The sequence below is a fragment of the Ligilactobacillus salitolerans genome (assembly GCF_003864415.1).
Classification (GTDB): Bacteria; Bacillota; Bacilli; order Lactobacillales; family Lactobacillaceae; genus Ligilactobacillus; species Ligilactobacillus salitolerans.
On the sequence record NZ_BFFP01000020.1, the window covers coordinates 1 to 43,954 of the forward strand.

At 42.3% G+C, this 43,954-nt stretch carries 41 protein-coding genes and 1 pseudogene; 35 read left to right on the forward strand and 7 right to left on the reverse strand.

Annotated features, from left to right (window positions below; translation table 11 throughout):
• Positions 1–312: 312 nt before the first annotated feature.
• The 16 genes and pseudogenes from LFYK43_RS06560 (at position 313) to LFYK43_RS06635 (ending at position 14,310) form a co-directional block, all read left to right on the forward strand.
• Positions 313–771: a DUF441 domain-containing protein gene (locus LFYK43_RS06560; protein WP_124976641.1), complete on the forward strand. Its 459-nt coding sequence runs from the start codon at positions 313–315 to the stop codon at positions 769–771.
• Between the two features lie 12 nt (positions 772–783).
• Positions 784–1,644 carry a CvfB family protein gene (locus LFYK43_RS06565; protein WP_124976643.1) on the forward strand — a complete coding sequence of 287 codons (861 nt, stop codon included), beginning with the start codon at positions 784–786 and terminating at the stop codon, positions 1,642–1,644.
• A 42-nt stretch (positions 1,645–1,686) separates the two neighbouring features.
• Entirely contained in the window at positions 1,687–2,142 is a 456-nt protein-coding gene (locus LFYK43_RS06570; protein WP_124976717.1) for a Fur family transcriptional regulator, read from the forward strand.
• Positions 2,126–3,022: a site-specific tyrosine recombinase XerD gene (gene xerD, locus LFYK43_RS06575; RefSeq protein WP_124976645.1), complete on the forward strand. Its 897-nt coding sequence runs from the start codon at positions 2,126–2,128 to the stop codon at positions 3,020–3,022. The genes LFYK43_RS06570 and xerD overlap by 17 nt, the downstream gene beginning before the upstream one ends.
• Positions 3,023–3,152: 130 nt before the next feature.
• Positions 3,153–3,524 (forward strand): GNAT family N-acetyltransferase, encoded by a 372-nt coding sequence (locus tag LFYK43_RS06580; RefSeq protein ID WP_124976647.1) that lies wholly within the window; start codon positions 3,153–3,155, stop codon positions 3,522–3,524.
• Positions 3,502–4,296, forward strand: a complete 795-nt coding sequence (locus tag LFYK43_RS06585; protein WP_124976649.1) for a segregation and condensation protein A — start codon at positions 3,502–3,504, stop codon at positions 4,294–4,296. Before LFYK43_RS06580 ends, LFYK43_RS06585 begins: the two co-directional genes overlap by 23 nt.
• Positions 4,286–4,897 carry an SMC-Scp complex subunit ScpB gene (gene scpB / locus LFYK43_RS06590; protein WP_124976719.1) on the forward strand — a complete coding sequence of 204 codons (612 nt, stop codon included), beginning with the start codon at positions 4,286–4,288 and terminating at the stop codon, positions 4,895–4,897. The genes LFYK43_RS06585 and scpB overlap by 11 nt, the downstream gene beginning before the upstream one ends.
• Entirely contained in the window at positions 4,890–5,621 is a 732-nt protein-coding gene (locus LFYK43_RS06595; protein WP_124976651.1) for a pseudouridine synthase, read from the forward strand. Before scpB ends, LFYK43_RS06595 begins: the two co-directional genes overlap by 8 nt.
• A 29-nt stretch (positions 5,622–5,650) precedes the next feature.
• The gene (locus LFYK43_RS06600) at positions 5,651–6,688 is read left to right on the forward strand and encodes a helix-turn-helix domain-containing protein (protein ID WP_124976653.1); all 1,038 of its coding nucleotides are present in this window, start codon (positions 5,651–5,653) and stop codon (positions 6,686–6,688) included.
• Positions 6,678–8,138: a RecQ family ATP-dependent DNA helicase gene (locus LFYK43_RS06605; RefSeq protein WP_124976655.1), complete on the forward strand. Its 1,461-nt coding sequence runs from the start codon at positions 6,678–6,680 to the stop codon at positions 8,136–8,138. The genes LFYK43_RS06600 and LFYK43_RS06605 overlap by 11 nt, the downstream gene beginning before the upstream one ends.
• Positions 8,139–8,279: 141 nt before the next feature.
• Positions 8,280–8,876 (forward strand): annotated as a pseudogene (locus LFYK43_RS06610) (SAG1386/EF1546 family surface-associated protein); the annotation flags it as partial.
• Positions 8,877–8,981: 105 nt separating this feature from the next.
• The gene (gene cmk, locus LFYK43_RS06615; RefSeq protein WP_124976657.1) at positions 8,982–9,659 is read left to right on the forward strand and encodes a (d)CMP kinase; all 678 of its coding nucleotides are present in this window, start codon (positions 8,982–8,984) and stop codon (positions 9,657–9,659) included.
• Positions 9,660–9,731: 72 nt separating this feature from the next.
• Positions 9,732–10,925, forward strand: a complete 1,194-nt coding sequence (gene rpsA, locus LFYK43_RS06620) for a 30S ribosomal protein S1 (RefSeq protein ID WP_124976659.1) — start codon at positions 9,732–9,734, stop codon at positions 10,923–10,925.
• 114 nt (positions 10,926–11,039) lie between these two features.
• Positions 11,040–12,350 carry a ribosome biogenesis GTPase Der gene (gene der, locus LFYK43_RS06625; RefSeq protein ID WP_124976661.1) on the forward strand — a complete coding sequence of 437 codons (1,311 nt, stop codon included), beginning with the start codon at positions 11,040–11,042 and terminating at the stop codon, positions 12,348–12,350.
• Positions 12,351–12,574: 224 nt separating this feature from the next.
• Complete coding sequence (gene hbs, locus LFYK43_RS06630; protein WP_124976663.1) at positions 12,575–12,850, forward strand: non-specific DNA-binding protein Hbs; 276 nt, start codon at positions 12,575–12,577, stop codon at positions 12,848–12,850.
• 200 nt (positions 12,851–13,050) lie between these two features.
• Entirely contained in the window at positions 13,051–14,310 is a 1,260-nt protein-coding gene (locus tag LFYK43_RS06635; protein WP_124976665.1) for a tetratricopeptide repeat protein, read from the forward strand.
• 93 nt (positions 14,311–14,403) lie between these two features.
• Here the strand turns inward: LFYK43_RS06635 and LFYK43_RS06640 are convergent, their stop codons facing one another.
• Positions 14,404–15,234 carry a site-specific integrase gene (locus LFYK43_RS06640; RefSeq protein WP_124976667.1) on the reverse strand — a complete coding sequence of 277 codons (831 nt, stop codon included), beginning with the start codon at positions 15,232–15,234 and terminating at the stop codon, positions 14,404–14,406.
• A 150-nt stretch (positions 15,235–15,384) separates the two neighbouring features.
• Between LFYK43_RS06640 and dapB the strand changes: the two genes are divergently transcribed.
• The 16 genes from dapB (at position 15,385) to LFYK43_RS06720 (ending at position 32,719) form a co-directional block, all read left to right on the forward strand.
• Complete coding sequence (gene dapB, locus LFYK43_RS06645) at positions 15,385–16,152, forward strand: 4-hydroxy-tetrahydrodipicolinate reductase (RefSeq protein ID WP_124976669.1); 768 nt, start codon at positions 15,385–15,387, stop codon at positions 16,150–16,152.
• Positions 16,149–17,348: a CCA tRNA nucleotidyltransferase gene (locus LFYK43_RS06650; protein WP_124976671.1), complete on the forward strand. Its 1,200-nt coding sequence runs from the start codon at positions 16,149–16,151 to the stop codon at positions 17,346–17,348. The genes dapB and LFYK43_RS06650 overlap by 4 nt, the downstream gene beginning before the upstream one ends.
• A gap of 37 nt (positions 17,349–17,385) precedes the next feature.
• A complete protein-coding gene (locus tag LFYK43_RS06655; protein WP_124976672.1) occupies positions 17,386–19,281 on the forward strand; it encodes an ABC-F family ATP-binding cassette domain-containing protein in 1,896 nt (631 codons plus the stop codon).
• Between the two features lie 30 nt (positions 19,282–19,311).
• Complete coding sequence (locus tag LFYK43_RS06660; protein ID WP_124976674.1) at positions 19,312–20,268, forward strand: thymidylate synthase; 957 nt, start codon at positions 19,312–19,314, stop codon at positions 20,266–20,268.
• Between the two features lie 198 nt (positions 20,269–20,466).
• On the forward strand, positions 20,467–21,420 hold the full coding sequence (locus LFYK43_RS06665) for an SGNH/GDSL hydrolase family protein (protein ID WP_124976675.1): 954 nt from the start codon (positions 20,467–20,469) through the stop codon (positions 21,418–21,420).
• A 4-nt stretch (positions 21,421–21,424) separates the two neighbouring features.
• A complete protein-coding gene (locus LFYK43_RS06670) occupies positions 21,425–22,063 on the forward strand; it encodes a YpmS family protein (RefSeq protein WP_124976677.1) in 639 nt (212 codons plus the stop codon).
• Positions 22,060–22,284 (forward strand): YozE family protein, encoded by a 225-nt coding sequence (locus LFYK43_RS06675; protein WP_124976679.1) that lies wholly within the window; start codon positions 22,060–22,062, stop codon positions 22,282–22,284. The genes LFYK43_RS06670 and LFYK43_RS06675 overlap by 4 nt, the downstream gene beginning before the upstream one ends.
• Before the next feature lie 22 nt (positions 22,285–22,306).
• Complete coding sequence (locus LFYK43_RS06680) at positions 22,307–23,734, forward strand: S41 family peptidase (RefSeq protein WP_229717987.1); 1,428 nt, start codon at positions 22,307–22,309, stop codon at positions 23,732–23,734.
• Positions 23,735–23,900: 166 nt separating this feature from the next.
• Positions 23,901–24,761, forward strand: coding sequence for a ribosome biogenesis GTPase YlqF (gene ylqF, locus LFYK43_RS06685; protein WP_124976683.1), 861 nt, complete (start codon positions 23,901–23,903; stop codon positions 24,759–24,761).
• A gap of 10 nt (positions 24,762–24,771) precedes the next feature.
• Positions 24,772–25,575, forward strand: coding sequence for a ribonuclease HII (gene rnhB, locus LFYK43_RS06690; RefSeq protein WP_124976685.1), 804 nt, complete (start codon positions 24,772–24,774; stop codon positions 25,573–25,575).
• 51 nt (positions 25,576–25,626) lie between these two features.
• Entirely contained in the window at positions 25,627–26,505 is an 879-nt protein-coding gene (gene dprA, locus LFYK43_RS06695) for a DNA-processing protein DprA (protein ID WP_124976687.1), read from the forward strand.
• Between the two features lie 87 nt (positions 26,506–26,592).
• Positions 26,593–28,725 (forward strand): type I DNA topoisomerase, encoded by a 2,133-nt coding sequence (gene topA / locus LFYK43_RS06700; protein WP_124976689.1) that lies wholly within the window; start codon positions 26,593–26,595, stop codon positions 28,723–28,725.
• A 164-nt stretch (positions 28,726–28,889) separates the two neighbouring features.
• Positions 28,890–29,789, forward strand: coding sequence for a tyrosine recombinase XerC (gene xerC / locus LFYK43_RS06705; RefSeq protein WP_124976691.1), 900 nt, complete (start codon positions 28,890–28,892; stop codon positions 29,787–29,789).
• Between the two features lie 20 nt (positions 29,790–29,809).
• Positions 29,810–30,334 (forward strand): HslVU peptidase proteolytic subunit, encoded by a 525-nt coding sequence (gene hslV, locus LFYK43_RS06710; protein ID WP_124976693.1) that lies wholly within the window; start codon positions 29,810–29,812, stop codon positions 30,332–30,334.
• Between the two features lie 54 nt (positions 30,335–30,388).
• The gene (gene hslU / locus LFYK43_RS06715; protein ID WP_124976695.1) at positions 30,389–31,807 is read left to right on the forward strand and encodes an ATP-dependent protease ATPase subunit HslU; all 1,419 of its coding nucleotides are present in this window, start codon (positions 30,389–30,391) and stop codon (positions 31,805–31,807) included.
• A gap of 36 nt (positions 31,808–31,843) precedes the next feature.
• Complete coding sequence (locus LFYK43_RS06720; protein ID WP_124976697.1) at positions 31,844–32,719, forward strand: aldose 1-epimerase family protein; 876 nt, start codon at positions 31,844–31,846, stop codon at positions 32,717–32,719.
• Positions 32,720–32,800: 81 nt separating this feature from the next.
• Here the strand turns inward: LFYK43_RS06720 and plsY are convergent, their stop codons facing one another.
• Complete coding sequence (gene plsY, locus LFYK43_RS06725; RefSeq protein WP_124976699.1) at positions 32,801–33,427, reverse strand: glycerol-3-phosphate 1-O-acyltransferase PlsY; 627 nt, start codon at positions 33,425–33,427, stop codon at positions 32,801–32,803.
• 342 nt (positions 33,428–33,769) lie between these two features.
• Here plsY and parE point away from each other — a divergent pair, with 342 nt between their 5' ends.
• The 3 genes from parE to LFYK43_RS06740 all read left to right on the forward strand — a co-directional run bounded on the left by parE (position 33,770) and on the right by LFYK43_RS06740 (position 38,904).
• A complete protein-coding gene (parE, locus tag LFYK43_RS06730) occupies positions 33,770–35,800 on the forward strand; it encodes a DNA topoisomerase IV subunit B (RefSeq protein ID WP_124976701.1) in 2,031 nt (676 codons plus the stop codon).
• An 11-nt stretch (positions 35,801–35,811) separates the two neighbouring features.
• Positions 35,812–38,271, forward strand: coding sequence for a DNA topoisomerase IV subunit A (gene parC, locus LFYK43_RS06735; RefSeq protein WP_124976703.1), 2,460 nt, complete (start codon positions 35,812–35,814; stop codon positions 38,269–38,271).
• A gap of 150 nt (positions 38,272–38,421) precedes the next feature.
• Positions 38,422–38,904 (forward strand): LURP-one-related/scramblase family protein, encoded by a 483-nt coding sequence (locus LFYK43_RS06740; protein ID WP_124976705.1) that lies wholly within the window; start codon positions 38,422–38,424, stop codon positions 38,902–38,904.
• Positions 38,905–39,425: 521 nt separating this feature from the next.
• On the opposite strand, the gene lepB is transcribed toward LFYK43_RS06740, so the two are convergent.
• From lepB to LFYK43_RS06765, 5 genes are all read right to left on the reverse strand, one after another.
• Positions 39,426–40,022 carry a signal peptidase I gene (lepB, locus tag LFYK43_RS06745; RefSeq protein WP_124976707.1) on the reverse strand — a complete coding sequence of 199 codons (597 nt, stop codon included), beginning with the start codon at positions 40,020–40,022 and terminating at the stop codon, positions 39,426–39,428.
• A gap of 15 nt (positions 40,023–40,037) precedes the next feature.
• Positions 40,038–40,367 (reverse strand): hypothetical protein, encoded by a 330-nt coding sequence (locus LFYK43_RS06750; RefSeq protein WP_229717988.1) that lies wholly within the window; start codon positions 40,365–40,367, stop codon positions 40,038–40,040.
• Between the two features lie 209 nt (positions 40,368–40,576).
• Positions 40,577–41,386 (reverse strand): TIM barrel protein, encoded by an 810-nt coding sequence (locus tag LFYK43_RS06755; RefSeq protein WP_124976711.1) that lies wholly within the window; start codon positions 41,384–41,386, stop codon positions 40,577–40,579.
• A gap of 20 nt (positions 41,387–41,406) precedes the next feature.
• On the reverse strand, positions 41,407–42,270 hold the full coding sequence (locus tag LFYK43_RS06760; protein WP_124976713.1) for a DegV family protein: 864 nt from the start codon (positions 42,268–42,270) through the stop codon (positions 41,407–41,409).
• 312 nt (positions 42,271–42,582) lie between these two features.
• Entirely contained in the window at positions 42,583–43,938 is a 1,356-nt protein-coding gene (locus LFYK43_RS06765; protein WP_268226942.1) for an ISLre2 family transposase, read from the reverse strand.
• Positions 43,939–43,954 lie beyond the last annotated feature (16 nt).

Sequence of the window (43,954 nt, forward strand, 5' to 3'; positions counted from 1 at the left end):
ACTTCTTTCTATTTTCGTCCTTTAGACGAATTGGATTTGGGGAGACAAGGTGTAGTGGCCTTGTCTCTTTTTTTATAATAATACAAAAAACAAAAAAACTGGTACAGATAGTAAAATTTCTCTATCAGTACCAGATATTATAGAACCAAAAGCTGGAAATGCTTTTTTGCGTTTAATTTTTTGGGTACGCTTTTAAATTGCTTTGGCTAGTTTGAAAGCCGGCTCTAAGCTCTTTGAACTTATGAAATTAGCTTTTTAAGCTGTTTTCCGTTACAATATTTAAGAGAATATAAAAGTTAGGTGAAAAAGGGAATGGAAAGTTGGTTGTTTTTGTTGCTGGTGTTGGCCGTAGCTGTCTTCGGTAAAAACACCTCGCTGATCATTGCTAGTCTTGTGGTCATGACTTTTAAAGCTTTGCCAATGACTGAAAAGTGGCTGCCGGTTATTCAGAACAAAGGGATCGATTGGGGAGTCACAATAATTTCTGTTGCCATTTTGATACCAATCGCAACTGGACAAATCAGCTTTAAAGACTTGGTCAGTGTCTTTAGGTCGCCTGCAGGGTGGATCGCAATCGCATGCGGAGTTGCTGTCGCCTTACTTTCCCGCTATGGTGTGGCACAGCTGGCTGCTTCTCCTCAAGTGACAATTGCTTTGGTATTAGGGACTATCTGCGGAGTTGTTTTCTTGCATGGAGTGGCGGCAGGACCAGTTATTGCCAGCGGCCTCACATATTGTATCGTGACATTACTAGGACTTAGTTTTAAATAGGAGAAATCAAATATGAAAAAAGATCTTCTTGGCAGGATCATAACTGCTGAAGTTATCGATGAAAATGATAGATATATCTACTCTCAATTAGAGGGACAGACTTTCCAAACGGCAAAAAAAGAGCTCAAAAAGCTGCCCAAAATGGGAAGTCAGCTGAGTGGTTTTGCCTATGAAAATGATCATCACCATTTACAGTTGACCAAAAATACCCCCAAAGTCGGCCTGGGTCGTTACTCGTGGGGAACCGTGGTTTCTGTGCAAAGGGACCTGGGAGTTTTCGTTGACATCGGGCTGCCAAACAAGGACATTGTTGTTTCTTTAGATGATCTGCCAGAACTGCGCCAGCTTTGGCCGCAAAAAAACGACCGCTTAATGATAGGTTTAAAACTCGACAACAAAGGGCGCTTATGGGGCGATCTAGCCAGTGAAAGTATGTTTCAAGGTATTAGTCAGAAAGCCAAAAACAACTTACAGAATCAAGATGTCACTTGTGTCGTGTATCGGCTCAAAAAGGTCGGGACTCGTGTGTTGACTAAAGATTATTGTCTTGGCTTTATTCATCCGTCTCAACGCATGGAAGAGCCGCGTTTGGGTCAGGTTTTGCAGGCGCGTGTCATTGGTGTCAGCGCTGAAGGAACGCTTAACCTTTCGCTAAAACCGCGTGCCTTTGAAGCGATCGGTGATGATGCGCAGATGATCTTGGCTGCTTTGCAGCATTCTTCCGGCAGCTTGAACTTTTCAGATAAGAGCACACCCCAAGAAATCAATGATTATTTTGGGATAAGTAAAGGGCAGTTTAAACGGGCTCTTGGCCACCTTCTTAAGGCTGGCGCAGTAAATCAAAAAGATGGTAAAATTTATCTGAATGAATAATACGGAGTGAAAGGTGGCAGAAAAGTGGATACAAATGACGAAATGATAAAAATTCAAAATTGTATGCATGACGCAGGCTTTAAACTGACCTTTCAACGTCAAGCTATCGTCAAAGTACTCTTGGATCATCATCAAGAGCATCTATCTGCTGAAGAAATCTATATTGAGCTTCTCAAGCAATCCTTTTCTTTCGGCTTAGCCACAGTCTACCGGACTCTGGATATTTTAACTGAAATGAATCTTTTAACGCGTGTTTCCTTTGAAGATGGGATTGCACGTTATGACCTGAGGACTGAGGACCGGAGACATTTTCACCACCATTTAATTTGTACGCAGTGTGGAAAAACCGTTGAGATCCACCAAGATCTTTTAATTGACGTCGAAAAACTAGTTGCACACCAGTATCATTTTGAAGTTTCTGATCATCGGCTGACCTTTCTAGGTCTTTGTGCCGATTGTCAGCGTAAAAAAGCGTTGGGGGATGTTTCCCATCGATAATTTAATACAAGATTACCTCCATTACTTGACTGTTGAGCGGGGGTTATCCGCCAATACCGTAGTCAGCTATCAAAATGATCTGACCCAGTTTGTCAAATTTTTACAAAAAAATGATGTAAATTCTTTTACTGTTGTCGAGCGGTCAGATATTACTAATTATTTGGCTGAGGAAACGGCTCAAAAAAAGGCAAACTCCTCTATCATTCGCAGCGTTACGAGTTTGCGCCGCTTTTTTTTGTATTTGTCACAAGAAAAGGTGATCACTAATAATCCAATGACATTGATCGATACACCAAAACAGCAGGAACATTTGCCTGAAGTTTTGTCCCGTCAAGAAGTTGAGCAGCTTTTAAAAACACCTAATGTTAGCCAGCCCTTGGGCTTACGCGACCGTGCAATTTTGGAGTTAATGTATGCGACAGGCTTGCGTGTCAGTGAAGTGATCAACTTGCACCTCGCGGATCTGCATCTCACTATGGGGTTGATACAAACGATCGGTAAGGGGCAAAAAGAGCGCTTAGTACCAATTGGTGATACTGCTGCACAGTGGATCAACTCCTATCTTGAACGTAGTCGGCCGAAATTGTTGAAGGAAAAACGATCATCTTTTCTATTTTTAAACTTTCACGGCAACCAGCTGACACGGCAAGGGGTCTGGAAAAACCTTAAACAGCAAGTCCGAAAAGCGGGAATCACCAAAAATATCACTCCGCATACATTACGGCACTCATTTGCCACACATATCTTAGAAAATGGTGCAGATCTGCGGATCGTGCAAGAATTACTGGGACACGCTGATATTTCTACTACTCAAATTTATACTCACTTATCTAAGCGCAGGTTAAGTTCCATTTATGAAAAAACACACCCGCGAGCTTAAGAAAAAGCGTGAATTCTAAGCTGTTCGGTTAAATTTTGGACCTAAAACAGATTTTCTAAAATTTGTTTTAATTTATGAAATGTGCTAATCTGGCGTATAATCTTGATAAGGAAGCTTAAAGGAGATACAGATGCTTTATAAATATAAAAATGATTACAAAAAAATAACGATGGGTTTGCTCTCGTTTATTCCTAACTTAAAAGAAGTCTCACGCTTGTCCAATGAGTTGGAATGGTATCAAGCCCAAGACGATCGGAACCTTTTTTTGTGGAAAAATGAACAGGATGATTTTTGCGGCATTATTGGCGCAGAAATCAACGATTCAATCGTCATGGTCCGTCATCTTGCAATTTCTCCTCAATACCGCGGCGAAGGAGTTAGCTATCAGATGCTGACTGCTTTGGCTGCGCGTTTTCCGGAACATAAAATGATGGGGAGCGTTGAAGTGGCACCATTAATTGCAAAGTGGGAAAAAAATCGTGGACAAGAAAGCAACAAATAAATCAGAACAGCTGCCTGAACAACTGACTTTTAAGATCTTAGATTTTGAAGGTCCCTTAGATTTATTACTGCATCTGATCAAGCAAAATGAAATGGACATTTATGATATTCAAATGACCGAAATAACTTCTCAGTATATCGATTATCTTCATCACATGGAGAAGATGGAGCTTGACATCGCTGGGGAGTATTTTGTTACAGCTGCAATGCTGCTCAACATTAAAAGCGCAATGCTGTTACCGAATCAACCTGCCTATGATGATGAAGAGCAAGCAGACTCAGACTATTTCGAGGAAGATCCTCGTGAACGGCTCGTCCAGCAGTTATTAATGCATCAATTATTTCAGGAGGCCGCAACGGGCTTGCAAGAAAAGTATGCGCAACGAGCGAAACATTTCGAGCGGGAGCCGGCTGAGATCCCCGCAGATGCGCAGCTGGGGCAGTTAAGTGATGAACATCAAAGCATTATGCGGTTAGAAAAGGCATTTAATAAGCTGCTTAGCAAGCATAGAAAAGCAATGCCGTTAAAACGTCAAGTTAGCAGTGAAAAATATTCACTTAAAACAGAAATACAAAATTTAGATCGAAAATTAAAAAATGCTAGCGGTCCAATAATCTTTGACGACCTGTTTTCACAGAAATTTGACCTTGAACTATATGTCACAATTTTTCTCGCACTTTTAGAACTGGTCAAACGTGGAGCTGCTCAAATGATGCAAAAAGAAAATTTGGGTCAAATTCAAATGATAAGTGGTGATAAAAATCCTAGCTAATCAAGCAAAAATTGAAAGCCTGCTGTTTGTCAGCGGTAACCAAGGGATCACAGTCAGCGAATTGGCTCAACTTTGTGGTCTAATGAAACCTGCTGTACTAGCGCAGTTAAAAAAACTGCAGCAAAAATATTTGGCTGATCATACTTGTAGTTTTGAATTATATCAGACAGGTGAGCACTATAAATTAACTACAAAAAAAGCCTTTGCACCCATAATCAAGAACTATTTTGAACTGCCGACTACGAGCACATTGTCAGCTCAAGCAATGGAAACATTGGCGATCGTTGCTTATAAACAGCCGATCACAAGGACTGAGATCGATGAGATCCGCGGGGTCCAGTCAAGTGCTATGTTGCAGAAATTGATCAGATATGATCTTCTCAAGGAAGCAGGGCGTTCCGATCTGCCTGGTCGTCCGATCCTTTATGTAACAACAGAAGAATTTTTAAATTATTTTGGTTTAACTAATTTGTCTGAACTGCCGCAGCTGGAGGAACAGCAAAAAACTGAACCAGAAGAAGACACTGACCATTTGTTAGGCTTATTTGAAAAAACGATCTCAATGAATGAAAAACAAAAAAAGGATGAAAACAATGGCTGAAAGATTACAAAAGGTGATGGCTAATGCTGGCGTCGCATCGAGAAGAGCAAGTGAAAAGTTGATTTCTGCCGGAAGAGTCCGGGTCAACGGCAAGGTTGTGACTGAATTGGGAGTCAAAGTAACTGGTAACGATGCTGTCGAAGTCGATGGCCGGTTATTGGAACAAAAAGATACTAAAGTTTACTTTATCTTATACAAGCCGCGTGGAGTTATTTCTGCTGCTAAAGATGATAAGGGACGTAAAGTTGTGACTGATTTTTTCACTGACCTCCCACAGCGGATCTACCCTGTCGGTCGGCTGGATTATGACACTTCTGGTTTGGTCTTAATGACAAATGATGGCGATTTGGCCAACAAGCTCATGCACCCAAGTTACCATGTTAATAAAACTTATGTTGCTAAGGTCAAGGGGATCCCTGACAGTAAGGCTTTGGAGCAACTGCGGCATGGGGTTAAAATCGATTCTGGCCATAAAAGTTCACCTACCAAGGCGAAGGTTATTTCAATCGATAAGAAAAAAGATACAGCAGTCGTTTCGTTAACCATTCACGAAGGACGATATCATCAAGTTAAAAATATGTTGCAAGCAGTCGGACACCCCGTTAAAAAGCTGAAGCGAGAAACATATGGTTTCTTAAATCTGACTGGTTTGACCTCAGGCGATTTCCGTGAATTGACTAACGTTGAGGTTGCTGAACTAAAAAAAATGGTTACTAAAAAATAATTCATGCTGGCCAAGGAGGCATTCGAAAGATGAATGACAACGACTGGTGGCTATTATTCTTTACAGCTAAACAAAAAAGACGACCAGCGGTTATTAGACAGTTGTTAACCAAACGTCTTTCCAGCTCGACGCTTTTTTGGGGCTTGCGTTACCAATTACTAGAGATCATTGGGTTTTTTCCTAAACTCGAAGCATCAACTTTCGATCAGGGCATACAAAAACTGGTCGAACAGGGGTTTTTGTCGCAGGATCCTGATGACACCGTCAAATTGACAGAGCGGGGGAGATCCAAGAAACAAGAGTTGCTAACCGGTCCAACTTTGGGTGCGCCGCGTTTTTTTTGTGAACATCGAGTGACGGAGATCAACCAGATGTTGAAGCTGATCGTGCAAGTTGCTTCAGAAGCAAGCTATGGCAATTCAAGGTACTACGTGGCTGTAGATAATTTTGAATGTCAGCAAATGATCAAACAGTGGTTACATCAGTACGATCTGCAAACGCTGCACAAAAATATTCTGCTTGAATTAAAAAGTTTTTTAGAAAACGAGAGTCCGCAAAAGGCGTGGATTTTTTGTGCGCAGTTTTCTGGACATCAAGTCTTACCCAAAACAGTGGCGCAGATGGCGCAACAAACTGGCTTAACTACCCTTGAAATCAAGATCATTTTACTTGATTTGACTAGTCGTTTTGCCTCTCATTTGCTCCAGAAAAATTCGCTGCTGGCACCTATGATCAAACATTTTGAAAATCAGAATGTTCTTTTTAAAAAGAGTCGACAAGCATTGCAACTCTTTCTCAATGGGAAAAGTATCCAGCAAATCGCCCAGTATAATGCTGTCAAAGAAAGTACTGTCCGGGAATATCTGCTAAACGCGGCTATTTTAGAACGCGATTTTCCTTTTGCCTCTTTTTTTACAGACCAAGAGGAAGAACTTTTAACTGCTCGCTTGCCAGCTGATATCGACCAGTGGAGTTACCGAGAATTGATGTCTGAGCAGGTACAAGTTTCGTTTTTTAATTATCGTTTAGTTGCAATTAAAAGGAGCCATGAGGAATTTGGTCAGTGAAAAAGAACTCTATGCCCATTTGAAACAAGAATTTGGCTTTACGCGCTTTAAAGCTGGGCAAAAACAAGTTATTCAGCGTTTACTGGCGGGCGGATCAACAGTAGCAATTTTACCCACAGGCACAGGTAAATCTCTATGTTATCAATTTGTAGGTACCTACACCAATCAAACTGTCTTGATAATTTCGCCTCTGCTTTCTTTGATGCAAGACCAAGTCGAACAATTACGGTTAAAGGGTGAAAAACGGGTCGTTGCTTTAAATTCTAACCTTTCTTATGCCGCAAAAAAGCAGATCTTAGCTAATCTACATCAGTATTTATTTATCTATCTCGCACCCGAGATGTTAAATAACCCAGTAGTTTTGGCTGCTTTAACAGACATCGATCTTGGGCTCTTAGTTGTTGATGAAGCGCACTGTATCTCTGCTTGGGGTCCGGATTTTCGTCCTGATTACCTGCAGCTGGGCAAATTACGTCAGAAATTAGGCTTTCCCGTAACCTTAGCGCTCACTGCAACTGCAACCAAACGCGTAACTTCGGATATGATGAGATCACTAAAATTGGGCCGGAAGGTCAAAGTAATCAGAAATTCAGTCGATCGGCCTAATATTTTTTTGGCGGTCGAGAAGTCTGCGGATACTCAAGAAAAAAATCAGCGGCTCATACAGTTGATCCGCTCTCTGCCTGCCCCCGGACTGATCTATTTTTCAAGTAAGAAGCAATGCGATCAGATCTGTGCCTTACTGAATGCCAAAAGCAAACTAACCGTTGCTTCCTATCACGCAGGGTTACCGGCGGGTGACCGCTATGCAGTGCAGCAGCAATTTTTAGGCGGACAGATCGACTTAATTTGTGCTACCAGCGCCTTTGGCATGGGGATCAATAAACCTGACATTCGGTATGTGATCCACTATCATTTACCAGAAAACCTTGAAAGTTATCTGCAAGAGATCGGTCGTGCGGGGCGTGACGGTCAGCAAAGCTTGGCATTAATTTTATACAGTGAACAAGACCGTGGTTTACAGCAACATTTGGCACTAAGTGCTTTACCAACTAATGCCGAACTAGAAATCTTACAAAATTCTCCCCAGTTGTTAGAAAAAAGCAGCCAAGAAAACCAAAGTGCGCAGCTTGTTTGGCGTTATATGCAAATGGGGGTTTCTTTTCCCCAAATGTCAGCAGTCTTTAGCCAACGTCGAACTGAAAAACTGCAGGCACTTCAACAAATCTTGGCTTATGTTAATACTCAGGGCTGTCGGAGAAAATTTATCCTGCGCTATTTTGATGAAACAAAAACACCGCAGCATTTCAGAAAATGTTGTCAGTTAGCCAACGAATCATTTGATTATCAACAACTATTCGATTTGGCAAAAACTAAAAATGAACCGAATATCTTTGCTGGCGGCAATGACTATGAACAAATTTTAAAAAATTTATTTAAAACTGACTAACTCAACAGTACTTTTTAGCCAAATAAACCAACTGTGAGAAAAACAGACAAATTTAAGCTATTCTGCTAACCACTTGCTTTTTAAAAAAAAATAACTATGGTAAAATAATTTATGAATTAGTTTAAGGGGGTGTGAACTACGAGTAAAAAAGATGAGCAACAAAATAAAAAACCTTGGGAGAGTTCTTTTGAAGACCAAAGAGACAGCAAGGGGAATTACTCGCGTTCAGCTACAAGGCGCAATAATAAAAGTAATACTCTTTTAACCAGCTCGCTCTTAGTAATTTTTCTGATCATTATTGTAGGCACAATTGCACTTTATTTTATTTCACAAAAAACTTCGTCTAATAAAAACTTGAATGGTGATGATCAAGTGGAAGTTATCTCTTCCTCTAAGAAAAAAGCAAGTGCGTCTAAGAAAGCAGCTAGCTCGAAATCCCGCAAGACTGCAGCCAAGTCTTCGGCCAGCGAAACCAAAGAAACTGCAGATGATTCTTCGGCTTCCTCATCTCAAGCTGCAAGTTCATCGGAGGTAGAATCGACAAGTTCAAGTACTCAGAGCAGTTCTAGTTCAGAATCTTCTTCTGAGAGCGGGACCTATGTCACCGTGGCGGCTGGTCAGGGGTTGTATCGTGTCGCCGCCAACAATGGGCTTTCAGTTGATGAGTTGCTGCAACTCAATCCGGGACTAAGTTCTGGTTCAACGATCAGTCCAGGGCAACGAGTTCGCGTTAAATAAGCAGCAGTTGAGGCCAATTTTTTACAACGGCCTCTATTTATTTGGAGTGATCGAAGCAGTCGCTTCAATTTGATTGAATTAAATTTGGAATTTTCGGAGGATAACATGGCGGCAAATATGCAAATCGCAATCGACGGACCGGCTTCAGCTGGGAAAAGTACGGTCGCTAAATTAGTAGCAAAAAAGTTAAATTATGTGTACTGTGACACTGGAGCGATGTATCGCGCTGTAACTTTTGCAGCACTTCAACGCAAGGTTGCACTAGATAATGATCAAGCGCTCAAAGAAATGTTAACAGATTTCGACTTAAAATTTGTACCTGCAGACCCGGAACAGTTAGTGCTAGTCAACGGGCAAGATATTACCAGACAGATTCGCTCAACGGAAGTTACTAATCAAGTTTCACTTGTCTCTGCTCAACCTAGTGTGCGTCAGGAGATGACTAAGCGACAGCAAGAAATTGCTGCTTCAGGTGCAATTGTCATGGATGGACGCGATATTGGCACAACGGTTTTGCCAGACGCAGAGGTCAAGATTTTTCTGATCGCAAGTGTCCACGAAAGGGCGGTCCGCCGCTACAAAGAAAATGTTAAAAAAGGAATGGCGACTGACTTGGCAGTTCTAGAGCAGGAGATTAAAGCACGAGATTATAAAGATTCTCACCGCGAGATCTCACCATTGACCCAAGCACAGGATGCTGTCTTAGTCGATACAACTTCGTTGAATATTGACGAAGTGGTTGAAAAAATACTTAAAATTATAAATCAACATGAAAAATATTAAAATTAACTGGAAACTTTGAGGAAAATCAGTTAAGATATAGTATAGAGTTAGTCGTTAAGGAGGACTTAGTCCATGAGTGAATCAGAAAACAAGGATTTATTAGAAGCTTTAAATAGTGTCAAGCCTGTTAAAATCGGTGATGTCGTAAAAGGTGAAGTACTGGCATTGGACGATTCAAAACAAGTGATCGTTGGTATTGAAGGCACTGGCGTTGAAGGCGTTGTGCCTGCCCGTGAGTTGAGTATCAAAGCAGAAGAACTCGAAGAACAAGTTAAAGTTGGTGATGTGATCGACTTAGTTGTTATTTCGAAGATCGGCTCTGATAAAGAGGGCGGCAGTTTCTTATTGTCTCAACGTAGACTTGAAGCACGCAAAGTCTGGGATGAAATCGAACAAAAATTTGAAGCTGGCGAAAACATCACTGCACCTGTGACACAAGTTGTCAAAGGCGGCTTAGTTGTTGACGCGGGTGTTCGGGGCTTTATCCCTGCATCAATGGTTTCTGATCACTTTGTGGAAGATCTCAGCCAATTCAAGGGTCAAACTCTTGAACTTAAAATTGTAGAAATTGAACCGAGCGAAAATCGTTTGATTTTGTCTCATAAAGAAGTTGCTCATGCTGAACGCGAAGCAAAACGTCAAGAAATCATGAGTGATTTAGCTGCCGGAGATGTACTTGAAGGCAAAGTTGCCCGTTTAACAAACTTTGGTGCCTTTGTTGACTTGGGCGGTGTTGACGGCTTAGTTCATGTCTCTGAAATTTCTTACGAACGTGTCGGCAAGCCTTCAGATGTGCTTAAAGTTGGTCAAGACGTGAAAGTCAAAGTTCTCTCAGTTGATCCAGAACGTGACCGGATCTCATTGTCAATCAAACAAACCTTACCACAACCTTGGGATAACATTAACGAAAAAGTTGCTGAAGGCGACATCGTTGAAGGAACTGTTAAACGTTTGACTAGTTTTGGTGCTTTTGTGGAAGTCTTCCCAGGTGTTGAAGGTCTAGTGCATATTTCACAAATTTCTCATAAGCATATTGCTACACCAAATGAAGTTTTAACTTCTGGTGAAAGTGTCAAGGCCAAAGTCTTGAACGTTGATGGTGAAAACCACCGTTTGGCTTTATCTATCAAAGCACTGCAAGAAAAACCAGCTGCTGATTCGAAGGAAACTTCACACAAGCCAAGCAAGAATACTTCCAATGATTTCCCTGATGAAGAAACAGGATTCACATTGGGCGATATCATCGGTCAAGATTTAAAAAAATAAGCAAATTGTAAATTGATGAATGAACCAGCCCACGTATGATGTTTCGGGGCTGGTTTTTTCATTGAAAGATTTGTTAAAATTAACTACAAAGAAAGCAAAAAGAGGTGGGAATATATGTCTAATCCAGTAGTTGCCATCGTTGGCCGACCAAATGTCGGCAAGTCAACGATTTTTAACCGGATCGCAGGTGAACGGATCTCGATCGTTGAAGACACCCCTGGTGTCACTCGTGATCGCATCTATGCTCACAGTGAGTGGCTAGGACAGCATTTTGATATGATCGATACAGGCGGGATCGAAATCACCAATGAACCGCTGATCTCTCAAATCAAGGAACAAGCAGAAATCGCAATTGATGAGGCTGATGTGATCGTTGCAGTTGTTAGTGCTCAAGAAGGTGTCACTGACGCTGATGAACAAGTAGCGCAAATTTTATATCGTTCAAAAAAACCGGTAATTTTAGCAGTTAATAAGGTTGATAATCCCGAAGTCAGAGCTGAGATCTATGATTTTTATTCTTTAGGCTTGGGCGACCCCATGCCTGTTTCAGGAACTCATGGGATCGGAACTGGGGATCTGTTAGATAAGATCTGTCAGGCTTTTCCGGAGAAAAAAGAAGAGCAGCTTGATTCATCGATCAAGTTTAGTTTTATCGGCCGTCCTAATGTGGGCAAATCATCCTTAGTCAATGCTATTTTGGGAGAGAACCGGGTGATTGTTTCCGGAATTGAAGGAACAACACGAGATGCGATCGATACTAAATTTACCACAGAGGATGAAACAGAATATACCATGATCGATACCGCTGGGATCCGTAAACGCGGGAAAGTTTATGAGAATACTGAAAAATATTCTGTCATGCGGGCAATGCGCGCGATCGATCGCAGTGATGTAGTTTGTGTGGTTTTAAATGCTGAAGAAGGCATTCGCGACCAAGATAAACATGTTGCAGGCTATGCTCATGAAGCCGGCCGTGGAGTGATCATCGTAGTCAATAAATGGGATACGTTGAAAAAAAATAACCAAACTTTACAGGAATTTGAGAACCTTATCAGAGCAGAATTTCAGTATTTGAGTTACGCACCGATCGTGTTTGTTTCGGCTAAAACCCACCAACGTTTGGATACATTGCCAGCGTTGATCAAGAAGGTTGACCACAACCATCAACAAAGGATCCCGTCTTCTGTTTTGAATGACGTCTTAATGGATGCCATCGCTCACAATCCAACGCCGACTGAGAACGGAAAACGACTGCGTGTTTATTACGGGACTCAAGTTGCCGTCAAACCGCCGACTTTTGTGGTTTTTGTGAATGATCCTGATTTAATGCATTTTTCCTATGAACGCTTCTTAGAAAATCAGATCCGGGATGCTTTTGACTTCACTGGGACTCCTCTAAGAATCATTGAAAGGCGCCGTAAATAGGCAAAGTAAGGCTTTTCATTAAAAAGTTTTAATAAAGACGCAAATTTGGCAAAAAAAACGCAAAATCACGGCAAAAACCTTGTTATATTAGGCTTTATGTGCTATCTTAATATTTGAGCAATGATTTGTTAGTCATTGTTTCATGTTTTTGGCAGACTGCCAATTACTTAGACAGATATAAAGAACTTTTATATCTGAGATCTTCAGTTCAGGAGGTGAAACACATGGCAAACAAAGCACAATTGATCGAAACTGTTGCAGAAAAAACAGGTTTGACAAAAAAGGACGCAACTGTTGCAGTTGATTCTGTTTTCGGTTCAATTCAAGATTTCTTGAAAGACGGCGAAAAAGTTCAACTGATCGGTTTTGGCAACTTTGAAGTACGTGAACGTGCTGCTCGTAAGGGCCGTAACCCACAAACAGGCGCAGAAATTCAAATTCCTGCAAGCAAAGTTCCTGCATTCAAGCCAGGCAAAGCTCTGAAGGATGTTGTTAAATAAGCACATCTTCATCTTGACGGATCAAAGTGAGATTTAATTCTTGCTTTGATCCGTTTTTGCATGCTATTGTGACGGAGCGGCGATCATGCTTTTTTCCATGTTATAATTATGTGCAGAAGAGTTCCAACTCTTGAAAATAAAAAAACAGCCTTGCTCTTATGGGAGGCTGTCTATCAAAGACCTAAAAAAGGAGCATTGAAATGAGCTATTCTAAAAAAACACTTGCCGAACTTGAATTAGGCCAGATTTCTGAAGCACAGCAAAACTTCAATTTAGCTTTGAAAAAAGATGACGATGATCATCTTTACAGTTTGGCCGAAGAACTATATTCTTTGGGTTTTGTGGAAATGGCCAAACAGACCTATCAATTATTAGTTAAACGTTACCCGGCTGAGGATGACCTCAAAACTGCTTTGGCGGACATCGCGATCAGCGAAGGTCAAGATGACCAGGCTTTGGAATATTTGAGCCAAATTGATCGTAATTCAGCTGCTTATCTGGAAGCTTTGCTAGTCGAAGCTGATCTTTATCAGACTCAAGGGCTTTTTGAGGTCAGCGAAAACAAGCTTTTAACGGCCTTGCACTTAGCGCCAGATGAGGAAGTAATTCAATTTGCCTTAGCCGAGCTCTATTTTAGTATTAAGGAATATAGAAAGGCGCTCGGATATTATCTGGACTTGATCAAACAAGGGATCAGCTCTTATTCACGCGTTAACTTAGTCGCACGCTTAGGTGTCTGCTACGCAGAAATTAGTAAATTTGAGCAGGCGCTGGGATACTTGGAGCAGATCCACGAAGAAGATCTTGACCCTGATGCCCGCTTCCAACTAGCAGTTACGCAATATGAACTGCAGCACGATGATGATGCCTTGCATAATTTCAACAGTCTGCGCGAAACCACACCTGATTATGCGACGATTTATCCATATATCGCAGCCATTTATGAAAAGAAAGGGCAGCTGGCGGATGCACTCGTTACTTTGCAAGAAGGGCTGGGAGTTGACCAATACAACAGTGCAATGTATCAGAATGCCAGTCGGCTCTCACAAAAACTTGGTCAAATCGAGCAGGCAGAAAAGTATCTCCAGACGGCCTTAGCTCAAGACCCCGACAATTTGACCCTAGTGATCGATTTAAGCAGCTTGCTGGTGCGTGCAAACAAATTCCAGGCTGACTTGGATCTGATCAAAAGATACCAGCAAAACGAGCAATTCGATGCCCACTTGTTCTGGGACCAGGGACGTTCCTTTGCGGCTTTAGGCAATTATGCAGCGGCTTTGGACAGTTATGCATCTGCGGCAGCTGAACTCAGTGATTCACCCGATTTTCTTTCAGACGCAGCTTACTTTTATCGCAATGCCGGTCAAAGGAGTAAGGCCATTCAATATGCTGAAAAATTCTTGCAAATTTACCCCAACGATGCCGAAATGTATGAGTTGTTATCAGAATTACAAGACTAGGGCTGCTTAAGCCAGCCAAAAATTTCACCTCATGAAAATGCTTCATCAAAGATCTGTCCAAGACCTTTTGATGAAGTGTTTTTAGAATGGAGTCTAAGAACGGAGTTTAGCAGCTAAAGTGCGGTAATAATTTAACGAAGCGTAATCAAACCGCATTTTTTGACACAATTGGTCATCTGTTAAATTCTGAGTTTCATTCAGACAACGCAGTATCGCGGCTTGATACAGCTTCCGCGGCGCGAGCGGCAAATTGATCTGCGGCTGATCGCGCTTTAAAATTTTGTGTAAACCAGCGACAGATAAACGAGGTGCAGCCAAATCAACTCGTTGTTTCAAAAAGAGGTCAGAACATTGCTGCATTTTTTGGCGCGGCTCAAGTTCCTGTGCAAAACGCTTTAAGAAGGCTTGTTCGAATTTTGCCCAATGTTCTTTTGCCAATGATCCCTGAAAGTTAGGAGCTGTCATTTCTGTGATGGGATAGAAGTGTGCCAATAAAAGAAGCAGCATTTTAGTATAGCTTGAAATTGCTGTCAGTTCTAAGTAAGCGGGTAATTCGTCTTCCCAGCCATAAAGATCAGTTATTTCGGCTTGTTGCCGTGGTTGACCTTGGAGTGTGACCGTTGGTAAAGAAGTTGACAGCTTATATTTAAACAAGAACTTGAAATATGTGTTTAAATGGGTCAAAACCTTGTTATAAGTTGTATTTTTGATCTGCCGCTTAGTTTGCAGCATGATCAGATATTCACTGATATCCGACTCTTCTAAGACAGACAAAGAGGCTTTAGTTCGGTAGCTTTCGTTAAAAGTTCGCAGATAATTAAAGAGGTCACTGACATCGTGACAAAGATCATCAGCAGTTACTGGGGCTAAAAGTTTGTCATTTTGCAAATAACGACGGAAACGTTGTTCATAGGGAAAAGTCATTGAGTCCAACTCCTTTTTTCACTTAGCTAAAGTTATTGTAACTTGTTACTTTAACTTTAGCAAATAACTGCTGTCCGTCTCACTAGGGCAATTGAAATTAGCTGAAATTTTGCTAAAATAAATGAAAGACTTGATAAAGGAATGGTGTCCGTGATTAAGGTATTAGTTGCTGGCTTTAAAGGAAAAATGGGCCAACAGACAGTAAAAATGGTCTTAGAACATGAAGGATTTGAGTTAGTCGGCGTTTACGACCCGCATGCCGCAGAAGAAAAATTAGAAAACAATACTATTGTTTATCATGATTTAACAAAAATCCCTCACAAGTGTGCAGATGTCTGGGTGGATTTTACATCCCCACGATCAGTTTATGAAAATGTCCAAGCTGCTCTCACTAAAGAAATTCACCCATTGGTCGGAACAACTGGTTTAACTGATGCCCAGGTGGAAAATTTGCAGCATTTATCCGCTCAACAAAAAACAGGCGGTTTAATTGTACCTAACTTTGGGATCTCCGCTGTTTTATTGATGCAATTCGCACAGCAGGCAGCCAAATACCTGCCAGATGTTGAGATCATCGAGATGCACCATGATCAAAAGGTCGATGCTCCGTCAGGGACAGCTTTAAATACAGCTAAAAAAATCGCAGAGGTCCGTCAAAAACGCCAGCAGGGCAATCCGCAAGAAACAGAAACGCTTCCCGGGGTTAGGGGAGCCGATTACGAGGGAATGCGGATCCATGCGGTCCGCCTGCCAGGTTATGTTGCCCATGAACAAGTTTTGTTTGGAGGAACTGGCGAGGCTTTAACGATCCGGCAGGATTCCTTCGATCGCTCTTCGTTTATGACCGGTGTTGCATTAGCCATTAAAAAAATCAGCGGTTTGTCAGGCTTGGAAATCGGGTTGGAAAACATCCTATGAGAGTAGCCGAATTACCGCAAAAGTTTATTGCAGCAAAACCGATTTTAGAAAAGCTGACCAAGCAGGGCTATGAAGCTTATTTCGTCGGCGGAAGCGTCCGAGACACGCTTTTGCACCAAGAGATCCATGATGTTGACATTGCAACTAGTGCATATCCGGCTGAGGTCAAAGCAATCTTCAAGCACACAGTCGATACAGGGATCAAACATGGAACGATCATGGTCTTAGATCACGGGGAAGGCTATGAGATCACAACGTTTAGAACGGAGAGCGGTTACCAGGACTTTCGCCGCCCCGATCACGTGACTTTTGTTCGTTCGTTAAAAGAGGACCTTAAACGCCGTGATTTAACGATCAACGCTTTAGCGATGGATCCTTCGGGCCAAGTGATCGACCTTTTTGGCGGCTTAGATGATTTAAAAGCTCATGTCATCAGAGCGGTTGGGGTCCCGGAAGAAAGATTTCATGAGGATGCTTTGCGCATGATGCGTGCAGTCCGTTTCGTGAGTCAGCTAGGCTTTAAACTAGAACAGAATACCCGGATTGCGATCACTGCCAATGCTAAACTGCTCGACAAAATTGCAGTCGAACGCATCCACGTTGAGTGGGTCAAATTATTGCAAGGAAAACAGCCGCAGCTCGGATTGCAAGAATTTTTAACAACGGGCATGTATCAATTTTGCCCTGGTTTAGGCGACCAGCAAAAAAATCTGGCTGAAATTGCTGCTTTAAAACATTTACTTTTAACAAGTGAAGAAATGGTCTGGGTCTTATTGAGCCGTTTCTTTGGATATTCCCCCGCACAGGCACGCCAAATGCTGATCGCTTGGAAGAGTTCCAACCAGTTGATTGGGCATGTGATTATTGCTTTAAATGCATTAGGGCATTTTCCTCATCCACCAGCTGACGTCTTATACCAGACTGGACTGCCAATGCTTTTGGTAGCCAATCAGGTCGCTTGGTATGACGGAAATGCTGTTCCAGAAAATCAGTTAAAAGAGTGGTACGCTAAACTGCCAATTAAGAGCAGCAAAGAACTGGCTTTGACTGGCAAAGACTTACTGGAGCAATTAAATTTAAAACCAGGTCCCCAATTAGGCGCGATCATTAAGAAGACAGAACAGCTGGTTATCAATGGACAGCTTGCAAATGACAAGAAAGTTTTATTACGCTATGCACAGACACTGCTTCCTTAAGGACTCAGTGTAAGTGCTGCATGAAAGAGTGAGAATTTTGCAAACTTTACGGGTAGAACACTTAACTAAAACCTATGGTGAAAAAACTTTATTCGAAGATTTAAATTTTATTATTAATGAGCATGATCGAATCGGTCTGATCGGAACGAACGGCTCAGGTAAAACCACGCTTTTAAATGCGATCAGCGGAATCGATCCGGCAGACTCAGGCAACTTGATCCATGCCAATAATTATCAGATCGGTTATCTGCAACAGATGCCGAATTTGCCTGCAGATAAAACAGTTCTGGAAGCTGTTTTTCAAGGAAGTGCGCCAATTTTTGAAGTCGTGCGCGGTTATGAACAAGCTTTGCAGCAGCTGGAGATCGATCCTAATGGTACTGAAACTCTGGCCCAATTTACCCGCATGGAAGAGCGGATGAATCAAGAAGATGCCTGGTCTGCCGAAAGTGATGTCAAAACCGTTTTAAGTCAGTTGCACTTGAGCAGCTTAGATCAAAAGATCAGCGAGCTTTCAGGGGGGCAGAAAAAGCGGGTTGGGCTCGCTCAGGTCTTGATTCAAAAACCTGACTTATTGATTTTAGACGAACCAACCAACCACCTTGATTTTGATACGATCGACTGGCTGGAAGAATATCTGCGCAACTATTCTGGGGCACTATTGATTATTACGCATGACCGCTATTTTCTTGACCACGTAACTAGTTCTATTTTCGAACTCTCATTTGGTAAATTGTATTTCTATCAAGGCAACTATGAAGAGTACGTTGAGCAAAAAGCAAAACGTCAGGAAAAAGCTTTACAACAAGAACACAAAGATCAACAACTGTATAAAAAAGAATTAGCTTGGATGAAAACAGGTGCCAAGGCCCGCTCGACCAAGCAGCAGGCCCGGATCAACCGCTTTGAGGACCTTGCCAGCAAAGTTGGTGATAAAGTTCAAGTTGATCAGAATATCGACATTGATCTCGGCCAGCAAAGACTAGGTAAAAAAGTTTTAGAGTTAAAAGATGCTTCGCTCAAATTAGGGGAACATCAAATTATTCAAAACTTTTCTTCTTTGATCCAGGCAGGTGACCGCATTGGGATCACCGGTCAAAACGGTGCCGGTAAATCAAGTTTTCTCAATGTTTTGGCAGGTGAACTGTCATTAGATTCAGGTGAGTTGATTATTGGCGAAACAGTCAAAGCCGCTTATTATCGCCAACAGACTGAACCGATCCCTGATGACAAAAGGGTGATCAACTACTTGAACGAGATCGCGCAAAATGTGGTCAATATAGACGGTGAGCGGATCAGTACGACTCAACTGCTGGAGCAGTTTTTATTCCCACGCTTCATGCATGGAACGTTGATCAGAAAACTTTCAGGCGGAGAAAAGAGAAGACTTTATCTGCTAAAACTTCTGATGATGCAGCCCAACGTCTTGTTCTTAGATGAACCGACTAATGACTTGGATATTGGGACGTTGACAGTCCTTGAACATTATTTAGAGACCTTTGCTGGAACGGTCATCACCGTTTCGCATGACCGCTATTTCCTAGATCAGGTTGCTTCTAAATTATTGATTTTCGACGGAAATGCCCAGATCAAGCGGTATACCGGTCAATTCACCGATTATCTGCAGACACAGCAAGCAGAGCAAAAAGCTTCATTTTCAAAAAATCCGCCACAAACTAAAACACCTGCAAAAAAGGAACATGCACAAAGCAAGACCAAGCTGACTTACGCGGAAAGGATCGAATTTGAGGGCTTAGAAGGCGAAATAGAAGAGCTCGATCAGGAAATCTCTTCTTTACAAGAGCAGATGACACAAACTAATGGCAATGATTACTTGAAGCTAGGAGAATTACAAGAACAAATCGATCAGCTTTCAGCGCGATCAGAAGAAAAAATGAACCGGTGGGAAGAACTAGGCCAGTACGTAGAATAAAGAGAACAAACAATAATGGAGGAAAATGAGATGGCAAAGTTAGAGGAACCTTATTTGCAATTAATCAGAGATATTTTAGATCATGGTCACTTTAAGGGTGATCGGACTGGAACTGGTACAACCAGTCTCTTTGGCTATCAGATGCGTTTTGATCTCAGCCAAGGTTTCCCATTACTGACAACCAAAAAAGTTCCTTTTGGCTTGATTAAAAGTGAATTGCTGTGGTTCTTGCGCGGCGATACCAATATTCAATTTCTCCTACAGCATAATAACCATATTTGGGATGAGTGGGCTTTCGAAAATTGGACCAAAAGTACAGATTATCAAGGACCGGATATGACCAACTTTGGCTTACGGTCTCAAAGCGATTCGCAATTTAAAGCAGAATATCTGCAGCAAAAAAATGATTTTTGTCAAAAAATTATCGCAGACGATGATTTTGCTGCAAAATTTGGCAATTTAGGGGATGTCTATGGGGCACAATGGCGCAGATGGCAAACGCGTAATCATCAGACGATCGATCAGATTCAAAATGTGATCGAGCAGATCAAAACAACCCCTGATTCCAGACGAATGATCGTAACTGCCTGGAATCCAGAAGACGTGCCCTCTGCTGCTTTGCCGCCTTGTCATACCTTGTTTCAATTTTATGTCGTCGATGGCAAGTTAAGTTGTCAGCTTTATCAACGCAGCGGTGATGTCTTTTTAGGGGTACCTTTCAATATTGCTAGTTATGCTTTATTGACCCACTTAATAGCAAGAGAAACTGGCTTAGAGGTTGGAGAGTTTGTGCATACTTTAGGTGATGCACATATTTACAGCAATCATTTAGACCAAGTCAAAGAGCAGCTGTCACGTCAACCCAACGAATCACCTCAGCTGTGGCTGAATCCCGCTAAAAAGAACTTGGCAGACTTTACAACTGAGGACATTAAGGTTCAAGGTTATGAGGCTTGGCCGGCAATTAAAGCACCAGTAGCGGTCTGAGCTGCTTGATCAAAACACTATTTCAGAGAACTGCATGCCTGAAAGGTGTTTTTTTTGTAGATTTTTTTACCGAACGATCTAGGTGTGCAGACTTAAACCGTCTAAAATTCGCCAAAGTTATTCAGAGAGAATATAAAATCTGTCCAGAAAGTGCTAGACTAGTAGATAACGTAATTTTTCCAAATAAGGGTGGGGACAATGAAAAAAATGTTAGGCTTTTGCAAATACCTTGTGTTTGTTTTAGCCCTCAGTGCAGTCTTTTTTGGGCTTTTTTATTTGCTGGCCCGACCACATGACTTCGATGCGCCAAATACCGCTCAAAACAAGATAAATCAAAAAAAAGAGCAGCAGGCAAAAAAGAAAACTAAGCTCAATCAAATCAAAGTAGTCGGCCTCGGCGACTCCTTGACATATGGAGTCGGAGATACGTCTGGGCGTGGCGGATACGTTTATCTGTTACAGCAAAAATTATTGAAGCACGATGCTAAGAAGGTTGCTGTCTCTAATTTCGGCAAAACAGGTGATACAACAACTGAGATCCAGACCCGCCTAAACAACCAAACAGAAATCAGGCAGCGCCTCAAAAATGCCGATGTGATCACGATCACCGCCGGGGGCAATGATTTGATGCATGTCTTGCAGGATAACTTCCAGACGCTTTCTTCCAATCAATTTTCGGCCAGCATGAAACGGGCGCGTGATAATTATGCACTGCACATGACAAATCTTTTAAAAGACGTCCGCGCGCTTAACGACCAGGCACCGATCTTTTTATTCTCAGTCTATAATCCGTTTTACGTCTACTTTCCGCAGGTCAGTGCCATGCAAGAATATACAGCCCAGTGGAACCAAACCGCCAAAGTTCAAACTAAACAACTTGATTCTGTTTATTTTGTTCCGATCGACCAGCAGCTCTCACAGGGGCAGTATTATGGCCGCTCCAAGAAAAAGCTGCTCCGAGAAGCCAATGCAGATTTAGGCTCCGCGGCTGATTCAGACCTCGAAAAAATATTGAGTGACTCAAAAGAGAAGAATTCGTATTTATCCCCGGCAGATCATTTTCACCCCAATGATCGCGGCTACCGCTTCATGACAGAAAAACTTTATGCAGAAATGCTTCAACATAAAGATACATGGTTTAAGGAGAGATGATCAGATGGTACGGCGTACCCAAAAAACACAAGTCAAACCAAAACAGGTAAAAAATCCTTGGAAACTAGCTTTTACAATTCTGTTAGCCCTGGTGATCGCAACACTTGCCTTTATTTTATTCCAAGTCTATACTCCCAACCAGGCTGTACAAAAAAAGACAGCCACAGTCGCGAACACTCCGACAACAGAGATCAATGTCAAAATGGATAAAAAACAGCTGGGCAGCGTAGTCAACTATTATCTCAACCACCAGCAAAAAGAATCTAATAATATTAAGTACAAATTTATTTTAGACAAATCAGCCATTTTGATCGGCACGACCAAAGTATTGGGAGAAAAGATTTCATTTACCCTCTATGCCCAACCGACATTGAATCAAGATGGCAATATCGTGCTTAAAATTAAATCTGTCGCCATAGGATCACTGAATGCTCCCAAAAAATTTGTCTTAAATTATGTTAAAAATAACTTCAAAACTGGGCAGCTAGTACAAATTACTCCTAGTAAGAGTAAGATCACGCTTAATCTCAATAAATTACAGACAAAACAGGGCATTCGGCTCAAAGGTCAACAGTTAGATCTAGCGCGAAACGATATTCGCTTTAAGATCATGATCCCGCTTAATGAGGAGGATACCAAATGAAAACCATGACTTTTTACCAGTTTCTCATGACTTTACGTGATCCTGATAATTATGATGAAGTCGTTCAGTTTGCTAATAACGCGTTTTTAGATCACTCATTTCCAAAACAGGAAACAGACTACGAGCGGCTGTCATCTTACTTAGAATTAAATGGGAATTATCTGCCGACAATGACTGTGTTTGACGACGCTTGGCAGCAATATCTTGAAAAATTACAGTAAGAACGAAAGAAGGAAAATATCTTTGAGCAAAAAAAAGAGCCAGTCTAAGAAAACTTATCGTCTTTCTACTCTGATCATCACTGCCGTTTTGGCTTTGGTGATTGGCGGCAGAGGAGTATTTGCTTGGATGAATCCACGTTTACAAGCCGCAGAAAAAACGAGTCGATCCATGGGCAAGATCGGCACTGTCTATTCCGCTCTCAGTCGCTACTACTATCGAGATATCAGTGGAAGCAAGCTAGAAGAGGGCGCTCTCAATGGGATGGTCAATGCACTGGGAGATCAATTTTCTCAGTACATGTCAAAGTCTGAGACCCAATCGCTAAATGATACGATCTCATCCAGCTTTTCCGGGATCGGGGCAGAGGTCCGCAAGCAGGGCGGGCAAATTCAAATTGTATCTCCCATCTCCAAAACACCAGCTGAAAAGGGCGGTCTCAAGGCCAAAGATATTATTGTGAAAATCGATGGACACTCACTAAACGGCTATTCACTAAATAAAGCCGTTTCGCTGATCCGTGGTAAAGAGGGCTCTAAAGTTACTTTAGAGATCAAACGCGGGGGTTCCACTTTTACTAAAACATTCACGCGGGCTCAGATCCCCGTTAAAACTGTCACTGGCCGTTTAGACCAAAAAGACAAGAACGTTGGCTATATTCAAGTGACAACATTTGCTGAGAACACTACAAAAGAGATGAAGCAAACGATCAAGCAGCTCCGAAAGAAGGGAGCTAAGTCATTTGTTGTTGATATGCGCAATAATCCTGGCGGACTGATGGATCAAGCTCTGAAAATGTCCTCGATGTTCTTGCAGAATGGCAAAACCATCATGCAAGTTCAACCACGGACTGGTCAACCGGAAGTTTACAAGGCTGGCAAAAAATACGACCAAGGTTTCAAGGTCCACGAAAAAACAGTTGTCTTGATCAATGGCGGCTCTGCCAGTGCAGCGGAAATTTTTGCAGCAGCTTTACATCAATCAGCTGGAGTCAAGTTAATTGGAACTAAATCTTTTGGTAAAGGGACAGTTCAAAACGCGATGCCATTTAAGGATCAGACAGAATTGAAGCTTACGATCGCTAAGTGGTTGACCCCAGATGGTTCATGGATCCATGAAAAAGGGCTGCAGCCGACTATCAAAGCCGACTACCCTCAGGTTGCCTATACCCCTGCAATTGCAACCAATAAATCTTATCAACAAGATGATGTTTCCAAACAAGTTGCAAATTTGCAAAAATATCTGACAGCACTCAAATATACTCCGGGGCGTGAAGATGGTTATTTCAGCCAGCAAACAACAGCAGCAGTTAAAAAGTTTCAACAGGACCACAAACTCACTGCCTCTGGGATCGCCGATAAACAGACCATTCTCAGAATTGAACAAGCAGTGGCTAGTTTAGTCGCTGACTCAGATCATGCCTATGAAGCAGGTGTGAAAGCTGCTCAATAAGGCAAAAAAAGTATTGACTGCAAAGTCAATGCTTTTTTTATGCTGAACTGGTCGGCGGACCCTTGGATCGATTTGGTTTCAACTGGTGGAGCGTGTATAATAAAATTGTATTATTATTTTTGCACTATGAAGGACCATCACTTCTAGTGGATTTAGGAGGGGCAAGATGGCAACAATTCAATGGTACCCTGGCCATATGGCTAAGGCTTTACGCCAAGTAAAAGAAAATTTAAAAGAAGTCGACATCGTCTTAGAATTAGTCGACGCACGAGTACCGGAATCATCCCGTAATCCTGAACTCATCAAGATCTTGCATGATAAACCATCAATTCTTGTTTTGACAAAAATGGATCTGGCAGATCAGAAAACTACGCAGCAGTGGCTGTCGTATTATGAGGCTAATGGGCAGCCGGCGGTTGCTGTTAACATCACCACTGGTTCCCTCAAGGTCATTGAAAAGAAAATTAACGCTGTTTTAGCCGATAAACTCAACCAAAGAAAGGAAAAAGGGATCCGCTCGCAGCGTGTTAGTGTCATGTGCATTGGGATCCCCAATGTTGGCAAGTCGACGCTGTTGAACCATCTGGTTAAAAAAAATGTTGCTTCAGTTGGCAATAAACCAGGAGTTACCAAAAAACAGCAATGGCTTAAAGCCGGTAAAAACCTCCAACTTTTAGATACCCCTGGGATTTTGTGGCCCAAATTTGAGGATCCATTAGTGGGCAAAAAATTAGCTTTGACCGGCGCGATCAAGGATAAGCTCTTCCACGCTGATGATATCGCTCTTTATGCTATCGATTTCTTTAAAACGAACCACTCAGCAGAACTGCAAGAACGCTATCGACTGACTGACGACCAAATGGCAGATACTGATGTCGAAACTTTGCTGGCCTTGACCAAACAGGCTGGATTCCGCGACGACTACGACCGTGGTTCTGAACGGTTGATCCAAGATATTCGTAAGCAAAAATTGGGCAATTATACATTAGATCCAGTCCCGCAAAAAGCCAGCTCTGTCCAGAAATGAGTTTCAAACAATGACAGAAAAAAAACAATCAAAGCATACTGTGACTGAAATCAGACAACTTTTACAGCAAGCCAGTCAAGCGCCTTTAAGTGCAGAGACTAACCTGCTTTTGGAAAAGCTGGCGAACGACCAACGGCAAGGTGTCCAAAGGCTGCGCCAGGCTTTTGTCAGGAAGCAGGCAAAACTTGCGGCTCAATACGAAAAATTTAATGCTCATCTGGCATTTGAAAGGGAAGCTTGGGAACAAGGTTCTCCCTTAGTTGCCGGGATCGATGAGGTCGGACGCGGTCCTTTAGCCGGTCCAGTCGTTGCTGCAGCTGTGATCTTACCGCATAATTTTGCCGTTTATGAGGTCAATGACTCCAAACAGCTAAGTGCCAGCAAAAGGGAGGCCCTTTTCCCCTTGATCATGCAAGAAGCACTAGCTGTCGGGATCGGGCTCGCAGATAATCAGCAGATCGACGACCTCAATATTTATCAAGCCACCCGCTTAGCAATGGCACAAGCTGTTACTAAGCTGGCTTATCAACCCGATTTACTCCTAGTCGATGCAATGACGATCCAGACAAGTATTCCGCAAAAAAAGCTGATCAAGGGCGACGCGCGATCAGTTTCAATCGGAGCAGCCAGCATTGTGGCCAAAGTAACTCGTGACCATTTAATGGCAGACTACGCTAAACACTATCCAGGTTATGGTTTTGAAAAAAATGCAGGTTATGGGACAGCGCAACATTTAGCCGGGATCGCTCAACATGGGATCACACCCTTGCATCGTCAGACGTTTGAGCCAATTAAATCTCAATTAAAAAAATAAAATCGTCGTCTTTTGCGTATTTATTAATAAAAAGCAAAGGCGGCATTTTTTATGGATAAACGTTCTTTATTGATCAGGGCCCATCTGTGTCGGGGAATAGGACCAAAGGGCGAGCAGAAGATCTTCCAATACATGCAAGAAAATAACCAGCCTCCGCATACCCGAGACCTGGTTGAACTCTTAGGAGGTTCAAAAGCAAATCTCGAACAATTCCTAGCGGACTTCCATTCGAAAAAAACTTCCAGTAAAATGGCAGCCAATCAAAGGGCTGGCGGCATTTTAACCATTCTAGATGCAGAGTATCCCGCCCAGCTCAAAGAGACCTATGAGCCTCCTTTAGTCCTATTTTATCGCGGGAATTTAGCACTCCTGAAACAACCAGCCTTAGCTGTGGTCGGTGCTCGCAAAATGTCCTCCTATGGCCCAAAGGTGTTGCAACAACTGCTGCCGCAGGTGTGTCATTTTCAAATTCCGATCATCAGCGGAGCTGCCATGGGGATCGACAGTGTGGCGCATCAAACGACGCTCCAAGCACACGGACAAACTATTGCGGTCATCGGCACGGGGTTAGATCTGACCTACCCACGCGGCAATGAGCAGCTCCAGACTCAGATTTCTTCTCAGGGGCTGCTCCTCACGGAATACGAACTTGGCCAAAAGCCATTAGCTTTTCATTTTCCTATGCGTAATCGGATCATCGCTGGTTTATGTCACAGTCTGCTGGTCGTTGAAGCTCAGCACCATAGCGGCAGCTTGATCACAGCTAATTTAGCTTTACAGGAGAACCGTAATGTTTTGGCGGTCCCTGGAGCGATCACCAGCGCAAGTTCGATCGGGTGTAATGAATTGATCCAGGCAGGGGCTAAACCCGTCCTGAAAAGTGCTGATATTCTTGAGGATTTTTTAAATACCTTGACAAATGAAGATTAAAAGTAATAACATGGTTTACGATTTTAAATCATTATTAGCTAACTATATAAATTATAATAAAAACACTAGAAAAAGGAGTGGGCCGTTTTGCCGACATCCACACAACCAAAAGTAAAAGCGAAAACCAAAACATCCAGAAAAAAAACAACACGTAAGGTGAAAAAAAATCTCGTGATCGTTGAATCACCATCAAAGGCTAAAACCATCGAAAAATATTTAGGCTCACGTTACAAGGTCATGGCCAGCCTCGGGCATATTCGTGATCTTCCTAAAAGCAAGATGGGAATAGATGTTGAAAATGACTATGAGCCGCATTATATTTCCATCCGGGGCAAAGGCGATGTGATCAAAGAACTGCGTAAAGAAGCAAAGAAAGCTGCGCATGTCTATCTCGCAGCCGATCCTGATCGCGAAGGGGAAGCCATCGCCTGGCATCTGTCCTTTTTATTAGGCTTAGATCCCCAAGCTAAAAATCGTGTTGTTTTTAACGAGATCACTAAAGATGCAGTTAAAAATGCCTTTAAAAATCCTCGCGCAATAAACATGGACTTGGTAGATGCTCAACAAGCTCGCAGGATCTTAGACCGTTTAGTCGGATATTCGATCTCACCTTTGTTATGGTCAAAAGTAAAAAAAGGCTTATCTGCCGGGCGCGTGCAGTCGATCGCCTTAAATTTGATCATTCAACGTGAAGATGAGATCAAAAAATTCGTACCTGAAGAGTATTGGAATATTGATGCTGAGTTTAAAAAAGAACGCTCTAAATTTGCAGCCGCTTTTTATGGGCTAAAGGGCAAAAAATCGGCTCTGCCTAACAATGACGTAGTTCAAAAGGTCCTGCAAAAACTTGATAAAGACCAATCCTTTAACGTTGCTAAAGTTGAAAAGAAAGAACGCAAACGTTTCCCCGCTTTGCCTTTCACAACTTCGACGATGCAGCAAACAGCCAATAACTCTTTGAAGTTTCGGACCCAAAAAACGATGATGGTTGCCCAGCAATTATATGAAGGGATCAACATTGGCCGCGGCGGGGCGGTTGGTTTGATCACATATATGCGGACGGACTCCACCCGGATCTCAACGGTCGCTAAACACGAAGCAGCAGGCTTTATCACTGATAATTACGGCAGCGAGTATGCTGCCACTAAACCGCGTGCCGGTAAATTAAGCGAAAATGCCCAAGACGCGCACGAAGCGATCCGGCCTTCATCGGTTCTCCGCACTCCCGAGTCAATAGAAAAATACCTGACTAAAGATCAAATGAAACTCTACTCTCTTATTTGGTCACGGTTTGTTGCCAGTCAGATGACTCCGGCAATTGTGGACACAGTTCGGGCGGATCTTGAGCAAAATGACGTCCTATTCCGGGCGAATGGTTCCAAAATGAAATTTCCAGGTTTTACCAAAGTCTACGCAGAGAGTAAACGCAAAGACAACGTGTTACCAGAACTTAACGAAGGCGATCAGGTCAAATTGTCTAAGACTGATCCCAGCCAGCACTTTACTTTACCGCCTGCACGCTACTCAGAAGCAACTTTGATCAAGACGTTGGAGGAAAATGGTGTCGGTCGTCCTTCGACTTACGCACCGACCTTAAATACCATTCAAAAAAGGTATTACGTTAAATTAGCTGCACGAAAATTCACACCCACAGAGCTCGGCGAGATCGTTAATTCAATGATCAGCGAATGTTTCCCTGATATCCTGGATGTTAATTTTACGGCAGGACTAGAAGATGAATTAGACGGGATCGAAGACGGCAAGCAAAAATGGGTCGAGGTGATCGATCAATTTTATCAACCTTTTGCCAAAGAAGTTGAAAGTGCAGAACAGAAACTAGAAAAAGTTAAGATCAAGGATGAACCCGCCGGTTTTAACTGCGATGTCTGCGGTGCTCCAATGCTGGTCAAAATGGGCCGCTACGGTAAGTTCTATGCCTGCAGCCGTTTTCCGGACTGTCGTAATACTAAGGCGATCGTTAAAAAAATCGGGGTCGTCTGCCCGAAATGCGGTCAAGGCGAAGTCGTCGAACGCAAATCCAAGAAAAACCGCGTCTTTTATGGCTGCTCACGTTACCCAGAATGCGACTTTATTTCTTGGGATCAACCAGTCGGACGTGCTTGCCCGAAATGTCAACACTTCCTGGTTTACAAAAAATCCAAGAAAGGTGACCAGGTTAAGTGTCCGAATGGCGACTATGAAGAAGCAATACAGAAATAACAACAAAGACGATGCTGCTTGGCATCGTTTTTTTAATGGTCTTCGAAGCTTTGACAAATTGGAAAATAAATTATTAAGTTTTTCCTGTTTTAGCTAGGAGTTTTCTTGACTATTCTTGACCTTCATAGGAAAATGAAAGCAAGTAACAAAGTGAGGGTGATGGCATGGAAGAGGAATGGATCACAGAATACCAAGCTTATTTAAAATATGAGCGGCAATATTCTGCAGATACTGTTAAAGCCTACAGTGCAGACATTGCTGATTTTTGTAAATTTTTAAGTGAAAACGGCGGAGCAGCTTCATTTGCTGCTGTCACGGCTGATGACGTGCATGTCTACATGAGCTATCTATACGAAAAACAGTATCAGGAAAGTACAGTTTCACGAATGGTTTCTGGCTTGCGCTCTTTTTACCGTTATTTGTTAAAAAATGATCTGGTCAAAGAGGATCCATTTGTTTACGTCCAGCTCAAACATCACCCCCGGGCTCTGCCGCATTTTTTTTATGAAAAAGAAATGAATGCACTCTTTGCAGCAACTCAGGGAGACTCAGAAACTGATCTGCGTGATAATGCACTGCTTGAAACTCTCTATGCGACTGGCATGCGTGTCTCAGAGTGCACAGGTCTTTCCATGCAAGATATTGATTTTGGAAACCGAGCGATGCTTTTACACGGGAAGGGCAAAAAGGATCGTTACGTACCTTTTGGCAACTATTGTTCAGATGCATTACAAAGATACTTCGCTGAAGCGCGAACTCCTTTGATGGCCAAATACCAGCACGAGCATTCCAGCGTCTTCGTCAATCATTATGGAGAACCCCTAACGCCGGCCGGGATCACTTACATCTTAAACCAGATCGTTAAAAGAAGTACACTGCATACGACGATCCATCCCCATGAATTGCGGCATACTTTTGCTACTCATCTAATGAATAATGGGGCAGACTTGCGTGCGGTGCAAGAATTGCTTGGCCACAGCAGTTTATCTACTACACAGATCTACACACACGTAACAACCGAAAGCTTACAGGAAAATTACCGGAAATTTTTTCCGCGCGCTTAAATTTCAAGGAGGAATATCACATGACAACAATTTGTGCCGTGCGCCATAATGGACACACTGCAATGGCCGGCGATGGTCAAGTTACAATGGGAAAAGAAGTTATTATGAAAGGGACTGCGCATAAAATTCGTAAAATATACGATGACAAGGTCGCTGTCGGCTTTGCCGGTACCGTTTCAGATGCATTTAACCTTGAAGACCGTTTTGAGAAAAAGTTAAACCAGTATACTGGCAATCTTCAGCGAGCTGCCGTCGAATTAGCGCGCGAATGGCGCGGCGACCAGCAGTTGCAAAAGCTAGAAGCACTGCTGGTTGTGATGGACAAAGACAATTTGCTGCTAGTTTCAGGTACTGGAGAAGTCATCGAACCCGATGATAATGTTTTGTCGATCGGGTCTGGCGGCAATTATGCTTTAGCAGCCGCTAGAGCCATGCTTGAACATGCACCTGCAATGAGTGCGCAGGAAGTGGCACAAGGTGCACTAAAAATTGCCGGCGACATTGACATCTTTACTAACCACAATGTGATTACTGAAGTCTTATAAGAAGGACACCGTGAAGGGAGTGACGGCGAAGATCTTTGATTTTCGCACTCAAATATGGACATGATGGATAAAACACCAAAACAAATTGTTAGGGAACTTGATCATTTTGTGATTGGCCAAGATGCTGCCAAAAAAGCGATCGCGGTTGCACTGCGCAATCGCTATCGGCGTATGCAGCTGCCAGAGGAAATGCAAGAGGAAGTTACACCGAAGAACTTATTGATGATCGGGCCGACCGGAGTTGGTAAAACTGAGATTGCCCGGCGCTTAGCTAAGATCGTCAATGCTCCTTTTGTTAAAGTCGAGGCAACTAAATTTACTGAGGTCGGTTACGTTGGCAGAGACGTTGAATCTATGGTGCGCGACCTAGTCGAGTCTGCCTATAATATGGAAGAAGACCAGATGTATGCCCAAGTTAGAGGACAAGCAGTCGCCAATGCTGACAAACGCCTGGTCAAATTGCTTGTTCCCGCCCAAAAAAAGCAGACGCAGCAAAACCAGCAGGAAAATTTCATGCAGATGCTGCGTGAGCTGCAAAATGGGAAATTACCGCAAAATGGAGTTAATGCTGAAGAAAGTGAGGAAGTTTCCGATTCTGTCAGGGACCAACGATTAAGTGTTAATGAGCAGCTCAAACGTGGGCAATTAGAAGACCAAGAAGTTAAGTTGACGATGGACGACCCATCTCAAAAACAAAATGGATCCTCAGATATGTTGAATCAAATGGGGATTGATTTAAATGATGCTTTAAGTTCTGTCATGCCAAAGAAAAAAGTCACACGCACACTCAGTGTCAGAGATGCGCGAGAGGTTTTAGTTAAAGAAGAGTCTGCCAAATTAGTCAATCCGGCCGATTTGGCTGATGCGGCCATCAAACGAGCAGAAAATACCGGCATTATTTTCATTGACGAAATCGATAAGATCACCTCTAAATCCCAACAAAATTCAGGCGAAGTCTCGCGTGAAGGTGTCCAGCGTGATATCCTGCCAATTGTAGAGGGCTCGGCAATTAAAACAAAATACGGTTTGATCAACACGGACCATATTTTATTTATCGCTTCTGGTGCCTTTCAAGACAGCAAGCCTAGCGACCTGATCGCTGAATTGCAAGGACGCTTCCCGATCCGAGTTGAATTGGAGGCGCTGAGCGTTGATGACTTTGTTAAAATTTTAACTGAACCGGATAACGCCTTGGTTAAGCAATACATTGCGTTGATCAAGACCGACAATATTGCCGTGACCTTTACTATCGAAGCTATTCATAAGATTGCTGAGATCGCTTTTGCAGTCAACCGAGATACTGAAAATATCGGTGCAAGGCGCTTGCACACGATCCTAGAACGTCTCTTGCAAGATCTCCTGTATGAGGGGCCTGATATGCAAATGGGTGAAATTACGATCACAGAAGCATACGTTGAGCAAAAAATCGGTGAGATCGCAGCTGACAAGGATTTAGCACGTTACATTCTTTAATCTGGGTATTATAAAATTTTTAGGAGGCAGTCAAATATGGCAGTAATCATTGAAAATGAGCAGATCCGCGCAGTCATCAACGAACATGGGGCAGAGTTAAGCAGCTTGATCGCAAAGAAAACCGGGATCGACTACATCTGGTCTGGCGATTCGAAGTATTGGGGCAGACACTCACCGGTTCTATTTCCCATCGAGGGTAAATTAAAGGATGATCACTATTTCTTTGCTGGAAAAGAATATCATATGACTCAGCATGGTTTTGCGCGTGACCAAGATTTTACGGTGATCGAACAAGATTCCAGCCACGCGATTTTTGAATTGACCCAAAATGCCGCAACTCTGGAAAAGTATCCCTTTGATTTCCGCCTGCGTTTAACATATACCATCGTTAATAGTGAGTTAACATTAGGTTATTCAGTTTATGATCCTGCTGACCAAGATCTTTACTTTGCCATTGGTGCACACCCAGCCTTCAAAGCTCCTTTAATGCCCAATGAAGAATATAGTGATTATGAGTTAGAGTTTTCACCGGCCAAGACTCGGCATAAAATTCCGTTGGCAGACAGTTTAACTGACCCGAAGAAGCAGTATCCAGTCGACGAAAATCATTTGTCAGTCAGCCGTGAATTATTCAAAGACGATGCTTTGATTTATAATTTAAACCGTGAAGAGACGATCATTACTTTAGCTGATAAGGCCAAAACACATGGGATCAGCCTCAATACCAAGGATGCTAAGTTTGTTGGGATCTGGTCATCTTATCCCGCAAATGGTCAATTTGTCTGTATTGAACCCTGGTGGGGCTTAGCCGATCCACAGGATTCCGATGGTGAACTGACCCATAAATATGCAATCAATAAATTAGCACCCAAGACCGAGTTCCAGGCGGGCTTCTCAGTCAGCGTGTTTTAACCACTAAAAAAGGACTAACTTATGCGAATTTTGAAAATCGCACACAAGTTAGTCCTTTTTTTGCGTATATATAAATAAGGATTATTTTTTTCCTTCTTTTTTCTGCCGTCTGCGATAACCTAACCCAAATGGAGTCATGTTTTCTTTTCCCTGACGGATCCGTTCAATATTGCCCCAATGTCTAGCATAAACGAAAATGGTCAAAACTAAGGCGACTGTAGTTAAAATCCAATCTTGATAGAACAGAGAACATAAGGTGATCAAGGTAAAACCAAGCATACTAGCCACAGAAACCATACTGGTCAGATAAAGTGTCAGCAAGAAAATTGCCCAAGCCAAAAGGAAAAATTCCCAGTTATAAATCAATAATGCACCGACACTAGTCGCGACTGCTTTGCCTCCTTTGAAGTTAGCAAAGAGCGGAAAAGCATGGCCGATAATCGCTGATATAGCAATCAGCAAAGCATTGGCATTAGAGTGGAAAGCCAACGGCAATAATGCTGCTAACGAACCCTTAAACATATCCATGACTAGCACAACGGCTCCAGCTTTTTTGCCGAGAACACGGAAAGTATTCGTAGTCCCCATATTGCCGCTGCCATAATCTCGAATGTCTTTATGATAAAAAATTTTTCCGATCCAAACCCCAGAAGGAATGGAACCTATCAAATATCCGATCAGGAGCATCCAAATAATATTGAGATCCACATTTATAGCCTCCTTAAGTTGCTGCTTTATAATTCTAGCAGTTTATTTGCACTTCGGCAATCTAATTAAACCACTACTTCAAAATTGCCTGAACTGCTGATTTCTTAAAAATTATTTATTCGCAGCTTAATTTAATGTCTTAAATCCAGACAAAAAGTCAAAGTTTAGTTTAAATGTTCTATCAGTTAGGTTATTCCCACGCTATAAAGCCCGTCATTAAAGGGCTGCAACACTTGTCCTACTTTACAGACAAGACTGAAATGGGTTATGATATAACATGTTTGTCGGATCAAATTTCCAGGTTGATCCGACTTGTTCAATCGGAAGGGATTTGAAATTTCAATGGCAAAACCAAAATATAACGACGATTCGATCCAAATCTTGAAGGGTCTCGAAGCCGTCAGAAAACGGCCAGGAATGTATATTGGTTCAACCGATACCCATGGTCTCCACCATCTCGTTTATGAAATTGTTGACAATGCAGTTGATGAAGCTTTATCTGGATATGGCAACCAGATCGATGTCGTGATCCATCAGGATGATTCGATCACCGTCAGTGACTATGGTCGTGGAATGCCGGTTGGGATGCATTCAACGGGGATCCCGACCGTCGAAGTTATTTTTACAGTTTTACATGCTGGCGGCAAGTTCGGCCAGGGGGGCTATAAAACATCCGGCGGGCTCCATGGAGTTGGTGCCTCGGTCGTTAATGCACTTTCAGAAAGTTTGACCGTTAATACTGTACGTGATGGGATCGAGTACGAAGAGGATTTTAAAAATGGCGGGCAACCGCAAGGCACGCTGCGCAAATTAGGCAAAACTAAACGTCCCAGCGGAACCACTGTCACTTTTAAACCTGATTCAACAATTTTTTCAACCACACACTATCACTATGATGTTTTAGCTGAGCGGCTGCGTGAATCTGCTTATCTGCTCAAGGGAGTCAAGATCACTTTAACTGACGAACGTAACGATGCTCAAGATGTATTTATGTACGCTGAAGGCATTAAAGAATTCGTTGACTATCTGAATGAAGACAAAGAAACGATCGGAAAAGTCATGTACTTTCAAGGCAGTCAGAATGGTATGGAAGTTGAAGTTGCCGGACAATATAACGACGGCTATTCGGAAACATTGCTCTCATTTGTCAATAACGTTCGGACTAAAGACGGCGGCACTCATGAAGCCGGAATGCGCTCAGCTTGGACCAAGGCCTTTAATGATTATGCACGCAGTGTTGGCCTTTTAAAAGAAAAAGATAAGAACTTAGAAGGCAGTGATGTCCGTGAAGGTCTATCCGCGGTTGTTTCCGTGCGCGTTCCTGAAGAAATGCTGCAATTTGAAGGACAAACTAAGGAAAAATTAGGCACTCCTGAAGCTCGGGCAATCGTCGATAATGTGGTTGCCGAGCAGCTGAATTATTATCTAATGGAGAACGGTGAATTTGCTCAAGATCTCGTGCGCAAATCTTTACGTGCCAGAGAAGCAAGAGAAGCTGCCCGCAAAGCTCGGGATGAGAGTCGCAGCGGTAAAAAGCGCCGTAAAAAGGACCAGCTGCTTTCTGGTAAATTGACACCAGCTCAATCGAAAAACGCTAAGAAAAACGAATTATTCTTAGTCGAAGGGGATTCAGCCGGCGGCTCTGCTAAACAGGGGCGTGATCGTAAATTTCAAGCGATCCTGCCTTTACGAGGCAAAGTTTTAAATACGGAGCGGGCCAAACTTCAGGACATTGTCAAAAATGAAGAAATCAACACGATGATCTATACCATCGGCGCTGGAGTCGGGGCAGAATTTGACCTCAAGGAAGCTAATTACGATAAAATCGTGATCATGACCGACGCGGATACCGATGGTGCCCATATTCAAATCCTTTTGCTGACATTTTTCTATAAGTATATGCGGCCGATGATCAATGCCGGGCGGGTCTATATTGCTTTGCCGCCTCTCTACAAACTGCAAAAAACAGTCAAGAAAAAACAGGTTATCCGTTATGCTTGGACTGATGAAGAACTAGAGAATGCTACCAAAGAAATGGGTCAAGGTTATTCTTTGCAGCGGTTTAAAGGTTTGGGCGAAATGAACGCTGACCAACTATGGGAAACAACGATGGATCCGGAAACAAGGACCCTAGTCCGTGTCAAAATTGACGATGACGCACTCGCGGAAAAACGAGTGACGACCCTAATGGGCGATAAAGTTGAACCGCGCCGAAAATGGATCGAAAAAAATGTCAAATTCTCGTTGGAAGAAGACGGCAGTTTGCTCGATACGGTCGCAGTTGAAGGTGCACACAGCCAAACAGACGGCTCAGCTGATGATGAGACAGTTTTTGCTGATAAACTTGCTCAAGCCAACAATAAAAAATCGTGAGGTGAAAGTAAATGGCAGTCACAGAACATAACAACATCCAAGAACTTTCACTCGAAGCGGTGATGGGTGAACGGTTCGGAAGATATTCAAAATATATTATCCAAGAACGCGCACTACCTGATATCAGAGATGGTTTAAAACCAGTTCAGCGCCGGATCTTATTTGCCATGAACCAAGATGGAAATACTTTTGATAAATCATTTAGAAAATCGGCCAAATCAGTCGGTAATGTGATGGGTAACTTTCATCCACACGGGGATTCGTCGATCTATGAAGCGATGGTCCGTTTGAGTCAGGATTGGAAATTACGCGCCCCGTTGATCGAAATGCACGGCAACAATGGGTCAATGGATGGCGACCCGCCAGCTGCAATGCGCTACACTGAGGCACGCTTGTCCGAGATTGCCGGCGACATGCTGCGTGACATTAATAAGAAAACTGTCGAAATGGTGTTGAATTTCGATGATACCGAATATGAGCCGACAGTTTTGCCGGCACGTTTTCCTAATTTACTGGTCAATGGTGCGACTGGGATCTCAGCCGGATACGCAACAGAGATCCCAACTCATAATTTAAGCGAAACTATCCAGGCGACAATTTATTTGATGAATCACCCGCAAGCAAGTTTAGATGATTTAATGCAATTCGTCAAAGGACCAGATTTTCCAACCGGTGGTATCTTACAAGGCCTCGACGGAATAAAACGAGCATACGAAACTGGTCGCGGTAAGACAGTGCTGCGGTCCAGGACCGCAATTGAGGATCTGCGCGGCGGTAAACAACAAATCGTTGTCACTGAGATCCCATTTGAAGTAAATAAAGCTGTCTTAGTGAAACGGATCGATGAATTGCGGCTGCTTAAGAAAGTTGAAGGAATTGCTGAAGTCCGGGATGAAACTGATCGCGAAGGTTTGCGAATCGTGATCGAACTCAAAAAAAATGCCAATGCTTCAGGGATCTTAAACTATTTATTCAAAAATACTGATCTACAGATCTCATACAATTTCAATATGGTGGCCATCAATAATCGTCGACCTGAGAATGTTGGCTTAAAAACGATTTTGAGCGCCTATATCGAGCACCAACGTGACGTTACGACTAAACGCACTCAATATGATTTGGCGAAGGCCCAGGCCCGTCAACACATCGTAGCGGGCTTGATCAAGGCACTGTCGATCTTAGACCAAGTCATCAAGACGATCAGGTCTTCGAAGAATAAGTCTGATGCCAAACAAAACCTGATCTCCAGCTATGATTTTAGCGAAAAGCAGGCTGAGGCAATTGTTTCTTTGCAATTGTATCGTTTGACTAACACTGACGTGACTGCACTTGAACAAGAAGCACGAGAACTGGATCAGCAGATCAAGCAGTTTGAAAAAATTTTGGCTGATCCGCTCGAATTGGATCGGGTAATTAAAAAAGAGCTCAAAGCAGTAGAAAAGAAATATTCTTCTCCACGATTAACTGAGATCCAAGCTCAGATCCAAGAATTGACGATTGAAACAGAAGTCATGGTCGCTGCTGAAGACGTTAAGGTCTTAGTTTCACATGACGGCTATGTTAAACGTTCATCATTGCGCTCATTTAAAGCTTCTGGTGCCGCTGAGAATGGTCTTAAAGACGAGGATCGCGTCATTTTTTCGGCAACTGCTAATACCCTGGATCACTTGCTGATCTTTACTAACAAAGGCAACTTGATCTATCGGCCTGTCCACGATCTAACTGAGGCACGTTGGAAGGACACAGGCGAACACCTGTCTCAAACAGTCGGTCTGGCTGCAAATGAATATGTCCTTAACGCTTATTGCTTTAATTCATTAGAGCAGGGCGGTAAGTTTGTTTTTGCAACTAAAGAAGGGTTCATCAAGCAAACAGAGCTCAGTGATTTAAAACCAGGGCGAACTTATAAATCGCGCGCAGGGCAATTTATGAAATTAAAAACAGCCTCTGACGAAATTATTACTATTGCGTATTTGCCCAAAGATGACGAGAGTTTGCAGGTCTTTTGTGCCTCGTATACCGGCTATGGTCTGCGCTATTCTTTAAATGAAGTTCCAACCAGCGGGGCAAAAGCAGCTGGTGTCAAAAATATGGACTTGCGTGAAGATCACTTAGCCAACGTTATTCTGGTCCACGAAGATGATCAAATAGCTTTGATCACACAAAGAGGCTCGTTTAAACGGATGAAAGTTGCTGAGGTTCCTCAGACAACGCGGGCTCGCAGAGGGGTTCAGATCCTCAGAGAGCTTAAGAAAAATCCACACCGAGTTCAATTAACTGCTGTCCTGGAAGATCAGGCAAAATTGCTAATTACAACTGATAACAAGCAAAGCCTAGAGGTCGACCCGTATGAGTACCCAAGCAATGATCGCTATTCAAATGGATCATTCATTCTGGATACTGAGACTCAGGGAGTGCCTGCCTGTGCAGAACTGCTCAAAGACACCCCAAAAACTGAAGAGGAACAGTAATACTAAAAAAATACTAAAAAGCCGAGAAGAAATTGATCTTCTCAGCTTTTTTGCATTGACCAAATTTCATGTATACAGTGAAAACGGACAGTTGCTAATAATAAACATGTTAAAATAAAGTAAAAAGCAAAATTAGGAGATAAATATATAATGATCAAGCTTTATCTGAAGCAAAAAATATTTAGTGCCGCGGAAAAATTCACGGTAGCAAATCAAGCAGGGCAGCCTGTTTATTATGTTGAAGGAAGTCTTTTTAATGCACCCAAAAGTTTTGTCTTAAAAGACAGCAATCAGCAGCCTCTGGCAAAAATCACTAAAAAGATTTTAGCATTTCTCCCCAAATTTGTGGTTGAAGTTCCAGACGAGCCTAAAATCGAAATAAAAAAAAAGTTTTCTTTGTTAAAACCAAGTTATTCGATCACACCGCAAAACTTCCAAGTGCAGGGAGATTTGTTCTCAATGAACTTTTCAGTGACAGAAAACAAAAATAAAATCGCTCAGATCCATAAAAAAGCTCTATCTTGGGGTGATACTTATGAGATCACGATTTTGGAGCAAGAAAAAGAACTTTTGATCGTTGCTTTAGTTGTGACCATAGATTACGCATTAGCAGAAAACACAACCCAACTTTAAAAAAATTGGTTGGCTGGGCAAAAAAATCAGCATTAACCAGACATTTTCAATAAATCTGCCAGATCCAATTTAGTTAAAACTAAAAACAAACTAACTCATCAGTACTTAAATACCCAAAATCCGCTGCAGGAACACACAATTTAATCTAAAACGATCTTGTATCAATGATTTAGTTGTCGATGAATCATCTTGCGAAAATCATTGGTATTTTGCTGCGAGCCAGAAATTTAAACTAACAATTTTATTTTTTATTTGGCATTTTAGCAACAAAAAATACATTATTTTGCGCTGAGTTCCAAAAATCACGCGCTTTTTAGCGGATTTAGAGAAATTTTAGTCATGATGATCGGCAGGGGGTCTGGCAAAGTTTTTTTGATTCTAGTTTACATAATATACATTATCGAAAGTAGTGTTAAGATTTAAAACCGCCCCGGGTGCCCCGAATTCTCAAAATTCTTGCCTTAGCAAAAAATAACCGCAAAAAAAAGACAACTCATTTCAAAGTTGCCTTTGTCATTTGTTTAATTCGTCGCAAATGAATTAATGATATCACGTTTGCTGTTCCAAATTGCTACTTTAACGACACCTATGATCTTAGCTCGAGGAACAAAACCATAATATCTGCTGTCGTTGGAATCTCGTCGATTATCACCTAACATAAAGTATTTGCCTTTTGGTACCGTAAATGACTTGCCCGTTCCGAGTTTAACATTTTTGGCTGGTTGCAAGCTCTGTGCTAACTGCAATGTCCCTGCTTGCTGCTGAGACTTGCTGATATAACTTTGAGATTGGAATTTTCCGTTCACATACAGATCACCATTACTATGATACGAAATTTTGTCACCCGGCAATCCAATTACCCGTTTGACGTATTTTGTATCTTTAGTGATGCTTTCATTCTGCTTGTCGACGCCATAAGCATTGAAAACTACCACTGAATCACGTTTGATTTTAGCTTGCTTCAACAATGCAACGTGTTCACTCGATTGTAAGTTAGGATACATCGAGGAACCGTCAACTTTGACGGGTGTGAACAAAAATGTTTTGATCAGAGCAGCAATCACCAGTCCGATAACGACCGGCATGACCCAACTCATAATTGATTTAAAAGTCCGCATATTTCTCCTCTTAATTTACATTTGTTTGTAATTCTCAAATTCAGTTGTATCTTGTTTCCTATAATTATTTTTATAAAGATAAAGCAAGAATAACCCTATAAAAACAGCTTCGATCAAGAAACTACCAAAATCTTCGCTATGAATAAACGGTAAAAAAAAGCCTAAGGTAGTTAATGCCAGCCGTAAAAAGAAGTCTGCCTGAGTAAACATGATCAAATTACTGACCAAAGCAGCAAGACTTGTGACAGACAAGATCAAAGTCAAAAACAACATCAATGCAAAAAATAAGCCATTACTGTCAGCTAATCTGAAAGCTAACGAATATGAGATCCATTTAAAACGCATTAAAAACCAGACAAATACGTGATAAATAAGATCCGCTGCAATAAAAACGAGCCCGCTGATCCCGGCTATTATATTCAGCCTTTTGTTAATCATAAAACCTTGTCCCTTCCTGTCAGCCCCATAGAAATAATTAACATTATTATAGGCTTGCATTTGTGACCTTTGGAAGAAATGTGGTTCTTCTTAAGCTATTTTTAATTAGCCGCAACCTAATCAGATAAGCTTTGCAAATACTTAAAACTTTCAACCTGTTCTAAAGCGTGGTTTTCATCAGCAAGTTGGATCTCGAAAATATTGGTAGCCTGAGGATTTAAGAGCGGCACAACTTGTTGCCAAGAAATCTTGCCTTTGCCTAGCGGTAGACTATCATGGTGCTGACCCATTGAATCCACGAGATGGTAATGAACGATCTGGTCGTGCAAATTTTTCAAAGAAGCGTCTAATGCCTCGTTGCTGCCACGGGTTTTAATAAAACAGTGCGAGGTATCATAGGCTAAACGATACTGGTGACTCAAAATCTCTTTTTCCTGTGTAGGATCACCATAGGCAAATAATCGTGAGATCGAGTTTTCGAACATCACATGTTGTCCGCCTAACTTCTGGAAATGATCCAATCGTTTAAAAACAGCCTTGTTTGCTGTAGCCAAATTTGGATACATCGCAATAAATTGTTCAGTTTGACGAGCATAAGCACCATGGATCAGAACTTGAACATTTTGCTCAGCCGCTATTTGCAGTAAATCTAACGAAGACTGTTCCACAAAAGCGTACAAATCTGGACACCTATCCTCAGGAGCAGCCAGTTCAGTCGCCACTCCACGGAATTTCATCGGATGATGCAAAACTATCTTATTTGTAGCCTCATCCTTGACCCATTCAATATCATAGGTCAACCTCTTTAGTCCTTCGACAGTAAAATCATTTTCATTGGTATAAAACTCGAAAACGTCTGGCTGATACTGCAGCCGATCTTTAACTTGACGTTCAGTTGTTCCACTTTTCAGGCCTAACTGGATCATTGCTTACAAATGCTCCTTTTTTATTGCTCGATGTCCTCCATCCACGCTAAGGCCAAAGCCTTCTCACCTAAATGCGCTCCAATGACAGGTCCAAAGTAGCTAAGATCGATCGGATATTGTGGATACTGCTTGGCCAATTTTTTCTGCCAATTTAAAGCAGCTTGTTTATCATTAGCATGGATCACGATCATTCGCACTGGGTATGGTGCATCTTTAACTTGTTCCTCGAACAAATCTTCGACCCGTTTCAATGCACGCTTAGCAGAGCGGACCTTCTCAAAAGCTACGATTTTGTCTTGATCGTCAAAAGTCAAGATCGGTTTAATTTTTAAAACACTTCCAAGAAAGGCAGAAGCATTAGACAACCTGCCGCCTCTGACTAAGTTTTGTAAATCATCAACAACAAAATATTCATTCATAGTCTGTTGCAAGTGTTCGATACGCTTGATGATGTTGGCAACATTTTCTCCGCGCTGGGCCATTCGTGCCGCCTCGAGCACAAGATTACCCATAAGCATCACGGTAATTTTAGAATCGATCGGGATAACTTTGACTTTTTTGACCTGGGGTGCAACCACAGTCTTTAAAGTGTTAAATAAACCTGAGATCGTAGCTGCCAAGTGGATACTGATCACAGTGTCATAACCTTGATCACCTAAATTTTCATATAACTCAACTAACTCCCCAACAGATGGTTGCGAAGTACTGGGAAAGGAATCAGACGTCCGCAACTTTTCAAAAAATTGATCCGTTGTGATGTCAATACCTTCTTGATAGGTTTTACCGTCCATGATCACGGGGATCGGAACGATCCGAATATTATATTTTTCAATATCTTTTTGAGGAAGATAAGCTGTACTGTCTGTAACAACAGCAATTTTCATTATTGTACACCTACTTTAGCCCGTAGATTAACTACAAGATTATTAAAATAATTGCGATTTTAATCGTACCACAATTAGCGGCTGTTAGCTAGTTTCCGATCCTCTCAGTAAGTGGCCGTTTTTAGTTGGTCACTTTCTTTCGCTCAATTTCCCAAGAATTCTGGCAAAGTAATTGTGAATTAAAAAATTTACTTCTAACTTCTTGCTTGTATCCTTATCCAGATAATTTAACTTGTTTTAGACTCCTTTTCTTCTCTTTGTTTGGGGGGTGGGGCTTGAGAGCTCTCAAGCCCCACCCCCCAAACAAAGGCTTTATACCATGTATCTCTTACCGTTGAATTCGACCTTGCCAACTGTTACTCCCACGTGTGGTTCTGAGAGCCTCTGGGGCTGTCTCAACAGCTTAAGAATGAATTTACCGTCATAACTCCATTTATCACGTTTTAAAGCAACTTGGGGCAATCCCAGGTAATACTCTAAATTATTATTTTTGTCGCAATCAATGATCAAAGCTTGCGCCTCTGCTCCTTGCGCACTCCAGTACTTGCCATGCCCTTTTAAACGGTAACTGTATCTCCGGTGTCCGCTCTCGCTGGTCCCTAAACCACCAGGGTTATGGAGTTTTCCGTTCCACCAGAGAGGTTCTAGAGACGACCAGTTTCGGTTTAAATACTCAGCTAGTTTATTGATCTCAGCTCGCGCTAAATAATTTCCACTAGGATCTGTACTCAATTGACTATCGATTGTAGTTAAAACTAATTCGACATCCTTCCAGCTGTAATCACGGAAGACTGCTCGCAATAGCTTTTGAATCAGTTCTGGATGTGACTGACTTAAACGTTCTTCCAGCTTGCGACGGACATGAAAATGATCTAGTTGATGGATCCACTGCTTAGCACCACTCCCGAAACGTTCAAACTTGTCCGCAGTATAACCGCTGCCGTTATCAGAGTTAGTAATGACAACCGTTTCTCGCAAATCGTAGTGGGCATGCAGGTACATGTCTGCTTGCCAGAAAACCGCTTCACGGTCAGTGCCTGAGAAAGTTTTCGCGTTGATCAATTCTTTGCGCTGTTTAACTGGCTGTCCGTCTCGCTTTAACAGTTTCTGACTACCTTCATGGACCGTGACCCGGTGGAGTGAACCATGGCGGACCAAATTGCCGCACTCCTTAAACAATAAAGCATCTCCAGTCACCACTAAATAAGGGACTTGGCGACGTTTTGTCAGCTGACTTGTTTCAATGGCATCTTGAGCTTGAACAGCTTCGCTTTCCTTTTGGGCCTTGATCTGTGCACCAGTGACATGTACGATCTGGTTAACAGCTTGATGACTTAAGGTTACTGGAGTCAAGAGCGAAAAGACTTCAGCCTCATGCCGATTAGTCATCCCCGGACTAGCTTTAGCAACCAGATATTTTAACAGCGGGGTCACCCGCTGCCGGCCCTCAAAACCCAAAAACCGATCCAAGGCAAAGAAGTTTTCTTTGCCAGCAGGAGTACGATAATACCGTCTGACATAGCTGATCTCTCCAAAAGCAGTCAAAATCGTCCTTTGTTTCTTTTGATGGATCAGGTTTTGACTTTTTTCTTGGGCAAGTTCATCATCAAGCTGTGTCAAAGCCAACGAAATTGCTTGTCGAGCCAAACTAACGAAAAAAGCACTAATTTGTTGTCCTTTTTAA

What these genes read in the sequence shown, in the direction of transcription:
- LFYK43_RS06560 (WP_124976641.1), top strand. Translation starts at nt 313, where the DNA reads ATGGAAAGTTGGTTGTTTTTGTTGCTGGTGTTGGCCGTAGCTGTCTTC.
- ylqF (WP_124976683.1), top strand. Translation starts at nt 23,901, where the DNA reads ATGGCAACAATTCAATGGTACCCTGGCCATATGGCTAAGGCTTTACGC.
- LFYK43_RS06660 (WP_124976674.1), top strand. Translation starts at nt 19,312, where the DNA reads ATGGCAAAGTTAGAGGAACCTTATTTGCAATTAATCAGAGATATTTTA.
- LFYK43_RS06570 (WP_124976717.1), top strand. Translation starts at nt 1,687, where the DNA reads ATGATAAAAATTCAAAATTGTATGCATGACGCAGGCTTTAAACTGACC.
- LFYK43_RS06600 (WP_124976653.1), top strand. Translation starts at nt 5,651, where the DNA reads ATGAATGACAACGACTGGTGGCTATTATTCTTTACAGCTAAACAAAAA.
- LFYK43_RS06675 (WP_124976679.1), top strand. Translation starts at nt 22,060, where the DNA reads ATGAAAACCATGACTTTTTACCAGTTTCTCATGACTTTACGTGATCCT.
- LFYK43_RS06565 (WP_124976643.1), top strand. Translation starts at nt 784, where the DNA reads ATGAAAAAAGATCTTCTTGGCAGGATCATAACTGCTGAAGTTATCGAT.
- hbs (WP_124976663.1), top strand. Translation starts at nt 12,575, where the DNA reads ATGGCAAACAAAGCACAATTGATCGAAACTGTTGCAGAAAAAACAGGT.
- rnhB (WP_124976685.1), top strand. Translation starts at nt 24,772, where the DNA reads ATGACAGAAAAAAAACAATCAAAGCATACTGTGACTGAAATCAGACAA.
- LFYK43_RS06595 (WP_124976651.1), top strand. Translation starts at nt 4,890, where the DNA reads ATGGCTGAAAGATTACAAAAGGTGATGGCTAATGCTGGCGTCGCATCG.
- LFYK43_RS06640 (WP_124976667.1), bottom strand. Translation starts at nt 15,234, where the DNA reads ATGACTTTTCCCTATGAACAACGTTTCCGTCGTTATTTGCAAAATGAC.
- parE (WP_124976701.1), top strand. Translation starts at nt 33,770, where the DNA reads ATGGCAAAACCAAAATATAACGACGATTCGATCCAAATCTTGAAGGGT.
- LFYK43_RS06665 (WP_124976675.1), top strand. Translation starts at nt 20,467, where the DNA reads ATGAAAAAAATGTTAGGCTTTTGCAAATACCTTGTGTTTGTTTTAGCC.
- LFYK43_RS06635 (WP_124976665.1), top strand. Translation starts at nt 13,051, where the DNA reads ATGAGCTATTCTAAAAAAACACTTGCCGAACTTGAATTAGGCCAGATT.
- LFYK43_RS06650 (WP_124976671.1), top strand. Translation starts at nt 16,149, where the DNA reads ATGAGAGTAGCCGAATTACCGCAAAAGTTTATTGCAGCAAAACCGATT.
- hslU (WP_124976695.1), top strand. Translation starts at nt 30,389, where the DNA reads ATGGACATGATGGATAAAACACCAAAACAAATTGTTAGGGAACTTGAT.
- cmk (WP_124976657.1), top strand. Translation starts at nt 8,982, where the DNA reads ATGGCGGCAAATATGCAAATCGCAATCGACGGACCGGCTTCAGCTGGG.
- LFYK43_RS06755 (WP_124976711.1), bottom strand. Translation starts at nt 41,386, where the DNA reads ATGATCCAGTTAGGCCTGAAAAGTGGAACAACTGAACGTCAAGTTAAA.
- der (WP_124976661.1), top strand. Translation starts at nt 11,040, where the DNA reads ATGTCTAATCCAGTAGTTGCCATCGTTGGCCGACCAAATGTCGGCAAG.
- LFYK43_RS06580 (WP_124976647.1), top strand. Translation starts at nt 3,153, where the DNA reads ATGCTTTATAAATATAAAAATGATTACAAAAAAATAACGATGGGTTTG.
- LFYK43_RS06760 (WP_124976713.1), bottom strand. Translation starts at nt 42,270, where the DNA reads ATGAAAATTGCTGTTGTTACAGACAGTACAGCTTATCTTCCTCAAAAA.
- LFYK43_RS06740 (WP_124976705.1), top strand. Translation starts at nt 38,422, where the DNA reads ATGATCAAGCTTTATCTGAAGCAAAAAATATTTAGTGCCGCGGAAAAA.
- xerD (WP_124976645.1), top strand. Translation starts at nt 2,126, where the DNA reads ATGTTTCCCATCGATAATTTAATACAAGATTACCTCCATTACTTGACT.
- parC (WP_124976703.1), top strand. Translation starts at nt 35,812, where the DNA reads ATGGCAGTCACAGAACATAACAACATCCAAGAACTTTCACTCGAAGCG.
- LFYK43_RS06750 (WP_229717988.1), bottom strand. Translation starts at nt 40,367, where the DNA reads ATGCGTTTTAAATGGATCTCATATTCGTTAGCTTTCAGATTAGCTGAC.
- LFYK43_RS06720 (WP_124976697.1), top strand. Translation starts at nt 31,844, where the DNA reads ATGGCAGTAATCATTGAAAATGAGCAGATCCGCGCAGTCATCAACGAA.
- dprA (WP_124976687.1), top strand. Translation starts at nt 25,627, where the DNA reads ATGGATAAACGTTCTTTATTGATCAGGGCCCATCTGTGTCGGGGAATA.
- hslV (WP_124976693.1), top strand. Translation starts at nt 29,810, where the DNA reads ATGACAACAATTTGTGCCGTGCGCCATAATGGACACACTGCAATGGCC.
- xerC (WP_124976691.1), top strand. Translation starts at nt 28,890, where the DNA reads ATGGAAGAGGAATGGATCACAGAATACCAAGCTTATTTAAAATATGAG.
- LFYK43_RS06670 (WP_124976677.1), top strand. Translation starts at nt 21,425, where the DNA reads ATGGTACGGCGTACCCAAAAAACACAAGTCAAACCAAAACAGGTAAAA.
- rpsA (WP_124976659.1), top strand. Translation starts at nt 9,732, where the DNA reads ATGAGTGAATCAGAAAACAAGGATTTATTAGAAGCTTTAAATAGTGTC.
- lepB (WP_124976707.1), bottom strand. Translation starts at nt 40,022, where the DNA reads ATGCGGACTTTTAAATCAATTATGAGTTGGGTCATGCCGGTCGTTATC.